Annotated in this window: 62 protein-coding genes and 2 pseudogenes (2 of these 64 running past the window's edge); 17 read left to right on the top strand and 47 right to left on the bottom strand. The window is 51.1% G+C overall.

Annotated elements, in window-relative coordinates; genetic code table 11:
* The 34 genes from CWR52_RS22980 to CWR52_RS22810 all read right to left on the bottom strand — a co-directional run.
* Positions 1–562, bottom strand: partial view of a tail assembly protein gene (locus CWR52_RS22980; RefSeq protein ID WP_104948408.1) — the 5' portion only. 29 nt of this gene lie to the left of the window's left edge; the window shows 562 of its 591 coding nt (coding positions 1–562); it begins with the start codon at positions 560–562; its stop codon lies off the left edge, out of view.
* Complete coding sequence (locus CWR52_RS22975; RefSeq protein WP_104950869.1) at positions 562–1,284, bottom strand: C40 family peptidase; 723 nt, start codon at positions 1,282–1,284, stop codon at positions 562–564. The genes CWR52_RS22980 and CWR52_RS22975 overlap by 1 nt, the downstream gene beginning before the upstream one ends.
* Position 1,285: 1 nt before the next feature.
* Positions 1,286–2,041: a phage minor tail protein L gene (locus CWR52_RS22970; protein ID WP_104948407.1), complete on the bottom strand. Its 756-nt coding sequence runs from the start codon at positions 2,039–2,041 to the stop codon at positions 1,286–1,288.
* Positions 2,038–2,385, bottom strand: coding sequence for a phage tail protein (locus CWR52_RS22965; RefSeq protein ID WP_047647960.1), 348 nt, complete (start codon positions 2,383–2,385; stop codon positions 2,038–2,040). The genes CWR52_RS22970 and CWR52_RS22965 overlap by 4 nt, the downstream gene beginning before the upstream one ends.
* A gap of 54 nt (positions 2,386–2,439) precedes the next feature.
* Positions 2,440–3,225 carry a DUF6694 family lipoprotein gene (locus tag CWR52_RS22960; protein WP_348982981.1) on the bottom strand — a complete coding sequence of 262 codons (786 nt, stop codon included), beginning with the start codon at positions 3,223–3,225 and terminating at the stop codon, positions 2,440–2,442.
* Positions 3,226–3,319: 94 nt separating this feature from the next.
* Positions 3,320–6,232 carry a phage tail tape measure protein gene (locus CWR52_RS22955; protein WP_104948405.1) on the bottom strand — a complete coding sequence of 971 codons (2,913 nt, stop codon included), beginning with the start codon at positions 6,230–6,232 and terminating at the stop codon, positions 3,320–3,322.
* Positions 6,229–6,447 carry a DUF1799 domain-containing protein gene (locus tag CWR52_RS22950; RefSeq protein WP_025913014.1) on the bottom strand — a complete coding sequence of 73 codons (219 nt, stop codon included), beginning with the start codon at positions 6,445–6,447 and terminating at the stop codon, positions 6,229–6,231. The genes CWR52_RS22955 and CWR52_RS22950 overlap by 4 nt, the downstream gene beginning before the upstream one ends.
* 92 nt (positions 6,448–6,539) lie before the next feature.
* Positions 6,540–6,851 (bottom strand): phage tail assembly chaperone, encoded by a 312-nt coding sequence (locus CWR52_RS22945; RefSeq protein ID WP_104950868.1) that lies wholly within the window; start codon positions 6,849–6,851, stop codon positions 6,540–6,542.
* Between the two features lie 64 nt (positions 6,852–6,915).
* Positions 6,916–7,587 (bottom strand): phage tail protein, encoded by a 672-nt coding sequence (locus CWR52_RS22940; protein ID WP_046092062.1) that lies wholly within the window; start codon positions 7,585–7,587, stop codon positions 6,916–6,918.
* 66 nt (positions 7,588–7,653) lie between these two features.
* Positions 7,654–8,064: a DUF4128 domain-containing protein gene (locus CWR52_RS22935; protein WP_104950867.1), complete on the bottom strand. Its 411-nt coding sequence runs from the start codon at positions 8,062–8,064 to the stop codon at positions 7,654–7,656.
* The gene (locus tag CWR52_RS22930) at positions 8,061–8,645 is read right to left on the bottom strand and encodes a hypothetical protein (RefSeq protein WP_104948403.1); all 585 of its coding nucleotides are present in this window, start codon (positions 8,643–8,645) and stop codon (positions 8,061–8,063) included. Before CWR52_RS22930 ends, CWR52_RS22935 begins: the two co-directional genes overlap by 4 nt.
* Position 8,646: 1 nt before the next feature.
* Positions 8,647–8,997: a hypothetical protein gene (locus tag CWR52_RS22925; protein ID WP_046092059.1), complete on the bottom strand. Its 351-nt coding sequence runs from the start codon at positions 8,995–8,997 to the stop codon at positions 8,647–8,649.
* A complete protein-coding gene (locus CWR52_RS22920) occupies positions 8,997–9,479 on the bottom strand; it encodes a DnaT-like ssDNA-binding protein (protein WP_046092058.1) in 483 nt (160 codons plus the stop codon). Before CWR52_RS22920 ends, CWR52_RS22925 begins: the two co-directional genes overlap by 1 nt.
* A 36-nt stretch (positions 9,480–9,515) precedes the next feature.
* Entirely contained in the window at positions 9,516–9,788 is a 273-nt protein-coding gene (locus CWR52_RS23285; RefSeq protein WP_126300752.1) for an Ig-like domain-containing protein, read from the bottom strand.
* 8 nt (positions 9,789–9,796) lie between these two features.
* A complete protein-coding gene (locus tag CWR52_RS22910) occupies positions 9,797–10,750 on the bottom strand; it encodes a major capsid protein (RefSeq protein WP_046092056.1) in 954 nt (317 codons plus the stop codon).
* A gap of 11 nt (positions 10,751–10,761) precedes the next feature.
* Positions 10,762–11,532, bottom strand: a complete 771-nt coding sequence (locus tag CWR52_RS22905; protein ID WP_104950866.1) for a hypothetical protein — start codon at positions 11,530–11,532, stop codon at positions 10,762–10,764.
* A gap of 80 nt (positions 11,533–11,612) precedes the next feature.
* Entirely contained in the window at positions 11,613–12,710 is a 1,098-nt protein-coding gene (locus tag CWR52_RS22900; RefSeq protein WP_104950865.1) for a hypothetical protein, read from the bottom strand.
* 1 nt (position 12,711) lies between these two features.
* A complete protein-coding gene (locus CWR52_RS22895) occupies positions 12,712–14,100 on the bottom strand; it encodes a DUF4055 domain-containing protein (protein ID WP_104950864.1) in 1,389 nt (462 codons plus the stop codon).
* A 1-nt stretch (position 14,101) separates the two neighbouring features.
* On the bottom strand, positions 14,102–15,409 hold the full coding sequence (locus CWR52_RS22890; protein ID WP_104950863.1) for a terminase large subunit domain-containing protein: 1,308 nt from the start codon (positions 15,407–15,409) through the stop codon (positions 14,102–14,104).
* Positions 15,387–16,373: a terminase small subunit gene (locus CWR52_RS22885; protein ID WP_104950862.1), complete on the bottom strand. Its 987-nt coding sequence runs from the start codon at positions 16,371–16,373 to the stop codon at positions 15,387–15,389. The genes CWR52_RS22890 and CWR52_RS22885 overlap by 23 nt, the downstream gene beginning before the upstream one ends.
* 451 nt (positions 16,374–16,824) lie before the next feature.
* Positions 16,825–17,238 carry an Ivy family c-type lysozyme inhibitor gene (locus CWR52_RS22875; RefSeq protein WP_104950860.1) on the bottom strand — a complete coding sequence of 138 codons (414 nt, stop codon included), beginning with the start codon at positions 17,236–17,238 and terminating at the stop codon, positions 16,825–16,827.
* A gap of 389 nt (positions 17,239–17,627) precedes the next feature.
* The gene (locus tag CWR52_RS22870) at positions 17,628–18,146 is read right to left on the bottom strand and encodes a hypothetical protein (protein WP_104950859.1); all 519 of its coding nucleotides are present in this window, start codon (positions 18,144–18,146) and stop codon (positions 17,628–17,630) included.
* Positions 18,143–18,679, bottom strand: coding sequence for a lysozyme (locus CWR52_RS22865; RefSeq protein WP_104950858.1), 537 nt, complete (start codon positions 18,677–18,679; stop codon positions 18,143–18,145). The genes CWR52_RS22870 and CWR52_RS22865 overlap by 4 nt, the downstream gene beginning before the upstream one ends.
* Positions 18,679–18,981, bottom strand: a complete 303-nt coding sequence (locus CWR52_RS22860) for a hypothetical protein (RefSeq protein ID WP_014832171.1) — start codon at positions 18,979–18,981, stop codon at positions 18,679–18,681. The genes CWR52_RS22865 and CWR52_RS22860 overlap by 1 nt, the downstream gene beginning before the upstream one ends.
* Positions 18,982–19,651: 670 nt before the next feature.
* Positions 19,652–19,843 (bottom strand): hypothetical protein, encoded by a 192-nt coding sequence (locus tag CWR52_RS22855; protein ID WP_047958756.1) that lies wholly within the window; start codon positions 19,841–19,843, stop codon positions 19,652–19,654.
* A gap of 192 nt (positions 19,844–20,035) precedes the next feature.
* Positions 20,036–20,869, bottom strand: coding sequence for an antitermination protein (locus tag CWR52_RS22850; protein ID WP_104950857.1), 834 nt, complete (start codon positions 20,867–20,869; stop codon positions 20,036–20,038).
* Positions 20,866–21,228 carry a crossover junction endodeoxyribonuclease RusA gene (gene rusA, locus CWR52_RS22845; RefSeq protein WP_048224443.1) on the bottom strand — a complete coding sequence of 121 codons (363 nt, stop codon included), beginning with the start codon at positions 21,226–21,228 and terminating at the stop codon, positions 20,866–20,868. Before rusA ends, CWR52_RS22850 begins: the two co-directional genes overlap by 4 nt.
* 2 nt (positions 21,229–21,230) lie before the next feature.
* Positions 21,231–21,431 (bottom strand): hypothetical protein, encoded by a 201-nt coding sequence (locus tag CWR52_RS23495; RefSeq protein WP_104950856.1) that lies wholly within the window; start codon positions 21,429–21,431, stop codon positions 21,231–21,233.
* A gap of 4 nt (positions 21,432–21,435) precedes the next feature.
* Entirely contained in the window at positions 21,436–22,038 is a 603-nt protein-coding gene (locus tag CWR52_RS22835) for a DUF1367 family protein (protein WP_104950855.1), read from the bottom strand.
* A gap of 39 nt (positions 22,039–22,077) precedes the next feature.
* Positions 22,078–22,332: a hypothetical protein gene (locus tag CWR52_RS23630; RefSeq protein WP_104950854.1), complete on the bottom strand. Its 255-nt coding sequence runs from the start codon at positions 22,330–22,332 to the stop codon at positions 22,078–22,080.
* Positions 22,333–22,426: 94 nt separating this feature from the next.
* Positions 22,427–22,651, bottom strand: a complete 225-nt coding sequence (locus tag CWR52_RS22825; RefSeq protein ID WP_104950853.1) for a DinI family protein — start codon at positions 22,649–22,651, stop codon at positions 22,427–22,429.
* Between the two features lie 259 nt (positions 22,652–22,910).
* Positions 22,911–24,098 (bottom strand): OmpP1/FadL family transporter, encoded by a 1,188-nt coding sequence (locus CWR52_RS22820; protein ID WP_104950852.1) that lies wholly within the window; start codon positions 24,096–24,098, stop codon positions 22,911–22,913.
* Positions 24,099–24,128: 30 nt separating this feature from the next.
* A complete protein-coding gene (locus tag CWR52_RS22815; RefSeq protein WP_104950851.1) occupies positions 24,129–25,742 on the bottom strand; it encodes a mechanosensitive ion channel family protein in 1,614 nt (537 codons plus the stop codon).
* A 116-nt stretch (positions 25,743–25,858) separates the two neighbouring features.
* Positions 25,859–27,835, bottom strand: coding sequence for an alkyl/aryl-sulfatase (locus CWR52_RS22810; protein WP_104950850.1), 1,977 nt, complete (start codon positions 27,833–27,835; stop codon positions 25,859–25,861).
* A gap of 1,077 nt (positions 27,836–28,912) precedes the next feature.
* Between CWR52_RS22810 and CWR52_RS22800 the strand changes: the two genes are divergently transcribed.
* A complete protein-coding gene (locus tag CWR52_RS22800; protein ID WP_047651451.1) occupies positions 28,913–29,569 on the top strand; it encodes a TetR/AcrR family transcriptional regulator in 657 nt (218 codons plus the stop codon).
* Positions 29,570–29,632: 63 nt separating this feature from the next.
* Here the strand turns inward: CWR52_RS22800 and CWR52_RS22795 are convergent, their stop codons facing one another.
* From CWR52_RS22795 to CWR52_RS22770, 6 genes are all read right to left on the bottom strand, one after another.
* The gene (locus CWR52_RS22795) at positions 29,633–30,616 is read right to left on the bottom strand and encodes an MDR family oxidoreductase (RefSeq protein WP_104950848.1); all 984 of its coding nucleotides are present in this window, start codon (positions 30,614–30,616) and stop codon (positions 29,633–29,635) included.
* A 334-nt stretch (positions 30,617–30,950) separates the two neighbouring features.
* Positions 30,951–31,250 carry a putative quinol monooxygenase gene (locus CWR52_RS22790; RefSeq protein ID WP_047651449.1) on the bottom strand — a complete coding sequence of 100 codons (300 nt, stop codon included), beginning with the start codon at positions 31,248–31,250 and terminating at the stop codon, positions 30,951–30,953.
* A gap of 107 nt (positions 31,251–31,357) precedes the next feature.
* Complete coding sequence (locus tag CWR52_RS22785) at positions 31,358–32,044, bottom strand: replication protein P (protein ID WP_104950847.1); 687 nt, start codon at positions 32,042–32,044, stop codon at positions 31,358–31,360.
* Positions 32,041–32,958, bottom strand: coding sequence for a replication protein (locus CWR52_RS22780; RefSeq protein ID WP_167467789.1), 918 nt, complete (start codon positions 32,956–32,958; stop codon positions 32,041–32,043). The genes CWR52_RS22785 and CWR52_RS22780 overlap by 4 nt, the downstream gene beginning before the upstream one ends.
* 84 nt (positions 32,959–33,042) lie before the next feature.
* Positions 33,043–33,594 (bottom strand): toxin YdaT family protein, encoded by a 552-nt coding sequence (locus tag CWR52_RS22775; protein ID WP_104950845.1) that lies wholly within the window; start codon positions 33,592–33,594, stop codon positions 33,043–33,045.
* A gap of 2 nt (positions 33,595–33,596) precedes the next feature.
* Complete coding sequence (locus tag CWR52_RS22770; RefSeq protein ID WP_104950844.1) at positions 33,597–33,824, bottom strand: transcriptional regulator; 228 nt, start codon at positions 33,822–33,824, stop codon at positions 33,597–33,599.
* Between the two features lie 72 nt (positions 33,825–33,896).
* On the opposite strand from CWR52_RS22770, the gene CWR52_RS22765 reads away from it, so the two are divergent.
* The 11 genes and pseudogenes from CWR52_RS22765 to ttcA all read left to right on the top strand — a co-directional run bounded on the left by CWR52_RS22765 (position 33,897) and on the right by ttcA (position 43,314).
* Positions 33,897–34,310 (top strand): helix-turn-helix domain-containing protein, encoded by a 414-nt coding sequence (locus CWR52_RS22765; protein WP_074147907.1) that lies wholly within the window; start codon positions 33,897–33,899, stop codon positions 34,308–34,310.
* Positions 34,311–34,432: 122 nt separating this feature from the next.
* Entirely contained in the window at positions 34,433–35,329 is an 897-nt protein-coding gene (locus CWR52_RS22760) for an SDH family Clp fold serine proteinase (protein ID WP_409012700.1), read from the top strand.
* 35 nt (positions 35,330–35,364) lie between these two features.
* Positions 35,365–35,535, top strand: a complete 171-nt coding sequence (locus CWR52_RS23280; RefSeq protein WP_164881535.1) for a hypothetical protein — start codon at positions 35,365–35,367, stop codon at positions 35,533–35,535.
* 310 nt (positions 35,536–35,845) lie between these two features.
* A pseudogene (locus CWR52_RS23485) lies at positions 35,846–36,001 on the top strand (hypothetical protein); the annotation flags it as partial.
* Positions 35,994–36,158: a YdaE family protein gene (locus CWR52_RS23275; RefSeq protein WP_167467788.1), complete on the top strand. Its 165-nt coding sequence runs from the start codon at positions 35,994–35,996 to the stop codon at positions 36,156–36,158. The pseudogene CWR52_RS23485 and the gene CWR52_RS23275, both read left to right, overlap by 8 nt.
* A gap of 140 nt (positions 36,159–36,298) precedes the next feature.
* Positions 36,299–39,436, top strand: coding sequence for a RecE family exodeoxyribonuclease (locus CWR52_RS22755; RefSeq protein ID WP_104950842.1), 3,138 nt, complete (start codon positions 36,299–36,301; stop codon positions 39,434–39,436).
* Between the two features lie 9 nt (positions 39,437–39,445).
* Entirely contained in the window at positions 39,446–40,531 is a 1,086-nt protein-coding gene (locus CWR52_RS22750; RefSeq protein WP_104950841.1) for a RecT family recombinase, read from the top strand.
* A 38-nt stretch (positions 40,532–40,569) separates the two neighbouring features.
* Entirely contained in the window at positions 40,570–40,812 is a 243-nt protein-coding gene (locus CWR52_RS22745; protein WP_020882485.1) for a DUF4060 family protein, read from the top strand.
* 64 nt (positions 40,813–40,876) lie between these two features.
* Positions 40,877–41,089 carry an excisionase family protein gene (xisR, locus tag CWR52_RS22740; RefSeq protein WP_014884030.1) on the top strand — a complete coding sequence of 71 codons (213 nt, stop codon included), beginning with the start codon at positions 40,877–40,879 and terminating at the stop codon, positions 41,087–41,089.
* Position 41,090: 1 nt separating this feature from the next.
* Positions 41,091–42,329, top strand: coding sequence for a site-specific integrase (locus CWR52_RS22735; RefSeq protein ID WP_104950840.1), 1,239 nt, complete (start codon positions 41,091–41,093; stop codon positions 42,327–42,329).
* A gap of 49 nt (positions 42,330–42,378) precedes the next feature.
* Positions 42,379–43,314: a tRNA 2-thiocytidine(32) synthetase TtcA gene (gene ttcA, locus CWR52_RS22730; RefSeq protein ID WP_048223561.1), complete on the top strand. Its 936-nt coding sequence runs from the start codon at positions 42,379–42,381 to the stop codon at positions 43,312–43,314.
* A gap of 42 nt (positions 43,315–43,356) precedes the next feature.
* Here the strand turns inward: ttcA and dbpA are convergent, their stop codons facing one another.
* The 4 genes from dbpA to CWR52_RS22710 all read right to left on the bottom strand — a co-directional run bounded on the left by dbpA (position 43,357) and on the right by CWR52_RS22710 (position 47,495).
* Complete coding sequence (gene dbpA / locus CWR52_RS22725) at positions 43,357–44,730, bottom strand: ATP-dependent RNA helicase DbpA (protein ID WP_104950839.1); 1,374 nt, start codon at positions 44,728–44,730, stop codon at positions 43,357–43,359.
* Positions 44,731–44,757: 27 nt separating this feature from the next.
* Positions 44,758–44,922, bottom strand: coding sequence for a hypothetical protein (locus CWR52_RS23480; protein WP_348982986.1), 165 nt, complete (start codon positions 44,920–44,922; stop codon positions 44,758–44,760).
* A 291-nt stretch (positions 44,923–45,213) separates the two neighbouring features.
* The gene (zntB, locus tag CWR52_RS22715; RefSeq protein WP_023292275.1) at positions 45,214–46,197 is read right to left on the bottom strand and encodes a zinc transporter ZntB; all 984 of its coding nucleotides are present in this window, start codon (positions 46,195–46,197) and stop codon (positions 45,214–45,216) included.
* Between the two features lie 155 nt (positions 46,198–46,352).
* On the bottom strand, positions 46,353–47,495 hold the full coding sequence (locus CWR52_RS22710) for a methyl-accepting chemotaxis protein (protein WP_104950837.1): 1,143 nt from the start codon (positions 47,493–47,495) through the stop codon (positions 46,353–46,355).
* Positions 47,496–47,952: 457 nt separating this feature from the next.
* Here CWR52_RS22710 and CWR52_RS22705 point away from each other — a divergent pair, with 457 nt between their 5' ends.
* The 4 genes from CWR52_RS22705 (at position 47,953) to CWR52_RS22690 (ending at position 52,400) form a co-directional block, all read left to right on the top strand.
* Complete coding sequence (locus CWR52_RS22705) at positions 47,953–50,076, top strand: putative bifunctional diguanylate cyclase/phosphodiesterase (RefSeq protein WP_104950836.1); 2,124 nt, start codon at positions 47,953–47,955, stop codon at positions 50,074–50,076.
* Between the two features lie 92 nt (positions 50,077–50,168).
* On the top strand, positions 50,169–51,401 hold the full coding sequence (locus CWR52_RS22700; protein WP_104950835.1) for a sensor domain-containing diguanylate cyclase: 1,233 nt from the start codon (positions 50,169–50,171) through the stop codon (positions 51,399–51,401).
* A gap of 74 nt (positions 51,402–51,475) precedes the next feature.
* Positions 51,476–51,616 carry an Ecr family regulatory small membrane protein gene (locus tag CWR52_RS23160; RefSeq protein WP_045909000.1) on the top strand — a complete coding sequence of 47 codons (141 nt, stop codon included), beginning with the start codon at positions 51,476–51,478 and terminating at the stop codon, positions 51,614–51,616.
* A gap of 217 nt (positions 51,617–51,833) precedes the next feature.
* Positions 51,834–52,400: a DJ-1/PfpI family protein gene (locus CWR52_RS22690; protein ID WP_080347316.1), complete on the top strand. Its 567-nt coding sequence runs from the start codon at positions 51,834–51,836 to the stop codon at positions 52,398–52,400.
* 133 nt (positions 52,401–52,533) lie between these two features.
* Here CWR52_RS22690 and CWR52_RS22685 read toward each other — a convergent pair whose 3' ends face one another.
* From CWR52_RS22685 to CWR52_RS22675, 3 genes and pseudogenes are all read right to left on the bottom strand, one after another.
* The gene (locus tag CWR52_RS22685) at positions 52,534–52,755 is read right to left on the bottom strand and encodes an STAS domain-containing protein (RefSeq protein WP_104950834.1); all 222 of its coding nucleotides are present in this window, start codon (positions 52,753–52,755) and stop codon (positions 52,534–52,536) included.
* A gap of 89 nt (positions 52,756–52,844) precedes the next feature.
* Positions 52,845–54,475 (bottom strand): annotated as a pseudogene (locus CWR52_RS22680) (glycogen/starch/alpha-glucan phosphorylase); the annotation flags it as partial.
* 392 nt (positions 54,476–54,867) lie between these two features.
* Positions 54,868–55,629 (bottom strand): SDR family NAD(P)-dependent oxidoreductase, encoded by a 762-nt coding sequence (locus tag CWR52_RS22675; RefSeq protein WP_104950833.1) that lies wholly within the window; start codon positions 55,627–55,629, stop codon positions 54,868–54,870.
* A 58-nt stretch (positions 55,630–55,687) separates the two neighbouring features.
* On the opposite strand from CWR52_RS22675, the gene CWR52_RS22670 reads away from it, so the two are divergent.
* A protein-coding gene (locus CWR52_RS22670) for a VOC family protein (RefSeq protein WP_104950832.1) crosses the window boundary here: on the top strand, positions 55,688–55,953 show its 5' portion. The gene runs 121 nt beyond the window's last position; the window shows 266 of its 387 coding nt (coding positions 1–266); the start codon lies at positions 55,688–55,690; the stop codon falls past the right edge of the window.

Genomic DNA, 55,953 nt, shown 5'->3' with positions numbered 1-55,953 from the left:
CGGAGATGATCGCGCCACCTATACGGCGCCGACCATACAAGAGTGGTACCGGATTGCCCTGAGCTGTCGTATTTGTTACTCCACCAAAGGCATAACTGGCCTTGTTGTCTGCCGATTGCTTGCTGGCTAGCCCTGTTGTCTGTGGAGATAGCATTTGTACGGCACCGCCAAGGGCCATCGCAGCGCCAAATTGCATTAGAGGAACGCCAACAGCACCACCGCCAAAGTATGACGCCACAGCACCAACTGCGACCAAAGCCACACCTAAGATGGTCTGGAATATTCCACCACGTTTACTCCCGAGGATAACCGGCGCGATACGGATATCAGCGGTACTCAGATCCATAGAGAGTTCATCATCGTTCAGGTTACGCTTTCCACTGAATACAGCGTAAGTAAGCCCGCGCTGCTTACTGGTATTCAAAAAACGCTCGAAGCCTGGCACGATAACGCACAATGCGCGGATGGCTTCTTTTGGTGAGGCTACCGAAAGTTGGAATTCGCGGCCAAACGTACTACCAAGAACACCGTACAGGCGAACAGTACGGACGGATTCGCACATTATCCCTCCTGCATGATTAGGCTTTTATGCCTGACAATTTTCATGGTTCTCTCCATCCAGTAACCTCCATATGGCACACGTTGACTGAGGTGACCATAAAGATGATGGAGAAGCATGTTCCCCTCCAGCAAGATCCCTGAATGGTTCCACTTATTCGATTCCACCTGCATGATGATCAAATCGCCCGGCATTGGTGATCCACTGAATTCTCGGAACCCACATTCGTACCAGCAATCCTGATAGAAATTATCCGAATAGGAGTCCTCCCACCACGGATAATCAACACGGTAATCCTGAAGTTCGACATCATGCTCCTGTCGGAAATAGCTCATCACCAGCCCCCAACAGTCGTAGTGTCCGAGCACAAACGGGCGCCCGAGCAACGGCAATTCACCTCGGGGAGTAATGGTACGAAAGTCTCCTTCAGGCCAACTGACAATATGCCAGGGCAGCAACGTTGCATCGCATTGAGCCTTGTCCAGTTCGCTTGGTTGGGTCGTCGCGTCAGGGTGACTATGTACGATTCCCGTTATCGTCCCCCAGTCTTCAGCAGCGGCGTAATCCTCTGGTGAAAGGTGAAACTGTTCCGTTGGTTCAGCAGCCAGATTACGGCATGGGAAATAGCGTTCCACCCGGCTTTTCTGCGCTATCACGCCGCAGCATTCGTGGGGATAGTCTTTCGCAGCATGCGCCAGGATGTCCTGAATTGTTTTCTGACGCATGTTAACTCCTGATCAAAGATGTTCCTGGAAAACCACCGAAAGGAAGTTCATTGTGTTCACCAAACCGAAGCTTGCATGCGGTGAGCGTGCCGTTGCATTCATCCAATGAGGGATCGCTTACCGGATTGTTGTTTCTGTCGAAGTAAAGCGTGCCGGCATAATCGCACCCATCGCCGGTGCGGTACCTATTCCGAATGCACCATGTGCAAAGGGAATGCAGCTGTCTGGTCGGAATCATCAATCCCTGCAGATCCATCGGGCTGGTAAGAACAAACTCGATACTTTCACCGGGAAGCTCGCTATTTTTACCGTCGATATAGAAAACCCGCTTTCTCACCTGCAAGGGATCTGCTGTTGGATTTCCATCAGGGAAATTGCGCTCATCCAGGTAATGCGCAAAAGTGTCATGAATCGTAACTTTGGCCTGCAGCATATCGTCATAGGCCAGACAGAGCGCAGTGATAGAGCTGTCAATGTTGGCAACGGTGAGCGTCGGCTGGGCGCTGCTGCCATCGGTTGAAGCTTCCAGTCCCTCGAGCTTATATGGCCAGGCACCATACTCTTCGCCCTGCCACCAGATACTCTTCGCCTTTAACTTTGATTCGTCGCCACCAGCAGCCGCAATCTCTTCTTCAGTATGCGGGAGGTTATAAGCGTGAAAGCGCAGAACGTCGTCCAGACCAAACGCAGAACCGTCTACCTCAAGAAGACGTATTTTTTCACCAGGTTCGAGGCGTTGATAATCTTCAGTAATCATGGTGCGTATGCCTGTTTGAAGATTGCTTTTATGGTCATCACTTTGCTGGATAGCGGCTGGACTTTAATGGAATCAGCTTCAATCCGGTATAAACCGGTTTCGCCAACAGGAGACGTCCAGATAAAGGATTTTGTAATGTGCTTGCGGCAAAACCTCAGCGCATCGAGCATCTCAGTTTTTTTTCCCGTTAAGGTCATCGGCCATGACTGTTTTTCAGGGTTAATGCCTTCACCGGCGATCTGTTCAAAGCCGTCTCCAAAGGAAGCAGAGCGCGTTACGTAAATAAACTCCCCTTCCATGCCCGCCTGAATCTGGGTTCGCCAGATAAATGTTTCGATCGCCAACTTTCCTCCGGGTATAAAAAAACCCGCCGAAGCGGGTTAAGTAGATACGTCAGCTCAAAGGTATCTTTTCTTTAGATCTTCAAGCCTGCTGTTTTCTTGCTCTGTAAAGCCAGAAGCATCAAACATCGCTTCTTTATTTGCACCATTTACTCTCGTTACTGTAACTGTGAAGACCGCATCAGCTGGAGCATCAACCTGCCCCCATTCAGAAAACTTATTCGGAGCCAATGCCCAAGTAGCTTCTTCACCCGGTTCAAGCCCGCCAGCAATTTCGTAGTTAAAATCTTTTTCCAGCCATGGAACTGAACGTCCATCGCTGGCTATCACTCCATTGAAGTACACACGGGAAATAGCTTTATCAGTATTGTTTTTCACAACAAGGCGAATAATAGGTTGTGGCTTCCCATACTCTTCAGGTTCCAGGCTAAATCGAGATGATAGAATCTGTACTTTTTTGAGTTCTTCTTTGGCCTTCTCAGAGTCAGCTTTTTTCTGTTCAAGCTCTTTGATTTCCTGAATAGCCTGCTCTTTCTGCTTAAGTTCCCTCTCGGCAGTTACTTGCTGAGCATAAGAGATGATTTCCTCTCCAGTTTTGCCAGACAGGGGCTCGCGCATCTTCTTGCTTAGATCTTCTTTGTCACTTTCTGACGATGCTCGCATTAGGTCAGCCATATTAATGTTACTGAACGCTACGACCTTTAAAGCGCTATCAAATTCTTCCCGTTTATTTTCCGGAAGAGATTCTCTGACCTTGGCTATAGATGATTTCATTGCGTCATCAGTTGATGAGTCAATTTTAGGTTTATCGCACCCGGCTAATAAGAAGGAAAGAAATAACACACCTACAATTTTTTTTCATGTCCCTATTCCATCAGTAAAAATTGAGATTAATCCTATCAGGAATTGGCATAACGGCAAAATCTGCGGAGGCACTTTATCTTGATTTCGTTGCATTCCAGATGAGACCTCCAGGCTGGAGCTGTTTGGCTATACCTGCGCGTACTGACTGATCAATGGTCTGCTTGTAAGCCCGAGAAATGGCGTCACTGTCATCAGAAGCCTGCTGCTGAGTGTTCTGGTTATGAACGATCACGGACGTTTGAACGGTTACGCCGCCAGTTGCCGAAGATTGCAGCCCATACATCGGGGCGCGGCCAACATAACCGCCGTTTGCATACCCCTGAGCTCCACGCATAAGCGCATACAGATTGCCGACACCCAGTGCACGGGTCGCTTCCTTCGTAAATACAAACTCACCGCCGTGTACAACGCCTTTCGGTTGGTATTTACCGCCATCTCCCGTGTAGCCGCCTCCATCAAAACCTGGGACCAAACCACCACCTGAGAAACCAAAGAACGCGCCGATACCGGTTCCACCAAACGCTGACTTCATTCCATTAACCAGAGCCAGTTGGGTCAGCATCTGGGCGATGCCCTTGAGGAAAGTGGAAAGGAAATCTGAGAAGTTAGATTTACCTGTTGTGAAGAAATCAGTCAGGGTGCTGGCCATCCCGGTGAACGCGTTACTAGTAACCGTCTGCACCTGGGAGTAAACATTGGTCGCGCTGTCTTCGAAATCAGCCCATCCCTTTTTCGCGCCGGTCAGCCAGTCACCGCGTAGCTGATCCTCAGCATCATAGTAATCGTTAGCTGCCTTAAGCTGTTTCTGATATCCCTCTTCATCAAGCGAACCACCAGTATTTTTCCAGCCGGCGGCGAGCTGACTTTTTGCCAGCTCACGCTGCGCCTGGCGGTCACTCATCCCCGCGCCACCCAGTAATGCGGCCTGTTTCTCAGCCATCTGCGTGACGTATTTCTGCGAGGTATCTATGCGCTTATTAAGCAGTTCCTGCACGGAAATCTGATCACCCAACAGGGCTTTCTGCCGTGCCAACTGAAGCACCTGGTCTTTACTCGCCAGCAGGGATTGCTCCTGCTTTGTCAGTGAACGTGAACGCGAGGCCTCCTCCAGCACCTGAAATTTCGCTTCAGTCGTCCACAGTTCTTTGCGCTGCTGGCTGATAGTGTCGTTCAGCCCTTTATGCTGCTGTAGCGCGCGTAACTGTGCCTGAAGCGCCAGCAGCTCGGCCTGGGCAGCATCCGTTCTGCGATCGCCAGCCGAGAAAGTGCTCTGCTTTCCGGTTTTCGTCTTTTTGCCAAAAGAAGCGACTCCTTCCCGATCCTTCTGGGTGGTTGCGGTACTTATCTTTCTGGTCGTATCGAGGTATTTACCTGCGCTCATATCAGCCGCATCCCAGTCTTTTTTCAGCTGAGAAACACTGTCGCCATAAGCGCTGGCCATTTGTTCGTTATAGTCCTGCCATCCCTGCAAAGTATCCGTTTTCGCCCAGTCAGGAATGAGATTAATCGCAGCCGCGATAGAGGAAGAAATGATCTGGTTCAGCTTCTGGAAAACGATCGCAACGCTGTAATAAATTGCGTTGAATTCCTTCAGAGTGTTTGATGCCAGCTCAGCTACCCACTGACCGATACTCTGCATAGCCCCAGACGCCCAGCCCTTGATATCCAGCCACAGTCGTCCAAACGGTGTCAGCGAGTCGTAAGCCTGCTCTCCACGTTCTGCCATCGTATCGCCAAACAGGTCCATAGCCTGCGTAACGGCCGCTGTCTGGTCCTTTTGCTTCACCAGCTCATCAATGTGCTTAAGCTGCGAAACGGTCAGGAAATTATATTGTTCGTTGAGACTCTGCAGCGCTTTAACAGGATCTTTTTCGATGTCCTTATAGGCTTTGGTGATGTCCTGCGCTGAGACTATACCGGTCTGAACCGCCAGCGCCGTAGAGCCCGCTGCTTTTTCAAGTTGCTGCTGTGTCAGCGATCCCATGCCAACCAGCTCAGTCATCAAACTCTGAACGGTACCTACAGTAGCGCCAGTAGAGGCAGCAATAGACTGAGAGGAAGCCATAATCTGGAGCGCTGACGTGCCGGCAATATTGCCAGTCCTGATAATGGCCTTGTTGATTTCGTCGTAGGCGGTGAAGTAGTCCGCTCCCGCTTTTGCAGCAATCAGAACAGCACCGGCCAGGCCACCAATGGCCACTCGGGCAGGAGTCACCATCGACAACATCGCTTTCAGAGCATTGCCTACACCTCCAAACGAATCGCGCAGCTGGCCGCCCTGCTGAATGGCTACCATATAAACCGGCATACCAGACGCCAATGAAGTTACGATGTCGGTCATTTGCATTGGTAGATAACGCATCGCGTTGCGGTATTGCCCCGCGCTGATCGCTCCTGAATTCCACGCTTCCTCCTGCTCTTTCAGTCGGGCGATCATCGGTGCAGCACGATCGGACACGCCAAGTTGGGCTGCTTTTAGCTCTAATAGTTCTGCGCGCGTTTTTCCGATTGCTGTGACCTGCTCTTCCAGCGAATCGATAAAGGTTTTGCCCGCCGCAGCTGCACGCTGTGCTGCCTGTGCCTGTTCAATGCGAGCCCGCCCCTCTGCGGTCTCACACTCCATGACCTGCGCCAGTTTAGCTCGGGTCGTCTCAAGCACGCTGTTGTAGCGAGTAAAGTCTTCATCCCCTACCAGCCCTTTACCGCGAAACTTCGCCAGGCTCTCCTGGATCGTGTCCAGTTCATCCAGCGCCTTGTTTACCGGGCTAATTTTATTCAGCAGGTTCTGCAACTCCTGGCGCTGTTGCTTCAGACTTTCGCTGTTTTTCTTTTGGTTATCGATACCGGTGCGGAACGTACTGTTCAGGTCATCAGCTTTACCTGCCGCGGCGGTCGCGGTTTCCTGAAAGCGATCCAGTGCCTGATTACCGCGCTCCAGCTCACTGGTATTTACACGCAGGGAAATCGTGGCGATATCGTTACTCATTCCGCCCTCTCTTTATGCATAATTTTTAGCGCAGCACTTTCCATCACCCGGATGTCCGAAAGCGCGGTTGCCTCGTCGTCGACGTTGTGCAAACGCATCACCCAGGGCAAAACGTTATAGTCGAGCCCGGACGCGCCCCCCATTCCCGTTCGCCATTGCGTACTGACAGTCTGAAACACCAGGAATGAAGTCCATACATCTGGCCAGACGTCGATGTATTGATCGTCGTAATCATCCGGCGTAAGCCCGTATGGTGCTAGGTCTGCCGCTGTGGGTTCAGGCGTATAGAACGCAGAGGCAACCGCTATCAGTTTTTTTCGCGCTGCCCCATCAGCTCGCGGTAGTAGGTTTCCGGGATGGCCTTCATCGCCGCCGGATAGTTTTCCAGCAGCACCGACAGGTTTTCCGCGTTGAATGCATCCGGAAGTGCCCAGCCAGCAATGATTTCCATCAGAAAATCAGTGGCGGTTTTACCTTCGAGTTTTTCGAGGTCAGCCAGTTCTTTAAGTGGCTTGTGGTTGAACGTGAACGTCAACACGCCATCCTCAGCGCCAGCTCGGGGGATCGAGACATTGGCCTTGAATGTAGGTTTTGGCTGAAGGGAGAATTTGGTCGCCATCGATACCTCTTAACGAAAAAAGCCTCCATTATGGGAGGCATGGAATAGTGAAAGCTCTGACGGGTCAGGCGGCAGCGTCAGTTACCTTGTAGAACGTCATCGCCGGTGACTGCAGGTTCAGCACCACACTTACTGTCTCTACCTCGTTAACCGCAGTAGTTGGCGTATCGTCAAAGGACGCCGTGGCCGCCCAGTAACGGTTTTCCTTCGCCTTCGGCACGTACATGTAAGCCGCAACCGTCTCTTCGTCTTCGTCCAGTTGGCGCAGCAACGGATATACCGGGAGAGTTGAGTCGTGAGCGATCGAGTAGGTCTGAGAGACAGCGGATTTATAAGTATTCAGGTTGCGCTGGCGATCATCGCTCAGGAACTGAATCTGTGTGGTGTTCTGATCGCCACCAGATTTCGACACCTCAGTAATTTGCGGCAGCTCGGTCCATTCAAGCACCTTGCGGATCGAACCGGTACCGCCACCAGCGGCATATTTGTTTTTGTTGGTGGTATTGATATTGCGAAGAGTTACGGCGCTTTCGGCAATCGCATCAATTTTTGCAATGACGTTATCAACACCGGACCAGTTGCAGTTCACATGAACAATATCACCCACCTTGAGTGCGTCCGCTTCACTCACGGTGATCACCATATTTTCGGCGTTCGTCGCCCCGGTGAAAGTAATGGCTGGGCCATAACCCGATGCCAGATAGACGTGAGCGCCGTTAGGCAATGCAAAGCCCATATTGGTTACTCCTTTAGAAACGGGAAAACCGGCAAAGTGCCGGTCAGTTTTAGAAGGTTGCAAGGATTAGCTGGAGATATCAGCTCGATAATTGAGACTAACGGGAATGGTATAAGAGACAGATGTAGTGATCCCGCGGAAAACACCAGGCGTTTGATCTATCCAGCATGTAAAACCCCTGCCTTCAATCTCCTGCCCCTCGGGGAACAATTCAGCCACGCGATCAGCCAGGGCCACAACATCGGTACGGCCTGTGCCGGCTGGGGCCACAACGTTAATCTGGTATACACCTGAATAAATGCGGCAGCGCAATCCAAGGTCTACCGTACGCGGCGTGGCGGGCATGTCATGGACAGCAAGATAGAGCCCATCAGATGGCGGTGTGAAAGGCACGTTTTCCCAGGCAACTGGGATCCCTTCAGCATCAGCCCACTCGCCGAGCCTGGCGGCCAGCGCCGCCGCGATATCGGGAATCATTTAGTCACCTCCCCTACTGCATCCTCAAAAAATCGCTGAAACTCAGCAGCAGTAATGCGTACCATCCCTCCCGGAGCCTGGGAAGAGTGCCCCATCTCCAGTCGATACGCGTAAGGGACGTTGTTGCAGAAATAAATAGCCTTCATCCCGACTTTGAACAGCGACAGCGTGTAATTTCCTGCGGCTTTTGTCAGATTTCCGGTTTTATCGACACGTCCCGTTTCATCTGTGGTCGGTGCATCAAAAGACACCTGCCAGTTGCCCCGAAACCGTCCACCGGTATATCCGGGCGGCGCTTTGATATCCATCCCATCCACCAGTCGAGCCTTCTTCTTAAGTCGCCCGGTTTTAGTCAGATTATTAGGGTTCGATTTTTGCGCTTCGTTATGGTCGTATACCGCCTGATTGTAAGAGGCTGCCGTCTGGTTGATGCCCCAGAGTTCGGGGTTGCCGACAGGTGACATAATCACCAGTTGATTAAGGATCCGAATGCCGACAGCACGTACGACCGCTTCCTGATTCGCTTTGGCTTTGTCCACGAACGCGGTGATGGCAGCCGTGAACGCCTTATTATCGTCCATGTTATGCCCTCAACTGAGCTTTGTAGCAGAGCACCACAGCGCCCGGTTTCACGGGGTTTGGTTTAACTACGCGGTGGCTTACGCCGTCCACGTCGATCAGATCGCCGGTTTTAATGTCCTTCTCAGCACTGAAGACAATCCGTACATCACCGTTTTCAATGACGGTTCCATCAATTTCGCCTGGCGCGTAATCCGTCTTCACTCCTGTGGCGGTGAATTGGATATCCTCGGAACGATGCTCCACACCACCGATGACGATTAACGTGCCCTTACGCGTGACGTTGTATGCAATGCCGTTCTGCTTGAGCATACGAGTCGTTGTCGCCTGCATTCGCTGATAGTTGATGGCCATTACGCGCGCTCCGCGAAAGTATTGATTGCATATCCACGCCCACCAGCCAGGTTGCCGAGAATAGCCATTACCGCCGGGTAAGTTGGCGTAAACACCTCACCGTCGGCAACCGCATAAGTCATGGTTACGGCGCCTTCGACACGTTCGGTTTTAACCGCGGCCTCACGAACGCTTGAAAGCAAATCGCCATCAATCGCCTCGATAGCCAGCATGCATTGTGCGGTGATAACCTGCCGCGGCACCTGGTCGGGTGGGAAGTCGTGTCCATCCAGAATGACATTTGCGCGTGGCCAGGCCAGCGGCTGTCGAGGGTCTGCTTTGGAACCTACCCAATCAAGACCTTCCAGGTAGTCCATCGCCTTAATCAGTAATGGTGTGAGCTTTTCAGGCACCTCAACTCCTCTCAGCGTGGCAAATGACGCCAGTTCATCTTCGCTGGCGTAACTGTTAACGTCAGCGGCGGTGATATCAGTAATAATCATCTGAGCATCCGTTGAATGGGGCTTACGCCCCATCGGTTAGCCTGCAGCAGGTGCGATGAAGGTGATTTCCTCACTCGATTTAGCAACACCATCAACAGTACCAGTGACTGTTAAAGTACCTGCTGTATCAGAGGTAAGTTTGACCGTGGCCCCACCAGCAGAGCCGGTTTGAGAACTGGCAGTGCTGAGCGTGCCGCCGGTTGAATTCCAGGCAACGGTTTTGCCGGAAACACCTGCGCCGTTTAGCGTGTACTTCAGGGAAATGGTGACCGCATCGGTGCTGTCAGCGGTTGCGGAGGTTTTATCCACTGACAGCGTTACTCCCCCGCTGCGGATCCCAGTTTAATTAGTACACCAGCCGTCGATTTGTTGCTGGTGAAGTGCTTCTTCCAGTTACCTGCAGTGCCGATTTTGGTCAGGTCCGGGTTGTCGCCTTTGGAGGTATCCCAGCTGTAACCCAGCAAATCGACATTAACAACGCCTTCAGCACGGTAGCCGATCGCCAGGTTTTCCTGATCGTTGATGTCGTAGGAACGGAACCCCGGCGCCTGCGACTCGGTGACGGTAACCGCTCCGGCTACCAGCCCAAGGATCGCATCAGCGTCCATGGTGTCGGTCACAAGCACAGGTTTACCCAACGTACCCGGCTGCCCGCCGTAAACTACCACGCCAGCTTCTTCGTAGATTTTGTTGGCGATCGCCTCATCCACGATGTCGAAGTAAGTAGCGGAGTGCATAACGAAGAGCACGACACGGTTGAACTTGTCGCCGTACTTACGCAGGCCGCGCGTTAGAGTCTTCTTACCATCTGTTTCGATATCGGCGGTAACCACCATATCCGCGTTGGCGCCGATAGCTGCCGTAAGCGCCTTCAGGCCGTATTTCACGTAGCCTTCCAGCGTCGCGTCAGCCACATCAGTGCCGATCACTTCGGAGAACTCGTCAACCGAGCGGCCGCGCCGTTTAAACGCTTCTTCGGTAGTTTCGTATGGACCGTATTTCCACGGCGCTTTGACCGATACGGCTTCACCGGCGCCAATCTTCTTACCCGTCACCTTTTCGGTGGAGTTAACGTCACGCGATTCGATTGAGCCGCCCACTTTGTAGAAGGCACGCTTGCGGAAGTCGCCTTCAATCAGTTCGTTATCCAGCAGGATCGCGCCGTTGGAGGACGCGTTGAAAATTGCCAGGTTGTCCTGGCGACGCTCGAGGAAAGCGGTCTGCGCCAGATCGTCATAAATGATCAGGTCACTATTAACAGTGGTAGACATGGGTTAATCCCTTATTTCGGAAGTTTGAGGAAGGTCTGCTGGCCATGCTTGCGGATGTAGTCCGCTTTGTCGCTGGCGCTCATTTCGGAACGTTTCAGGCTGCCAACGCCGTTTGGTTTGTGTCCGCCCGCGCCGGTGCCTTCTGCGCGTGGGAACAGATGCGGAGCCGTCTCCTTAAGAGACTCCGCCCACTCAAGCGGGCTTAGTGGGGTTTTGCCGTCTTTACCGAACAGAACATCGCCATTTGCATCAACTGCTACGGCCTCGCCTTCGTCGTTGAGCTGGAATGTGCCTTTGGCACGCAGAATCAGATCGTCGGATGCTTCCGGCAGCGCGCCAGCTTTTGAGGCTGCTGCACGGATTGCATCGCCCAGAACTCGATCCCGGAATTTGTTGGAGAACGCTTCGGCTTTGTCCGCGCGTTCATTTGCGGCTTTAATCTGCTTATCAACGTCAGCACGCAGACGCTCGGTGCGCTTATCGAGCACCTCATCGATTTTTCCGGCGGCAATCAGCTTTGCCTCTTCGTCGTCGGAAAAACGCTGGAGAATGCCGCGCACAGCATCAGGATCGATACCATCGAAGCGTGACAAGGTTTCTTTTTGCTGCTTGATGGTACCCAGCAGCTCAGAGTTTTTCGATTTCAGGCCCGTGACTTCGCTGGTCACACGCTCATCAATCAGCTTCTGGATTTCTGGGGTGATTTCGATACCACCGCCACCGCTGCCCTCGCCGCCGCTTTCAGGTGCGTAATATTTCAGAAGCATGTTTCGAATTAACATAATTTCCCCTCGGGATTTTGCCGGGCCTCGCCCATAAAAAAGCCCCGGCGGATGCCAGGGCGTGGAGTAAGATGTGATTGTTAGTTGTCTGTGCCTGAGAACTGCTTCAGCCGTTCCAGGCTGATCCACTCGCCTTTGTCAGTGAACATATCAGCCAGGTCGATTTCACCCGCGCGGAACAGACGTCCACGCTCGGCACCCAGAACCTGATCCTGGCGTTGTGCCGACTGGCGCGCGAGCCATTCCAGATACGAGGTTTTAGCTGGCACCTGGCCATCCATGCTGGCACGAGTGCCCTCGTCCATCTCATCAATATCAATGCCGAGTTCGCGCCAAGACTTGAGAATCAGAGTTTCAGTAGAACGGCAGCAGAAATGAATCTTCCCGGGTCCCTGCAGGTAAGGCACCTTATGCCCGACCGGTTTGTTATCCAGGGTGTAACGCAGCAGGTCACGAATAATGCAGTCGTGGCTGGTTTTATTGTCCAGCGTAGACAGCCACTGTTTGCCTTTCACGATATCGCTGTTGGCACTGGTGAAGCTGTTGCGCGCTGTGGCAGCCAGATGATTCACAGCTGTTTTAGCGATGCTGGCGGCGTTTGCCCTGCTCATCTGCAGCGCCCCGTCGCGATAGTCTTTGTTGGCGTGGCCACGAACATTGCACGCGATAGTTTCTACCGTGTCGCCAGCAAGATACCCCCTGCGGACGGCGTTCACGATACGCGCCAGCCTGTCCGATTCCAGATTCTCCGCCCACTCACTCAGCAGCCGCCCCTGAAAGGGTTGCGCCATCGCCGCGGCATACACCATATCGGCGGTGATGCCCTGCAACGGATAGTGAGACAGGACCTGTGATGGCAGAAGGGAATCGAACAGGTTCAGCTGATAACTGGCTTCGTTCTTTGCCAGCGCCACCAGCTCACTCTCGAGCCCTGCCTGCATGGTGGCTACGGCCTGATGGTTAAGATCGCGCACGCTGCCCAGTAAACTCTGCAGGCGATTAACTGTGAAGCTCTCCGGCGGCAATCTGTCCAGCGCATCCAGCAGGCGTGCCGACAGTTCTGCGTCCGTCTCGCTGAGCAACTTCACCATCCGGTTTGCCACTCCAGTGGCGTAGCGGCTTAACCAAACGGAATGCGCGATAGATTCATCACGCAGGCTTTCGTTAATGGTGGGCATATCAGCCTCCCGTCAACGTTGGTGCCTGATTGCGAAGCGCATCAATAACCTCGTCCGGGCTGTCTGCCGGGTCAATGAGATCGAGCTTCTGCAGCGAGCGAATCATATCGCTATCGCGCAGCGCACCGGACTGCCAAGCGTTGACGATTGCCGTCACCATGCCAGACTCGGCAACCTTCGCTATGAATTCCTGATTGATGGTGTAACTCGTCGTTTCTCCCTTGATGCCGAGGTATTTCGCGCACCAGCCAAGTGCCAGCGTATAGGCCTCGGAAACGTTCGAGACGCAGATACCGAGCACCGACGTTGAGGATGTTTGCTCACCGCTCGCCTGGGTTGCCGTCTTCGCCGTGGCGTTCTGCTCAATCAGTCGGGCGCCCAGCTGCACCATGTAATCGCGTTTGCTGTCCATGGCCTCTTTAGCCAGCATGTTCGGCTGTGCCTGGGCATAACCAAACGAGCCCTCCTTGGGAAGCAAAAGCGGTGATCGGGAACCAATTTTCACGCCCTTCTTCTCGAGGTGATCGCGCCAGCCGGTATCGAGCCCAGTCATGTAGGGCTGCACCTGGCCACAGAACCAAACGCTGTCCTCATAGTCAGCGCTGTTTCGGTAATGACCGTGGTTTATCTCCACCAGCGCAGCCAGCGGTGAATCATCAATGGTAGGATCGTTGTTCTGGGCCCCGACGAATGTGAACGGGATTTCATCCCAGTAGTCCTTTCCTTTCGGCTTAGGGTGGTACTCACTGTCAACGGTGTAGGTTCCGCTTGCAGTGCCACCAGCCCGGCGCCATACCCGACAGATGAACCGCCCTTCTTCCAGCGCCAGCTCTCGGTACTGGATTTCATCCTTGTAAGCGTAACCATCCGGCTCTTCTACGCATTCACGAAGGACCACCAGCACCAGTTGATCGCGCCCATTGATACGCTTTGTTCGCCAGTTAGTGATGTTCTCTGCCGGATAGCGGAGGATGATCGCCTCATCGGAGGCTTCTGCGTAATCGACATAAAGCCCCTCTCGCGCAACTTCCAACACGTTCTCGGCCACCAACTGCGACTGCTGATAGATGCTGGTGCCGGCCCCGTCAGCATTGTCCAGCAGGTATTTCAGCTTTTCAGGACCGTTAAACGTGGGGTCCTTGCGATAAGCCATCCCAAGCATGCCGATCTTCGTATTGCCGGCAATGGCATAGAACACCGCGCGACTCAGATAGTCTTCGTTGCGTTTGCGGTTACGCGTGGATTTATCGGTTGGGTCGAGATACGGCAGATATTTATTACCCGCTGCCTTTACAGCCTCAGCTCCTTTGCAGAAGTCCCTGTATTTCCTCCAGGCAGCAGAAGCCGCCCGGTGTTCTGGTCGCACCCAGGTGATGTCGTGGTTTGCCATATCAGAAAGTGATGTCCATGGTGATTGAGTATGCCGGTTTCACGATCGGGTAATCCTTCACGATGAAGTATCCACCAGCATCATTGGGGTGATCGTTATCTGCTGATTTATCCGGTTCGCCATTTGCCGCCCAGATTTGCTGCTCGAGGCTTTCGGTGTAAACCGGGCAGTTCTGAACGTTCACCAGATAGCGGCGTTCGCCGTTGGCGTTGCAGAACATGGCATTCATCGAGTTGATGCGGTCTTTAACCGGCGGGTTGGCATCATCAACAATGACGCTAAATCCAGCATCGTTGAGCTGGGCAATATCGGTCTTGCTGGCGTTCTGGGACTTGCGGGAGTCGCCAGAAGCATCCGGATAGATGTAAATCTCCCGGTTCTTTACATAACGACCATCCTCATATCGCCAGAACTCTTCTTGAATGCGCTTGATCATCGCCGGAGTATCGTAAACCTTCACCAGTTCACGTACCGCACGCGGCAGGCCATTACGCTTTACGTGAACAATCGCGGCCATTTTCCCCACGTTGAAGTCCATGCCGATAAACAGCGGATCCCCATCCTGAACCTCATCAGAACAGTTATTCAGCTTACGGTTAAACGTGTGGTAAATGGTCCCGCTGTTGAGGTTGGTGAACTTCCCTCGCAGGTATGCCTGAATCAGTTCGTCAGGGTAAGTACTCAGAAGCGATGGGATGTAATCAGGCGGTAGATTCTTCGCATTGTCGAACGTGCTGGCCTGAATCAGTCCATACAGGGCCGCCAGTTGGGGCTTTTCCCGTACCGCCTTCACGAACTGCTGATAGACGAATTTGAAACCTTCCGGTGTGGTCGTAACATCAATGCCGTTACGTAACCCATCAACGTTATAACGCATACGGGCGATGATTTTTCGCCAGGCCTGCTGCGCTTTGGCAGCCGCCATGACGTCTAGCTCATCCACCATCGCATTACCGATTTTGAAACCGACTATCGAGCCGGGCTTCTCCATCGAGCGGCAGATGGTTGTCCCGCGGTAGCGCCGCCCCTCGTAGAAGTGAACCTCTTTGTTCCCCTCGTTGATTTTGACGTTTAAGCCCCAGTCAAAGGCCACCTCTTCAATCGTCGGGTAGAAGATGTCACGAATCTGCGGGTACGTCGGCGCGAAATAACCCTGGTTGATTTTAGGGTGCTCCCACATCCCTTTACAGATGCCGCCACAACCCACCCACGTCTTACCGGAACCGAACCCGGCAACATAGGCTTTGAATTTGTGCTGCATCGCGAGGAAGCGCGCCTGAGGAATGTTAAGTGTCGGGCTGATCCCCATCTTCCACCCTCGCGTCCACTACGTTGATATTGATCTGCACTGGGGTTGGTTCATCGTCCTCACCATCACCGGCCAGCTCTTTACGGAGTTTCTCGACCTCCAGCTGCCGGCGTTCGATTTCAATCTCCTGCAGGCGCTGCGCGAATTCGCTATCGGCCAGGCCCAGGCGTTTCATTACCGCTTCGTACATGCGTTCGCGGCTGATTGCCGTTATCTCGACACCATTCTTTCCCAGCTTGACGCCGGAATAAGCCAGAGCAGCGTCAGGGGAGAGCTTCCTGGTGTCAGCGAAGTAAGGCTGGCCTATTCCGTCACCATTGCAGCGCGGGCAGACAGGGTTAGGCTCACGAGTGTGGTCATATCCATAGCCGCCCACATCAACTGGCTCACGCTTGTCGCGTTCTTTAGCTTCCAGCTGCTTCTCTTTAAACTCCACGGCATCCCGCCACTGGTAGTGATGGCCAAAGCCCCAGCAATAACGACAAGCGCCGCGGCGATACTGCGAAAGCTGGTTTGCATCGAAGGTGGCGAGCTGCCACATCTGCGCGAGGACTTCATCGGCACTGCCAAGCGTGCGTGCAATGGACGCTTTTTGCTGCTGCGCAATAGCCTGCGCAACGTTAGGATTCGCTATGAGCTGACGACCGTAGTTTGGGTCACTATAACCAGCACGCGCAGCGGCGGCCGTGGCGTTATTGTCCTTCAGGTATTCAGCAATAAAGCGCTTTACCTTCGCGCTTAGCATTGTGTCCACCAGCTCTTCTGCGCATTTATCTTTCTGCGCAGTGCGTGCTATCTTTCGCGCGTAAATTTTTGTATTTTGCGCAGTAGCTTTCTTGATATAGCGGCGAGCAGTTACATAATTAAGATTATGTGTCTCGCACCATTCCTTAGGGGATATGCCAGTAGCAGCGTGATCAGACAGGAACCGCTTCTGCAGCTCGCCCCAGTCCGGCTTAGCCATTGTTACCTCTAAATTGAATGAATTTTAGACGTCACTCACAGCTTCATTATTTGAAGCAACGAAGTATTTTTCTCAAATAAATCTTGAAATGAGGATTTAAGCTCATGAAATATGTATAACTACGATGACGTACAGAAAATCAAGGCCAATCTCGAGTGGATAGTGCATCAAGCCTCTGCACGGACTCATCTGCACACTGAGCATGACCAAATAGTCATTTCCGATCTAATGGAGCTCATCCAGACATATGAAACTCTTCTGGACCTTGTAAGCCAATTTGGTGCTTCCGTCTTAAATTCGGAAATCATAGCGGGTCTATCAATCACAGAAGAATTCATTGCTAAAGTTAAGCGGAATGAGGGTGCGATGTGAGCGACCTACACACTGTGAGGCGATTGAGTCGTGTATTGAAGCTTCAAACTGGTGGGTTACAGTTTGAAGCATGGGTTATTTAATTGCCGTACAGCCGATTGAAAAGCGCATTTTTCATCGAATCAGAATCAATCGGATCCACGTTTAACCAAGTCAATATCTCACGATTCTTTTCTGCATTGAAATCAGAAAACACACCATGGATATCACCGTTATCAGGTGAGTAGAGAACAGCAATATTCTGTTCTGGACAGCTGTGTGGTTTACATCCTGACAGCGCAATATACTTTTTGCCCGCAACTGTTACTTCGGTTGATGGCGTGCTCGTGCCACCACTTTTTACCCATGCAGGTAGTTTGTTTTTACTAATCAGCTGGGAGTAGCTTTTAGACGTGCTTTTTGCACTGGCGAAGTCAGAAAGATACTGCCCCTCGTAGGCAAGAGCACTGAACGAAACCAAAGCCATAGCAGCGATAATCACTTTACCTTTCATGTTAATCCTCATTCCATAAAGACACATCAACTCTATACCTTTGCAGTGGCTATGTCAGCCCTATGGATAATCAGAGCATTTTAAGCTACTGCCCGGCCCAAATGATCAGGTAAGGATTATCTTAATCACTAGCGCTTATGCTTGTTGATTAATGCCTGACTGCCAAACTGTTCAGGACTCTGATGTGGAGAATGCCAACTCCAGGGAAACATCGATAAAAAGAGCAAGTAAAACTGAGACTCCGGTTGCCCTCCTGATGAGGGCTTTTTTTGATTTGCCACTTCTAGTTGTTAAATCTCATGTGTTTTCTAAAATTTAAAGGAGGCTTTGCTATGTCAGGTAAAGCCGTCGTTCAGAAATACCCGTGTGCTCAAGGATGAGCCATATCCCTAGTTCTTTCTTTCCTGCTCGATCTGCCTTATGCCAGCGAAATTATTGTTGCCCTTCTCAATTACGGCCAGTAGCGGCTTAATCCACAAGACTGCCTGACAGTACGTCATTGATCTGGCGGCAGCGGAACGATCATCGGCTGTGTCAGGTCTGTAGGTATCGGTGCGCAAGGCGCTGGCACGTAAACGGTGCGCGTATTTGAGCAACCCACCAGCGATGTCAGCAGGAACAGGCAGATCACAGGTTTTTTCACGGCGGAGAATCTCCCGGTATTCGATTACGGTTTCTTCGGTGCTTGTATCAATCAGGGAGTTAAGCCTATTGGCATGTTCTGCAACCTGATTGAATCGATTGAAGTTGAATGCCTGGGTAGCGATCACCTGCCCCTGCAGAGAATTGTCACTTCGCAGAACGTCGTTTTCGCTTTGAAGATTACTGGCCTCCGAGCAGCTCTTAACGAGGGCAACCGAAAGGCCAGCAATAATGAAAACGCCGATAAGACCCGGATCAATTTTCACTGGTCGATCCCCCAGCACGCCAGCGCACTTTCCTGGTCTCGCCGTTCTACCTGACCGTAGCAGCCGTTCTTCTGGCCTTTAGTCAGGCGGCAGTCGCGGCCACCGTCTCTAATCCACCAGCGAATTGCCTCGCATGCCCCGTGGCGGTCACCGGCATTGATGCGCTTATAGAACGTGGACGGGAAGCACTTACCCGGCCCGATGTTGTACGGGCAGAAAGAAGCGATCCCAACTTTCTGAGGTTCGGTAAGCGGTACCGTAATATTGCGGTCAACCCACGCCAGAACCCTATTGCGTTCGATGGCGTTCACCTGATTGCATTTAGCCTGAGTCAATTTCATGCCCTGCACAACCGGTTTACCATCAACCATCGTTGCGCCGCGGCAAATAGTCCAGATACCGCCGCCATCTTTGTAGGCCGTGAGGCTGTTACCCTCTTTCTCATTCAGAAACTGGTCAAGGATTACGGATGCAGGAGCACCAGCCAGTATCAGCCCTAGAACTGCGGTACTCAACTTTGCTCTGGATCCCATCACTCACCTTCCTTTTGTAATGCCTCAACGACCACGCTTGCAGCAGCGGGACGCTCGTGGAGGGGTTTATCACCAACGCCTTTCAGGTAGTCATTGACCATTTTTGTTCGCTTCTCATCCTCTCTACGCCTGCGGTTTGCATCTACCCGCCCGTTAATGTACGAGGCTAGCGAGATAAGCAGACCAGCAGCGCCAAAGAACATGAACACCAGATCCTGAGTGGTAAATCCAATGGCTGACGCCAGAGCTGCTACCCACGCGAAGAACTGCGTGAAGATGTTCCCTGAATCATTCATTTTCATGGTCTCTCACCTCGCTAAGTGCGGGTGCTGTTGATAAAAATAAAAAAGGCTGCCATACGGCAGCCTGATGATGATTGATACTCTTCGGCGCTTCTTTCTCCCTTAGGAAAGCAATAGATTAAACAATCCTTAAGGAGAGTCATTTAAACAAAAAAATAATTAACTGCCCACATAGTTTAAAGATGTTATTATTTACATTAAGTCATGACTTTAGCTTTTGTGGATAAAAGAAAGACAATCGGGCAGAAGATGGAATTATTATTGCGGAGAGGAGTGATGTCGTTCTCCGCGCTTTTTTGTCTCAGACGAGTTTGTAATGTTTCGAGGATCGTTTTGCTAAAACACGTACTGAGGTTTAACACCCTTTCTTAGCTCTGAGGTCTCTTACAAAACACAAGGGAGAAATAAAAAAAAACCTGCTCGGACAAGCAGGCATAAATAGCTAAGTTGGCAATAACTGAGGGAGTGGTGCCGGGTGCCTCCCGGTGGAAATGATCACAGCATTCATTTCCGCGCGCTGGTTGGACACTCTGGAGAAATGTCCTGCTGAACCGCCCCTCCGCTTAGGGGGATCCACCACAAAAACGCTTTCAGAAACATCCATTCCGCAGGATGCTTAAGAAGCATATGTGCAGTATGAAGAATCTGCCACATAATCAGATGAATATATTCATCTAAATGGTAGAGGGAGAGGGCCTTCAATCACCTCAGCTTCTCCGTTGTCGCAGATGTCGTCACCCTGTGTCAGATGCCAAATACCATTAAAAGTAAGTCCCGTCTCAAGGTCTTCAGTAACGCCATTGCTGAAGTAAGCAACCTGAATCCTGCCGTTGTGCTGAATCCAGTAGAAACCTTCTTCCATATTCCCTCCTGCGTTGTTGGGGAAATTATAAGTCACCGCAGGGGTGAATGGTTTTAGATATTCTTAAGTCGCTATTAAGCAAAAAGCCCCACGGAGTTAACCGCAGGGCTTTAAACGAAGGCAATAACCCATCGTTGGAGCAAAATTACCACAGATTCGGGAAAAGTAAATAGTTCACGATAAATTCACGCCCTATTTTGTTATCTGCTTCAGCTGCGCATCAGCCCAGGCCTCTTCGATGTCAAACCTGGTGATGAGCTGATCGTAGAATGGCTTAACAGATTTCTTCCATGTATCGAGGCTGATTGCATCCGTTATCTCCCTTAAAGCTGCGTAAGCCTCCGTTGATGGAATTCGCTCAAACCCCCGCCCACTGCAGCGCTTGCAATCAGCCAGTACCGGAACGCCCTGCTGCTCTGTAAGAGCCTGATTAACAGCTCTCCCGCGGCCATGACAATCTCTACAGGCACAACTAACAACCTTCTTCCCCTTACACTGAGGGCAGAGAACGCGTGCTACCTCCCTGACCTGCCTCCGTACCTCATACTCAGAAGGTCGAATATTTTCGACACCCATACTCAGCGACATCTTCACGAATTTCTTCTCTTTTGCCGGAGTGTGGGACTTCATGCTGAAAACCTCAGCGTCAATAAACCCTTCCCCATTGCAGCCATCGCACTGCTTCACACTGGCGGCGCTGCGGGAATAGTCCTCGAACGCGAAGGTGGCCAGTTGGTGCATTACCAGTGGTTTAACCACTGCATCAAGCTTTCGTAATGCCGCAACCCGATCGCACTTAGTCAACGCGTACTGGGCCAGCAGTTCGATCGCCCTCTCCCGGTCATTATTGCTGATACCCATCTTCCCGAGAAAGGCGCTGTAACCCAAGGCTGCCCGCTCCTGCGTCATGCCCATAGCAGCCATGATATCCGTTCCGGTTAATGAGTCTGACGCCGTAGCGCGCGGAGAGTCGCTAATCATTGTCGATTTGGCGAAGTGATATTTGAGGGTGTTTTCAAGATTCATGCGGTCTCCAACTCGGTAATGGTGAGTTCTAATTTCCCGCCCTTAACGACAGGCATTTTCACAACGCGATAGTCGACTACCTGGCAGTCATCCAGCCAGAATTCCGCCTTGGTTAAAGCGTCAAAAGCTGCCTTCTGCAGGTTATCCAGATCACGGCGCCGGCAGTCGGGCATGTGACATTCAATTCGGATTTTTAGTGGTGCGGCCGTGCGGATATTAAGCCGGGCGCTTCGAATGACACTGGCGACCGCATAGCGATACGCTACGCCATCAGCGCTAATGTGAGTGCGCCCGCGGTTGTGCCGGTAATACCGGTTATTGCTCGGCGGCCAGGGCAAAGTGATTTGATATGTCTTCACGTTCACCCCCACATCCGGTTTCGCCAGCGACTGTTCGGGCGCGCTGGTGTGTTAGATGTCGGAAGGAACGCACTGACAGTCCAGGTCACGTAATCCTGATTAAGGCTGCGCTCTACTCGCACGCTGCGCGCTTTGTATCGCTTAACCAATTCGTCGGCCTGTTCGGTGCTGCAATCGGTGTGGTGGAACCAGGAATACTTCATTCCATCACCCCGCAAAGCCAAGCAGCTGCGCGGCGACGTTTTCGGCCTCGTCACGGCTGCGGAATGAACTGGACAGGACCCAGCGCCAAAGTACATCGAGCGCAGCTTTATAGAGCTGCTGGAACTCGAACTCGTCCATGTTGGCGAATGAGATGCTACGAGGATGTTTTTTTAGTGTTCCGTCAGGTAGCTGAATGGCATCAAAGTGCCCTGCCTCAACGATCACCCATGAGCGGTAAGCATCGAAGGATTTGCACAGGCTAATGCCATTCGTGACACGCCGATAAGCAACCTGTTCCAGGTACTGTTCGGCAGCATCGATCAGAGCCCCCTCGTTCCCGCCATATGAAGCCAGGTACTTGGCGTAGCCGGTAATCAGCTTCCGCTCGTTGCTAGAGATAGCCCCGCCGGTTGGTTCCCAGTATTCAAAACCGAGATTGAGAAGCGCGAAAAAGCGCCGATGGAACGCCGGGTTACGTACCCGCCTGAACTCGGCAACAAGAACATCGCCGAGCCGAGTATTTGATTGCAGGATATCGCTGGTCTCGGGCGTAGCCGGGATCAGTATTCCTGAGTGGTGTTTGATAAGTTGTAATTCTAGCGCCATGGTTCTCTCCGTGGCGCATCAGGTATAGGGTGTTCAGGCCTATGAAAGAATAATATCAGACGGTGGTGTAACTCGGTACCCCAGTCGTTTTGCAAATTGCATGAACCCGTTGAGAGTGAATATTTCTTCCTCTTCAAGTAACGGTCGTAACGAAACTATTCCATTTACTCGATAAACCAGATATCTGCCCTCAGCCGGGAAGCTATAGATAACTGCTTTATCGGCCCTTCTGACCACGTCGTACCATTGATCATCTGCATTAAAGGCATCTGCACTACACACTATTTCCCCCATAGCGACTAATTGACGCGGTAAACAGTAATCGGGAACAGCCAGGGGAACGCAAACAGCGATACTCTTTGAAACTGCTCCAGTGAAATTCAAGCGATTAATAAAACCACTCGTCCGCGCTTTCCCAGGTCTCCTGCACGATATGTTCGATCTCTTTTTTGTCGCCTCCGAAAACAGTCAGCCCATCATTGCTGGCACGCTTGATCGTTAGCTGACAATTATCAAACTGCTTGCTGAGCCTTTTGAGCAGTTCAGACTCGAGTGCAGGTATAGCTCCATCAGGAAGTTTCTTCATGCGATCAATGGTTAACTCGATTTTCATTTTTCCCTCCGCAATGAATTACTGTATGCATGTACAGTACATTTATAAACTTATGTTGCGGATTTTGCAACGTTTTAGGAGCACGCTATGCAGAAGAGCTGGCTAAAGCGGCTAGCTGGACACTAAGTAACAGCTATTACAATACGTTAAACTTACGAGCTACCGAGTTAGTTCCCTAATCTAATCGCCACGATTTTAATAGAAAAAAGGCCTGCACTAACCGGTGGCAGACCTAATCAAAACTTTTCGAGGCGAGTATTTAAAATTGATAACTGTAGTTCAGGCTGGCAAACCAAAGATAAGGATTATCATAGCTACCTTTGAATTGCTCCGGTGACTGGACCCGAGAAGACTGCATATTTAGGTATGATACTGCAAAACCAATATTACTTTGTGGTGTAATTTGATATTGCGCACCTGTTGCAAATCGCCATTCATCACCTGTAGGTAAGGAAAGTGCCACGTCATTCTGGGATTTATAGACTGTGCTGTCAAAAGCCACACCGGCGTTAATGCGCCATAATTCGGTAGGGCGATACTGTAACCCCAGCGCGGTATGCCAGGAATCTTTGAGACGGTTTTTCCGATTTGCATCTTGCCCGGCGACAGAAACCTGCGGACTGCCAAACTGACTCCAGTCCTGCCATCCAAGGTCACCCATAATTGACCATGTCTTATTGAAATCATGCACCAGACTCAACATTATCTGCTGAGGTGCCCTGACCTGCGCTAAAACAGGAATTTCATATTCAACGTTGGGTAAGTTTGGGAAGCGAGCTTTAGCATCTATATTAAAGTCATAGTCTGTTTTGCTAGTCCAGGAGATTCCCGCCCGAGTTTTATCGGTGAGCTCCATTAATAAGCCCAGACGATAACTCAGCGCCCAGTCATGATCATTCTGCTTTTCATCTTCATTGTCGACATTACGTGTGAGAGAAAGGAATCCGTAATTGACATTGACTGAACCACCAACTGATACTCGTTCGCTTAATTTATAGGCTAAAGACGGACTTAAAGTCATTGCAACCATGGTGCTCTTTTTTATGAGACGGTCGCCAGCCCAGTTACCAAAATCAATCCCCAGCCCGTAATTGCCATATAACCCTAGCCCGGCATACAGTGCATCATTGAGTTTCTGTGTATAAAAGGCGCTAGCATTTGGAAAAAACCGCATGATATCGCCAGGATTTTTACGTCCACTATCATCATCAAGGTGATAGGAAATATCTCCATCCATTGCCTGTAATCCGCCTGTAAACATATGATCAGGTAGCCGCGTCATTCCTGCCGGGTTAGTCACTATGGTAGAGGCGTCCTGCGCGCGCGCAGCTTGGCCAGCACCTGCAAGCGCAGTATCTTCAGTCCCAATTTCGTAAAAATAGAGTGCGCTGGCCTGTGTCGCTGGAGAAAGAAAAGCAAGTAGAGAAAATAACGTCGATTTTTTCATATGCCATCTGCCTGTCTTTAATGGTCAGTATTATTTGTCGCGTTCTGGTGCAACAGCGGGGGCGGGATACCAGTTATCTTTTGCGACCACGACGCTTCCTTCAGGCTGCATGACAAAGTTGGGCGACATGATCTGCACATTGAATTCGTTGAATACATCCTGGATATTACTGAACAATGCGTTTCGCGCGATGGCCAGTGACACATCGTTTTTTAGCCTGACCTGAAGCTCATAGGCTATATACCAGTCCATCAGAGCCAACTGGCGCACCAGCGGCGCGGTCGTAAGATCCACGAATTCTGTTCGCTTGGCTGCCAATTCAAGCATGGCATGAACCTGCCGCCATGGGGTGTCGTACCCGATGGTGACGCTTACGGTTAAGTTGACACTGCCGTCATTATTTTGGGCACTGAGGTTCGTTATCTTGCCACTCACTACGACAGCATTAGGTACTGTCACTACATAGTTTTCGCGAGTTATAATTTTTGTTGCGAGCATGCCAATTTCACTCACCTTTCCTTCGTTATCCGCAACACGAATAACATCTCCTTTGCGCAAGGCGCGTGAGTAAATCAGCACCAGGCCACTCATAGCGTGATTCATCACCCCAGCAGACCCCAGCGTCAGCATGAGACCAAAGAAGACACTTATACCCTTAAAGGCCAGTGAATTTGCGCCAGGAAGAAACGGATAGGCTGCTGAGAGAGCAAATAACCACACCACGACCGAGAGGAGTTTCCTGGTCGCCCCGACGGTTTCAGGATGCAGACCGGGGAACTGTAAGCGTCCCACCTCGACCTGGTTGAGTGTCATTTTCAATAACTTAAGAATAAAAGCGGTGATGATGAAAATTATCAAAACAATCATCAACCCCGGCAAAGCTGAGACAATGGATAAGAAAATCTGACGAACAACACGCAGGGACCAGTCTCCCAACGATGTTGCCCAAACCCGGGTCCACGGGAAAAGACTAAACGCCCAGCTAAGCCAGACATAAAAACCAATGATTCCCAAGAAAATCATCAGCAAGGCATATAAACGAGCTTCAACAGCCCCTATGAAACGCCGCCAGGATTTGGGGATCCATCCACGATTTTCTGCAATCCGACGACGAAAGTAGTTCTTGACCCTGCGCCATGAGCGCCACGCCACCCAGGAAAGCAGTAAATAACCCGCCAACCCCACAGTGGTTTTCAATGTGGAAAGTGCAAGCCAACCGGAATCGTATTGATCGTGAAGGGAGATGCGTTGCGCCTCCATTCGCGCCAGCACGCGTTGCGCGGCTTGATCCAGAGTCAGGTCATCACCCTCATCAAGGTCTGCCTGCGTCAGCAACATTAGCGGCTTGCCATTCATTAAGAACAGTCTCCCCTGCTGGTTATAACGGGTGACGGGGACAATTTTTATTGGCTCACGGACATCCGCCTGGGTGAAATTACGCAGAGTATTGTGGATGCGTAAAACTCGTTCTTCCGGCGTTGTCTGACCAAACTTGGCCTGCAGCATGACGATAGGAGTGTGGAAGATATAAAGCGTGCGTGCTCGATCCTGCTCCGTCGGTTCCTGACGGGGCTCAGCAGCGAAAGTTAAACTGACGGCGAAAAAGAGAAAACATATCAGCAGAGCGAACCTTATCCCGTTCATATTTACCTGTGATTTGTGAATGAGCAATTTTCACCGAGCAGTTAAATAGCAGCATGACTAATGCTAACTACTGGAATAAATTCCCCTGCGAGAGAGACCTCCCGCAGGGGAAAGTTTTAAGGCGTAACGATATTGAACCAGAAATCAAATTTATCCATATACCCGAGCATAGCGTCGAGTTTCGCCCCATCACCTGAAATTTTCACATCACCGCTGTCCTGGGCCTGCTTGAGCGTGACCTCTTTCAGGATAATTTTGTTAAGCGTGTCGCGGTTAAGAGTGATGGTGGCGTCGGCATCTTTAGCTTCGGCGTTGGCTGTGTGGTTCAGCACCCCGTTCTCCAGCTCGAGCTTGTACTTGCCACCATCGTTGCCCAGATCGATGTTAAACACCGATTTGGCATCCCCTGCTTTTTGACCGTTGATGTGTACGGCAAGGTAGTCGAAGAACATCTCTGGCGTCATGGCGCGAACAGTATCCGGGCTGGCGGTATTCGGCGTTGGACCTTTCACCACGCCGTTACGCAACTCCTGCGCACCAGTCAGGTAGAAGTTACGCCACGGACCAGATTCAGCCTGATAGCCAAGCTGTTCCAGCGCATCAGCTTCCAGGTTGCGTGCCGCCTGGTTGTTTGGATCGGCAAAGACCACTTTGCTCACCACCTGCGCCACCCAGCGGTAGTTCCCCTGGTCGAAGTCGGTTTTCGCCTTGTTCAGGATTGCATCCGCGCCGCCCATATACTCTACGAATTTTTTCGCGCCTTCTTCAGGTGGCAGCTCATCAAGTGTCGCCGGGTTGCCGTCGAACCAGCCCAGATACAGCACATAGGTAGCTTTTACGTCGTGGCTGACTGAACCGTAATACCCGCGGTTTGCCCAGGTATGCGCCAGTGAGTCCGGAAGCTTGAAGTTGGCCGCAATTTCATCACGGGTTAGCCCTTCATTCGCCATTCGCAGCGTCTGGTCGTTGATATAGCGATAGAGGTCACGCTGACTTTTCAGCAGTTTGACAACGTTTTCGTTGCCCCAGGTCGGCCAGTGGTGCTGTGCCATGATGATTTCAGCTTTGTCACCCCAGCGCACAATTGCCTGGTTGATGTATTTCGACCACGGCAGCGGCTCGCGGATTTTGGCTCCACGCAGCGAGTAGGTGTTGTGCAAAGTGTGGGTAACGTCCTCAGCTGATTCGATGAGTTTTTTCTCTTCGATATACCAGAGCATTTCTGAAGGCGCTTCAGACCCCGGCGCGAGCATAAAGTCGTAGGTCAGGCCGTCGATAACTTCTTTCTGGCCATCTTTCTCGATAATATTGGTCGGAGCAATCAGCGTCACTGTCCCTGCAGAGGTGGTGGTCCCAAGACCGGCCCCCACCTGACCTTTAGCATCTGGCTTAAGCAGGTTGCCATACATATAGCTGGCTCGGCGGCTCATTACGTTACCCGCCATAATATTCTCGGCAACGGCCGCTTCCATAAATCCGGCGGGCGCATAGACCTTCACTTTACCGGCTTTAACATCAGCTTCATCCACCACGCCGCGCACACCGCCATAGTGGTCAACGTGGCTATGGGTATAAATAATGGCCACAACAGGTTTCTTGCCGCGATTTTTAAAATAGAGATCCATCCCGACCTTCGCCGTTTCTGCCGAAACCAGCGGGTCAACAACGGTGATGCCTTCTTTACCTTCGATGATTGTCATATTCGACAGGTCAAGATTTCGGATCTGATAAACACCTTCAGTGACCTCAAAGAGACCGCTAATATTAATCAGCTGTGATTGACGCCATAAACTGGGGTTGACTGTGTCGGGGGCTTTATCGCCTTCTTTAATAAAGGAATATTGTTGCGGGTTCCAGATTACATTTCCTTGCTCCCCCTTGATGACTTCCTGAGGAAGTGGAGCGATAAACCCTTTATGGGCATTGGTGAAATCAGTGTTATCGGAGAAAGGAAGTTGATTATATAAGGCATTGTTAGCTTGTTGCGTAGGTGCTGTTGCGTCTTTCGATGACTCAGCAGCCAAAAGAGGCAAACTAACTGAGCCCAGAATACCTGCCAAGGCAAGGCTCCTCACTATCATGTTCAATTTCATCAAAACCTCTCGACGTTCTGCTGCATATGTTGGGGTTTGTAAAAAAATGATTTAATGAAAGAAATCATGAATAAATATAATTCGCGTTGCATTATCAGCAAGTTTCAAACCGCACTATAAAAAGTTGAATTATCTCTGAAATAAGCTACGCACAATCATAAAGCAAGTAAATAATTCGCAACCGCCTGTTATTTAATGATTTCCATTCGTAAAAACTGCGCAATTTTAATCGAATACATGTTTGAAGGTCTCGCTTTCAACCATTCGCACTACATTTAATTTAAATTTTATTAATTAAAAATGTGACTAAACACATGTTTTTGTGTCGAAAAAAAGAGACAGAAAGGATGGAGTGCTGGATTTCGGATTCTCAGATGTATGTATGTGAGGAGTGTATTTGTAATCATTCTTATTCAAAAAAATCTAAGCCTGCATCCCCTTCCCCCTTGCCAGGTTAATTCTGTCAACGCATTCCCTTAATGCATTTACTTGCTCAGAGGAGAGTTCAGATTCATCAATTGTGGCCAACAGAGCGTTGAGGGAGCGCTCAATATCGTTTTTAGTCAATCGTAAACAGATAACCTTAACCCAACGTGGAGAGAACTTGCTGAGGCCGATTGCTCTTGTGATACGTAGTTTCATGAAATGCCTCTTTACTGCCAGTGGTGGCGATTTGTAACTCGGTTGTAACACACAGTGGAGGAGACTTATGTGATTATTTCGCCATAAAAATTTCTAAGGGGCGTTTAGCCTGGGCAATCAGGCTTTCAGCAAGTATCGAAGTTGGTATTCCAGCATGTCACACAAGCGCCTCGTCATAACCCGAAGCGGCTAAATCATGTGAAGGTGCTTTTACAGTCATAAATAGGCTGGGATGCCAGCTTTGCGCTAGAAGCGGACAAAGCGAATTCGTCATTGCACTGGGTTAGCAGGTTTACTTCAACGGCCTACTATGCAGGCACTGCTCCTGCCCAAGAGGTATATGAGACCACCTCATCCCCGTCGGGGATAAACTTATTGAAGCTCCCATTGAAAATAACTTATTCTTTTCCGTCAATGAAATGCAGGAGACGAGTCATGACTGGCGAAATTCGCAGACGAGGAAGGCCACGAAAAACAGAAAGTACCTATGCAGATACCCGTAATGACCTGATCCGCAGTGGACTTGAACTGCTCACGCAGAATGGTTTTCTTTCGACGGGAGTCGATGCCATTGTCAAAAATGCCAGTGTCCCTAAAGGCTCATTTTATTACTATTTTAAGAGCAAAGAGGAATATGCCCAGACAGTTCTGAACGCCTATGACAGTTTCTTTGTGCACAAACTCAAAAAACACCTTCATGGATCATCCAGCCCACCAATGGTACGTCTGGAAAATTTCATCAACGATGCCTGCGACGGCATTAAAAAGTACAATTTCACCCGGGGCTGCCTGGTTGGCAATATGATGCAGGAGAGCCCGGGGCTTCCACTATCCTTTATTAAACAGCTTCAGGATATACTTGAACGCTGGCAGGCAATTGTGGCGTCCTGTCTTTCCGATGCGTTATCCTCTGGCGATATCTGTTCCGATATGAACGATACACAACTGGCGGCCATTTTCTGGAGCAGTTGGGAGGGTGCCGTGATGCGTGCCAAACTTTATTGTTCAACCCAGCCTGTGTACGATTTTTGGAGCTATTTCAAAACGTCAGTACGCTATCAACCCTCTAAGGATACGACGGTTAAACAGTAAAAAAGGGGCCGCGGCCCCTAATTGTAATTATCCCCCCCCAGGCCGAGCCTGGCTTCCATCTCATTAGCTACATTGAATTACTGCCCGGCCACGAATTCCTCCACTCAGAAGTTTTTCAGCCACATTTATAGCGTCACTGAGCGGGTAAATGGAGGTAAGGCTATCCAGTCTGGACTCTGGTAAATACTGTACCGCTTGTTGCCAGATCGCTGTTCTTTTCTCTTTCGCGAACATGACACTGTCAATCCCTTTCAGCGTGACAGCACGCAGAATAAACGGAGCCACATTGCCCATCAATTCCATCCCCTGAGCCATGCCGCAGGCTGCAACAATACTGCCATACCGCACCCCGGCGCAGGCATTGCAGAGTGTGTGGCTACCGACTGTATCAATGGCGGCAGCCCAGCGTTCTTTTTGTAACGGTTTTCCAGGGGAGGCAAGCTCGGAACGATTAATAATCTCCTCTACACCGACCGTTTTATAAAGCCAGGCAGCTTCTTCAGGTCGACCAGTAGACGCGGTCACGCGGTAATCCATCGACGCCAGGATCATGGCCGCAATGCTCCCGACACCTCCACTGGCACCAGTAACTAGTACCTGACCATCTTCAGGCTTAATACCATGATTCAGTAGCGCGTCGACACACAGCATCGCGGTAAAACCTGCTGTTCCGATTGCCATTACGTGTTTGCTGTTTGAGCCAGCCGGCAGCGGCGTCAGCCAGTCTCCTTTTACCCGTGCTTTTTCAGACAGTCCACCCCAGTGTTTTTCCCCTACACCCCAGCCTGTCAGGAGAACCTTATCTCCGGGCTGATATTCCGGATGTGAACTGGCGGACACCGTACCGGCAAAGTCAATGCCTGGCACCATTGGGAAGTGCCGGACGATTGGGCCACGGCCCGTAATGGCCAGCGCGTCTTTGTAGTTGATGGAGGAATATTCAATATTTACCTCAACATCCCCCTGCGGCAGCTCACTTTCAGCAATTTCAACAAGTTGCGCACTATAGCGTTCATCTGCTTTGTTTATTAATAAAGATTTAAACACTTTCACCTCGTCTTTTTGGCGTTTACCGTTCAGTTATTAAGTCATGTACAAATAATATTGACCGATCGTCTAATAATCAACACTACTATCCTGATGTTTTGCCAGCAATCAAGAATTATTATTTATTTCATGAACATAAAACGGTCTATCTTGATCAGCATCAAGCTGGATTCAGATTGATCTGGTACAGATGGGAAAATGAGCATCTCTTAAATATACACAGCTAATGCTTCAGGAGACGGCTGATGATGAGATAAAGCAACTGAGCTTCAATGAGTTTGCCCACACCGGACCTTCCGTCTGTCAGAAGACCGTTTCGTGCCAAAAGCTGAACTTATCTCTCAGGATCCACCTGTCCATCCATTAGTATGTACTGCGCTGCTTTACGCGCGTGTTGATCAATCAAAGGAACAAGCCGAGTGAAATGCTCACTGGCGCAATGTGCATCGAGTGCCGCCCGGTCAGGCCATTCCTCAATGAAAATAAAATGCCCCGGATCCTTTTCATCTCGATACAAATCATAAGCAATACATAGAGGCTCTCGTTTCGTTGTCGCAATGAGCTCACGGTATAAAGGGAGGACGGTTTCAACGCATTCGGGTTTGATAAAATCTTCGGCAATGACCTTTAGCATGCGAATTCCTTTAGAAAAAATGGCTAGGGTTTTGATGGATAATGCCAGCATGAAGGGCTATTTCAAAAAGAATGTTCGCTCCTCGCTCATAACGAACCATTTCCTCACTATGCCCTGCCATCGGCTTTCATCCGCTGATATTTAGCTTTCAAAAGCTCTGCCGGTGTCGGCCCCTTCGGCGATACCGGCGCGGCCAACGCCCGCCGTACAGGCGGAATCGGCTTACCGGCCAGCACGCGCTTTTCCCACATATCCAGAATATCGCTGGCTTCACGCTCGAGTTCTTTATGGCTTAGTTGGCCATCGGTTCCGCGGCGCCTCAGTTCGAGACAAATGTGGTAGTAAATCGGCTTAGGCCACGGATACTGCTCACTGCTCGGGTACCGAAACACCAGCTTACGCCACTTCCAGTATTCAGCCATCACGTCAGCAGTGGTGATCCCCAGCACGCATCGCCCTTCCCTGCACCACTTGATGAACTGGCCAGGCGACGGCAGGAACGGACGCTCCTGACGGCGTACCATGCGCATACCGGCCTCAACCTGCTCCAGAGTGGTGATCCCGTTTTCATTGAATGCCAGCACCCACTGGCGGCGGATTTCGTCAACGTCGTCTTGGCTCCGATTAAACAAGCTTGCAGGGAAAGCGGCGGCCAGCTGTACGAACAGCCCGTTGATAATCTTGGCTACCTGTTCAGTTTGCTCACGCTCGGTGTACTGCTCAGGCAGGTTGTGCGCCACACGGCGTGCCTGTTCCCGGTCAAAACTGCGAATGCTCTCTGCAAGATTTTTCATTCCAGCACCCCGTCAATCCAGTCGGTGTTATGCAGGTCGATACCGCCCCGGGAAGGTTTTACCGCTCCGGTTGCGCGCAGCCGTTTGGTGGTGAGCTGATCCCACTGCTTGCGCAGACTTGAAGGGCTCAGGATGTTGTCTTTCCAGAACTCGTCCCGGTTAGCCCACTGGAACAGGTCACAAATTTCGTAGTGCGTGCGCTTGTCCTGGACACGCATCAGCCTGATGGTGTTTGCCCATTCAGCCCAGTTTGGTTCGGATAGCGATGCGTTGACAGTGAGAAGCCTGTCGTAAATCCAGCGTGCTGCCTTGAGGTCGTCAGCGGATCCCCATGATTTACCTGCCGGTGTGTATATCCCGGCGGCAGCTTCTGGATGGCGTGAGAGAAACTTTTGAGTTTTCTGGTTTCGGGATTCGTCAGAATTCCGAGACGAGGATATTTTAATATTGTTCTTGTTATAGTCTTGGGTGTCTACCGTTTCCGGGAAGGTTTTTCCCGTTTTCGGTAACACTTTTCCCGATTTCGGGAAGACTTTTCCCGTTTTCGGTTTGTCTAAAACCCAGGCAGAAAGATCAGTATTTATACCGACAGTTTTCATCACGCCCTGCTTCTGACTGAAGATAATTTTGCGTTCTGCGAGCGATTTGAGCGCATCCGAAACGTGGGAATCACTCAGCCCCGTAAGCTCAGCGATAACCGTGTTCGTAACGCGGTCCTGTTTCTTGTTCCAGCCGTAGGTAAGCCAGATCACCGCCTCAAAACACTGCCACTCCCGGCCTGACATTCTCAGACGCGGCTTAAGCTGCTGAATCTCGTTAGCGACCTTGGTATACCCGTTCGACAGGTCGGCCATACGACCTCCCGGTTGTTCGATTTTGTGGGGGAAATTGAAAATTTCAGCTGTGTTTGACATACTTAGCTCCGCAATTACACTCCGTTTTTGCACCTGAAAGCCGTTGGTGTTCGAGCACCGCGGCTTTCGCCTTTTCTGAAGTCTTCACATTGCCCCCAACATGGTTGTCACCATCGCCAGCAGCGGCGCCGTAAGGTCCGGATCGACACGGAACAATTCAAAAATCCCCTCGCCTAACTCCTTTAGCTTTTCCTTCTTCGGTGCATCGAGCATCAGAGCTTGCTTAGCCTCACTCACTTCTTTTTCCAACCTGGCCATCCGGTAGGCAAACGAGTCGTTCTTTACGACACGGTCGCGGTACCGAAGTGGTAATACAGACATGATCGCGGGCACCAGCTGTTCGACGTTCTTTCGATACGAAGCGGAGTCTTCTTTGTTGTCGAGCCAGCGGAACAGCTTCACGTTCCAGACATCGGCCTGGCCTGAGAAATCCACTCCATCAAGTTGAAATTCTTCCGCCGCTTCCTGGATTTGAAGTGCAACAGCTATGCGCCCTTCTGCTGCAGCCCAAGCTCGTACCGCTGAGCAGATATCGCGATGATCGATATCATTCACTGCCGATTCGCTTTGATGACACTGGAATATCAGTGAATTAGAGGAAGCTCTGCTACTCTGTTGAAATGAAACAGTTTGCATTGTTAAGGCTCCTGTTTAGGTAAACCATCAGTGGGGTTCGGGTAGAGATCAGGACGCAACTCATGGGGAGTTACTCCGGTCATTTTGAAAATAGAGAAGATGTAGTTTGGAGGGACGATCCCATGGTCACGATTCTTCCAATGACTTACGGACATACTCGTCACACCAAGCGCGATGCTGAGCTTTCTGGCTGAGCCAGCGGCTTTTATAGCTTTATCGAGTGCGGACATTTGCTTCTCCTGCTTATAGATAGCAAAAGTAAACCATAGATTTATATTTCATGCAAACTTTGGATTTATTGTGTGTATAAACCAAGTATTTACAATGGCGATATGAGAAAAGAAGAACCCAACCTCGTATTGGTGAACCGCCTAACTGAGATCACAGATCGTGGTGTTACCAAAGCAGACATGGCACGAATAGCTGGAGTCACCCCTCAGGCCGTAAACGGCTGGTTCAAAAAAGGAGTGATCAGTAAGAAATCGGCACTGGCTATAGCCGATGCTGTCGGCATTTCTGTCGCCTGGCTACTCGGTGAAGATGTGGGTGAAAAAGATGGGCTTAAACCGGACGAACAGCGCCTGCTGGAACTCTACCGCCAACTCCCGGAAGAAGAACAACAGAACATGCTCCGCATCTTTGCTCTACGCCTGAAAGAGTTGGATGATCTGTATGAGAAGTACATGAAGGGACGCATCAAGCCACAAGGTGAATAAGACCTCTGGTCGGCGCATATCTGGTTAGGGGTGTGACCTTAAAGAATTGAAAATCATTTTATAGGGCTGGCTAGCTTCCATGGCTATCACCACCTATTCGGTTAAAATTAATCAATCTTACGGTGATAAAATTGAGCAATATTGACGATACTATTGAAGGGTTTATTTCTTTCAAGATTAATGATTTTAAAAATGATCACTTCCCAAACTCTGATGTCATTGTCTATTACGGAGGGATCACCGAGTGGGCAAAAAATATTTATCAACCAGTTCTTGAAGGCATAGGGCATGCTGCAATCAAGAAGGGTGGAAAATCACTTGTCGTAATCCTATCAACAGGCGGTGGTTCAGTTGAATCTGTTGAAAAAATGGTTGAAATTACGAGACATTTTTATAAGGAAGTATACTTTTTTGTTCCTGATTATGCCATGTCTGCAGGAACAATATGGTGTATGTCTGGGGATCGTATTTATATGGACTACGCATCATCCCTTGGTCCTATCGACCCTCAAGTCCAATCATCAGAAGGCAAATGGGTCCCTGCTTTAGGATATCTTGATAAAGTAGAAGAGATCATTAATAAATCACGCCTTGGTCAAGTTACTCAAGCAGAGCTAATGATGTTGAACAACTTAGACCTAGCCCAGTTAAGACGCTATGAGCAAGCAAGAGAGTTATCTAAAGATTTATTAAAAAAATGGCTTGTTGAATACAAGTTTCGGAACTGGAATATAAAAGAAACAACTCAAACTCCAGTAACTCCTGAGGACAAAATCAACCGTGCTGAAGAAATTGCCATAGCGCTTAGTGATAACAGGAAGTGGCATTCACATGGACGATCCATTGGTATTGGAACGCTCAGGGATCTGAACCTACAAATTGAGGACTATACTCATAACAGTCAGCTTACTGAGGATATCAGGGAGTTGGACAAGATGATTACGGAGTTCAGATTCAAAGTTCAGAAAGAAATCATTGTTATGTCATCTTATCCTGATGACAGTGAGGATGAAGAATGATAGTTTGTCATCCACTTTACGAGGGGGATAGCATAATGTCCAAACCAACCTTAGCCGAACAAGTAGCAACCTTAACAACACAGGTATGCTCTGAACGACAAAAAGCAATGATAGAAGATTTAAAAAACAATGGCTTATTACCACAGCCAACATTTAATCTTGCTTACGGACCGGTTTCGTTTCTAAACACCCAAGACAGACAATAGAAAAAACCGGCCAACGTGCCGGTTTTTTTTTACCATCACTTAGCTATTTCGCCTACCTAACTCCCCAAACCCGATCCTAGCATCGGGATTATTTTGCCTTCTGTTTGTCAGCCACTTCACAAAATCCAGCCCTATAAACCGCAGATTTACACTCAACATCAATCTTTAATTGACACAACTATAAACCAGTGATTTAATCTGTATCACCAAGACGCACTACGTTCCACCAAGGCATGGAGCCCACGGAGTAACCGCCGACGGCATATGAAGAGTCGGATGAGGTGGAGAGATTAACGCGCATCAGGTGTAAACGTTCCGCTGGCCGGCGATAAGGCAAACGAGGGTGAGAATGATTGATTTCGCACGCAAACCAGGACGGCAGCAGGCCGTAAAGCTGAACTTCTTCGAGGTGATTATTCGCCGCCTGTGCTACCTGTTGGCGCAAAAGGGGAATCCAGATGTGTAAGCCAACGAAATGCGGGTACTGCGGCAAGCCGGTTGAACCGGAGAAAGTAGTCAAAAGTACCCTTCTCTATCGCAACGGCGCACAGCTGGCGCGCAAAGAAAAAGAATACTGCTCTGAACGTTGTGCTTCGTACGACCAGATGGCCCACGAGGCATAACGTAAAAGCCGCGCAAGGCGGCCCGTACGTCCGGTGCTCCCGACCAAAGTTACACCGGAAAACTACTTAAAAAACCAAAGTTCACCCAATGGGCGCTATCTCTGGCCCGGGGATCTTACATCCAAAAAAGAGGATCTCACATGGAATTTTTCTATGTAGTTAAGGCTACGCAGAAATCTGGCAAAGAAGACGCGGTGATTTGGTTCACTGCGAAATCTGAAGTCCGAGCCAACCTGCAGCTCGATGTCGAGCTGGAAGATGCTGGTATTGAAACCGGCCGCGGTAAGGATTACGCCAAACCGGTTCGCACCGATTTCCCTGTTTACAACGACCTGCCGGAAGAAAGCACCGTGGATTACACCTGGTGCAAACGCTACGAACTCCAGGACGATGGACGCACCTGGCTACCAAAGGCTGGCGCTGAGTCTACTGAAGCCATTGACAACATTGCCGCACCGGAACCGACTGTTAAAGTCGAAACTATCGTCGAGAGTGTCCCGCTTGAAAACCGCACTCCAGCGGTTCGTTTTGCCGTCCACCTGGCCAGCGACAAATACCAGTCACACATCACTAAAGAGCAGCAGCTGGCTGCCAGCGAAATGTCACTGGATGAAGGCAACACCTATCTCCAGAACCTGCTGCTGGCGAAGAACGACATCCCTGAAATTGCCGAACTCAGCCTGAACGCTGAGTGGAAACTCGTTCAGGCGATAAAGCAGGTCTTCGCGCAAGATGAAACGCACGAAGCTGAAGTTATCGCTGCATTCATGGCTGACTGGGCGAGAGCAGATGTCAGCGATCGCAATCAGTTAATTGAAGAGTGGAGAAGCGGAAAGCTTTCTCTTCTCAAATCAGAAAGCACCAGCGACACCGATGTTACAGCCGTTCAGGTTCCAGAACCTGAAAACGGTATTCAGATTGACGAGAATGATGACGAAACCACTCGTTATCCAGTCGTTCGTATGCCCTTCCGCAAGCAGCTACTCGCCCAGTTCACCGCCGACGAACTGCGCCACCACTTAACCCGCGAAGAATACGAAGGTATCTGCGCGCTGGAGATGGACACTGACAACAGCTATGTCCAGAACCTGTTGCTGGCGGCAGAAAACTGCGAAGTGGTTAAGGGTTACGATACCAAAGACCTGTGGCGCTACACCGACGCCATTCGCAAGGTGTTCAGCCAGAAGAAGCGGCATGAACTCGCTTTGGTTCTCCGATTCACCCGAATCTGGGCAGCGACTGATTATATTGACCGCGGAATTCTTGTTCGCGAGTGGGCAGCCGGTAATCGCATCAGTAATGTTCAGCGCACCGATTCTGGTACCAATGCCGACGGTGGGTATGTAACGGATCGCGGCGAAGGCGCGCATCACACTCTGGACACTCTCGATCTTGAGATCGCATGTGCCCTACTGTCTATGGACTTCCACCACTTCGAAATTCCTTCGAGCGTGTTACGACGTGCCAAAGAAATCGTGGCGAAGAAAGAAGAACCATGGAAATCATGGAGCGCCATCCTGCGTAATCAGCCCGGCATACTGGCGGTGAACCGTGCGGCAATCTTCAATCTGATCCGCATCGCACCAGAGAACATTCATCACACGCCAGCGGCTCATCTTGAATTTGTGAATAAAACCATGACGGCTGAGTTTAACTCTGCTGTGGAGTTACTGCCGCTGTCTACTCCGGTTGTTGAGACCGAAGCTCCAGTTTCACAGCCGCAGATTGAAAATCTCGGCAGCGGCATGTTCTCCATCGATGGTCTTATGGGTGGAAATACCGATCCGGTCATCAACACCACCTCAAATGAAGTCGAAAAAACGGAAAACACACCGGAGACCACCAACGATGTGCAGATGGAAACGGCTAAGCCAGAGAAAGACGAAGATGTTGGTTCGGTACCACCGAGCGAAAGCACTGATGCAGCTAATTCGCAGACAGATTCCGTAGCGTTGGAAGAACAGCAGTCAGAGCCAGTAATTGAATACCCGGCTTACTTCGAGCCTGGCCGATACGAAGGTCTGCCGAATGAGGTATATCACGCAGCAAACGGTATTAGCTCAACCCAGGTGAAAGATGCCCGCGTCAGCCTGATGTACTTCAACGCGCGCCATGTGGCTAAAACCATCCCGCGCACAACATCCAAAGTGCTGGATATGGGAAATCTGGTGCACGCCCTTGCACTGCAGCCAGAAAACCTCGAAGAAGAGTTCAGCGTAGAACCTGAGATCCCTGAGGGTGCTTTCACCACCACCGCAACTCTGCGTGAGTTCATCGACGCGTACAACGCCAGCCTGCCGGCACTGCTGAGCGCTGACGAGATTAAAGCGTTGCTTGAAGAATATAACGCATCCCTTCCCGCTTCAGTGCCGCTTGGAGCCAGCCTGGAAGAAACGGCTCAAAGCTATATGGCTCTCCCTGCTGAGTACCAGCGTATTGAAGAAGGCCAGAAGCAAACGGCAACGGCAATGAAGGCATGCATTAAAGAGTACAACGCCACCCTGCCCGTGCCGGTTAAAACCAGCGGCAGCCGCGATGCGCTACTCGAGCAATTAGCGATCATCAATCCTGATTTGGTGGCACAGGAAGCGCAGAAACCGACGCCGCTGAAAGTCTCCGGCAGCAAAGCAGACATGATCCAGGCAGTTAAGTCGGTTAAGCCCGATGCCATATTTGCCGACGAACTGCTGGATGCCTGGCGCGACAACACTGGCGAAAAGATTCTGGTTACCCGCCAGCAATTGGCCACAGCGCGGGCAATTCAGTTTGCACTCCTGTCGCACCCGACCGCCGGCATGCTGCTGACACATCCAAACCGCGCCGTTGAAGTGAGCTACTTCGGTTTTGACGACGAAACAGGTTTAGAAGTGCGTGTACGCCCTGACCTCGAGATTGAACTGGACGGCGTGCGTATCGGTGCTGACCTGAAAACCATCAGCATGTGGAATGTGAAGCAAGAAAGCCTGCGCGCCAGGCTGCATCGGGAAATCATTGACCGGGACTACCACCTCAGTGCGGCTATGTATTGCGAGACCGCGGCGCTGGACCAGTTCTTCTGGATTTTCGTCAACAAAGACGAGAACTACCACTGGATTGCCATCATTGAGGCATCCACTGAACTGCTGGAGCTGGGCATGCTCGAGTACCGCAAAACAATGCGCGCCATAGCAACCGGATTCGACACGGGCGAATGGCCAGCGCCGATCACTACCGATTACACCGATGAACTGAACGACTTCGACCTGCGCCGCCTCGAAGCGCTGCGCGCTCAGGCTTAAGGGGGATTTATGCATAACACTAACGTTACCGTTACTGACCAGAACACCGTTATTAACTCGAACGTGGCTTTGTTTGATTCCCAGTATCTGAACGCCATCAGCACGTTCGCGCAGATCATGGCGCAGGGCACTGCTACCGTTCCTAAACACCTGCAGGGCAACCAGGCCGACTGCATGGCTGTAGCGATGCAAGCGGCACAGTGGCAGATGAATCCCTTTGCCGTGGCGCAGAAGACGCACCTGATTAACGGTGTGCTCGGGTATGAAGCGCAGCTGGTTAATGCCGTCATTTCACGCAGCGGCGTGCTGGCCAGCCGGTTTGAATATGAATGGTACGGACCATGGGAAAAGGTTGTTGGGAAATTCCATATCCGTAAAGGCGACAAAGGCGAGTACCGCGTCCCGGGCTGGACCCTGGCTGACGAAGCCGGGATCGGCATTATTATCCGCGCAACCCTGAAAGGTGAAGATCAGCCAAGGGAACTCGATTTGCTGCTGGCTCAGGCTCGAACCCGAAACTCTACCCTGTGGGCTGACGACCCACGACAGCAGCTGGCATATCTGGCTGTCAAACGCTGGGCCAGACTGTTCTGCCCGGATGTGATTCTGGGCGTTTACACCCCGGATGAGCTCGATGATCGTCGTGAAGAACGAGAGGTAAACCCGGCACCGGCTCAGCACGTTAGCCTTGCAGACATTTCAGGTGACAACGTCACTACGACTCAAACGGCTCAGGAATCAGCTCAAAACATCGATGCACTTGCTGATGATTTCCGTGATCGCATCGAGGCGGCTCAGGATGTGGATAGCGCTAAAGCTCTGCGCGCAGATATTGAAACAGTCAAAGTAACGCTGGGTTCTGCCCTGTTCACTGAACTGAAGAACAAAGCTGTGAAGCGTTATTACCTGGTGGACGCACGCAACAAGGTGGAAGCGGCAATCAACTCCCTGCCATCTCCAGATGAACCCGGTGCAGCTGCGCGGTTCGCAGAGGTAGAGCGCGTTCTTGCATCGTCGAAACGCCATCTGGGCGACGAACTGCATGGTCAGTTCAGCATCACCCTGGCGGATATGAAACCGGAATACGTGGACTAACGAGATCGGGAGGGGAAACCCTCCCTCAAGGAGAAGAAATGCGACTGATTAATCGAGGCAGTAAGCAATCCCCTTTGGCTCGCCAGGCATGTGAAATCGCACTCGCAGCCCACCAGCAAAGATACGGTGACTATGGGCGCAGCAAGATGAAAGAGACTTATACGGTGAGAGTGGAAGGCGTGAAGGTCTGGGTTGAAGTGGTCAACTGCAAGGCAAGCTACGTGGCCACAGCAATGACCGGCATGCGCCGACTGCGTTCCCTGCCCGGCCAGGCAAACTGAAACTGAAATATCAACGACTACAGACCGGCATATCTATACTCATGCCGGTTACCTGAGGTGAACCATGTCGCAGGTAATTTTTAACGAAGAATGGGTTGTTGGCGCAAGGCTCACAGAAAAAACAGGCCTGACCGAACGACAGATTGAGAAGTATCGCCAGGGCTGTTGGGTGGAAGGTGTCCATTTTAAACGAGTATCTCCTTCTGGAGAAAAAACCTTGCGTGGCACAACTTGGTATAACTATCCGAGAATTAATCAGTTAATAAGGGATGCGTAAGATGTCAGCTTTGCCTACGGGTGTCGAAATCAGAAACAATAAGATTTGTATCTGGTTTATGTACCGGGGAAAGCGTTGCCGAGAAATTCTAAAAGGTTGGATCAACACCCCGGCGAACATCAAAAAAGCCGGGAATCTTCGGGCTGTGATCGTTAGTGAGATCAACCTTGGAGAGTTTGATTACCACCAGCGCTTTCCTTCATCGTCCAGAGCAAAAAAAACCGTAACCACTGTTTCAGTTCAAACCTTTTCAGAGCTGTGTGAACTGTGGACGAGCATTAAAGAAACCGAAATTAGCGCGAATACCATGCGTAAGACGCGCTCACAACTCGGTACGTTAATGCACATCATTAACGGAGATACGCCTGTTTCAACTATACGCCACAGCGACATTCTGAAATACAGAAAGGAGCTGTTGAACGGTGAGACACTTTACCTGGCAAATCCCAGAAGTAACAAACAGGGACGCACTGTGCTTACCGTGAACAATTATATATCGCTTCTGTGCTCCCTTCTTCGGTTTGCACACAAATCTGGCTTTATCAGTGGCAAACCCTTTGAAGGGATCAAGAAACTACACAAAGGGAAAGTAAAACCGGATCCTTTAACGAAGCAGGAGTTTAGTTTGCTTGCGGAATCCGAGCGTGGCCAAAGCCTCAATATGTGGACGTTCGCAGTTTATACTGGTGTCCGTCATGGAGAGCTTGCAGCTCTTGCCTGGGAAGATATCGACTGGGAAAAAGGTACGGCTCATATACAGCGCAACCTTAATGCGCTAGGAATGTTCGTCCCACCAAAAACCGATGCAGGTGATCGAGTTATCACGCTATTAGAGCCAGCACTAGAGGCCTTGAAGGCACAGCGTACGCTGACTTCGTTACAGCCCAAAACCGAGATTGTTTTCCATCACCGCGAGTATGGTGCGATGGAATATCAAAACCTGCGATTTGTTTTCATGCCCAGGATGCGCAAGGGCAAACAGAAAGCCTACTACTCTTTATCGAGTATCGGCTCCAGATTTAACGCAGCTGTAAAACGTGCTGGTATTCGCCGCCGGAATCCGTACCATACGCGGCATACTTTTGCCTGCTGGCTTTTATCTGCCGGCGCTAACCCGTCTTTCATAGCCAGCCAGATGGGGCATGAAAACGCGCAAATGGTTTATGAAGTCTACGGTGCGTGGATTGAAGAAATGAATGGCGAACAGGTGCTTATGCTTAACGATAAGCTGGCACGCTGAAAAATTTTTGCCCCTATTATGCCCCTACTGGCTCCGAAGGTAGTAATAAATGCAAGAAAATCAATCAAATACAAAGAAAGAGCAATACAATCTTAACAAACTGCAAAAGCGACTGCGCCGTAACGTGGGCGAAGCCATTGCAGATTTCAATATGATTGAAGAAGGCGACCGCATCATGGTTTGCCTGTCAGGGGGTAAAGACAGCTATACCATGCTGGAGATCCTGCGTAATCTTCAGCAAAGTGCGCCGGTGAAATTTTCTCTGGTGGCGGTCAACCTTGACCAGAAACAGCCGGGCTTCCCGGAACATATTCTGCCGGAATACCTCGAGAAGCTGGGCGTTGAGTACAAAATCGTCGAAGAAAATACCTACGGTATTGTGAAAGAGAAGATCCCGGAAGGGAAAACCACCTGCTCTCTGTGCTCTCGTCTGCGCCGCGGCATTCTGTATCGTACCGCGACGGAGCTGGGCGCAACCAAAATTGCCCTGGGCCATCACCGCGACGATATTCTGCAAACGCTGTTCCTCAACATGTTCTACGGCGGCAAGATGAAAGGCATGCCGCCTAAGCTGATGAGTGATGACGGCAAACACATTGTGATCCGCCCGCTTGCCTACTGCCGTGAAAAAGACATTGAGCGTTTCTCTCAGGCGAAAGGGTTCCCGATCATTCCATGTAACCTCTGCGGCTCTCAGCCGAACCTGCAGCGTCAGGTGATTGGCGACATGCTGCGCGACTGGGATAAGCGCTATCCGGGTCGTATCGAAACCATGTTCAGTGCCATGCAGAACGTCGTCCCTTCCCATCTCGCGGATGTGGAGTTGTTCGACTTTAAAGGCATCAACCATGACTCAGACGTGGTGAATGGCGGCGATCTGGCGTTTGACCGGGAAGAGATCCCGATGCAGCCAGCAGGCTGGCAGCCGGAAGATGATGACAATCAGTTTGAAGAGTTGCGTCTGAACGTGCTTGAAGTGAAGTAAGCGATTAGCGTCTCAGAAACACCTTCTGAGACGCTTGATTCTTTATTTCAGCAGACGTACGCGGCAGGTTTTACCCTTAATTTTCCCATTTTGCAGCTGCTTCCATGCCTTATGGGCAACCGCCTGGCGAACCGCGACGTAGACATGCGCCGGATGGACAGCAATCTTACCGATATCGGCCCCGTCCAGACCCACATCCCCGGTCAACGCCCCTAATACGTCACCAGGACGCATCTTGGCTTTTTTACCGCCATCAATGCACAGGGTCGCCATTTCGGCCTCCAGCGGCACAAGGCTGACGCCGGCTGGGGGATTCATCCAGTTCAGCTTAATCTGCAGCATCTCAGAGAGAATATTGGCGCGCTGCGCCTCTTCAGGTGCGCAGAAGCTGATCGCCAGACCGCTGTTTCCTGCGCGCGCGGTACGACCGATACGGTGCACGTGTACTTCCGGATCCCATGCCAGCTCAAAGTTCACCACCAGCTCAAGCGATTTAATATCCAGACCGCGCGCAGCAACGTCGGTCGCAACCAGCACGCGGGCGCTGCCGTTCGCGAAACGGACCAGCGTCTGATCGCGATCGCGCTGTTCCAGATCGCCATGCAGCGACAGCGCGCTCTGCCCGGCGGCATTCAGGGCATCACAAACCGACTGACAGTCTTTTTTGGTATTACAGAACACCACGCAGGAGGCAGGCTGATGCTGGCTCAGCAATTTCTGCAGGAGCGGTATCTTCCCCTGCTGCGAGGTTTCAAAGAACTGCTGTTCGATCGCAGGCAGCGCATCTACGCTGTCAATTTCAATGGTAAGCGGATTTTTCTGCACGCGGCCGCTGATGGCGGCAATGGCTTCCGGCCAGGTTGCGGAGAACAGCAGCGTCTGGCGATCGGCCGGTGCGAAACAGATCACTTCGTCAATGGCCTCGCTGAAGCCCATATCCAGCATCCGATCGGCCTCATCCATCACCAGCGTTTGTAGCGCATCCAGCGAGACCGTGCCTTTTTGCAGGTGATCGAGCAGACGGCCAGGCGTCGCGACAATAATGTGCGGGGCATGCTGGAGTGAATCGCGCTGGGCGCCGAACGGCTGCCCGCCGCAGAGGGTTAAGATCTTGGTATTGGGCAGGAAACGCGCCAGGCGACGCAATTCACCTGCGACCTGGTCTGCCAGTTCGCGGGTCGGACACAGCACCAGAGACTGGGTCTGAAAAAGCGCCGCATCGATATGCTTCAACAGGCCAAGGCCAAATGCCGCCGTTTTTCCACTGCCCGTTTTCGCCTGCACGCGCACGTCACGGCCCTCGAGAATGGCAGGTAAGGCGGCCGCCTGAACAGGCGTCATCGTGAGGTATCCCAACTCGTTGAGGTTATCGAGTTGGGCGGCGGGCAGAATATTCAGGGTAGAAAAAGCGGTCACTGTAGTCTCTCGTGGTGATCTTTGCAGTCAGATGGCGCGTATCCTCGCAGATCTCGCGGTTCGATGCGACAATTTAATCGGTTCTTCATCGGGCGGCGGGTCCGGCATCGGCTGCGGACGCGGGATGGGATCGGGCATGGGTACCGGATCGCTGGGGACAGGATCGGACTGACGCGATTGTGGCAGTAGCAGAGCGTTAAGGATGCTCATCATTCCCTCCAGAATTTGCTGTCGTCCCTTTTAGGGTAGACGCTGAGAATCAGGAGGCAAAAAAAAGCCGACTATGAAGTCGGCGTCGTACGAATCAATTGTGCTATGCAGTAATTCAAAAAAGGAAGTAAGACAATATGGAGCGCAACGCCCATCGCTTGACGTTGCATTCACCTGCGGGAGTAATATTGCACCTTACGGGGTAGATGTTTATTGACTTCGCTCAATTAAAAGAGCGTTTTAATCCCGGAAAAAGACGAAAAAAGCGTAAATTTACAGCCATTTACTACGATGCAACCACCATGCAACACCCCCAATCAAAACAACTAACATCACGCAAAACGCCGTAAAGCCGTAGCGATAAGCGCCCCCGGGAATTCCCCCCAGATTGACGCCAAACAGCCCGGTCAGAAACGTGCTGGGTAAAAACACCATCGCCATCAGAGACATCGTATAGGTTCTTCGCGCCAGCGACTCCTGCATAACCTGTGCGATTTCGTCCGCCATCACCGCCGTTCTGGCAATACAGGAATCAATTTCATCCAGCCCGCGGCCCAGCCTGTCGGCAATATCCTGCATTCTGCGTCGATGGTCGTCGTTCATCCAGGCGAGCCTTTCGCTGGCCAGCCGCGCATACACGTCGCGCTGCGGTGTCATGTAGCGGCGCATCACAATCAACTGCTTACGCAACAAGGCCAGAAAACCGCGCGGCGGGATCTGCTGATCGAGCAGGTTATCTTCCAGGTCGATGATTTTGTCGTGCAGTTCTTCGATAAACTCACTGGCGTGATCGGTAAGCGCGTCACAGACGTCCACCAGCCAGCTGCCGCAGTCGATCGGTCCGGTGCCCTCTTTCAGATCGTTGACGATGTCATCCAACGCCAGGACTTTACGCTGTCGGGTGGAGACAATCAGCCCATCGTCCATATAGACCCGCATCGCCACCAGCTGATCCGGACGTTCATCCGTGCTGCCGTTAATGCAGCGCAGGGTAATCAGCGTCCCGTCCCCCATTCGGCTCACGCGGGGCCGCAGGCTTTCGCCCGCCAGCGCATCGCGCACGTTGTTAGGCAAGAGCGGGGTCGACGCCAGCCAGTCAGCGCTGTCCGGGTGGGTGTAGTTCAGATGTAGCCAGCAGGGATGCGCGCTGTCGATCACATCATTGTCTTCCAGCGGCCGGGCACCGCCGCGACCGTCCAGCACCCACGCAAAAACTGCGTCAGGAACGTTAAGTTCAGATCCTTTAATGCTTTCCACAGCACCTCCGCCTTTTTAACTCTTTCGGTGTCAGTCTAGCTTTCATGAGGGGTTAAGCAACAACTATGTATGCCATCGCGCTGAAATCGCTCGGGAATTGAGTTGGGTGGGCAGATGTATGAAAAAAGCCTGGCATGCCAGGCTTCGTATCGCTTTCAGAGAGAGTGCTCTGGCTGCTGGAGGAAGGAGGGTGAGCCGGTCGGTAATGGGGACGAAGACCCGTGATCCAGTCTGAAATTCCGCGTGCGGGCCTGGAGTTCAATCACCTGATTGCGCAGTACATCCGAGGAGCCGTTGAGTTCCTCCGCCATCGCCACGTTGCTTTGCGTGACCCGCTCCAGCTCCGATAGCGCCAGCGTGATCTGGGAAATACCTTTCTCCTGCTCAGAGGTCGACGCGGAAATTTCATCCATCAAGCGGCTGACGTTCCCCGACCCCGTCACGATTTCATGCATATTCTTCTCTGCCTGCGAAACAACGGTAGCGCCCTGCGTGACGTTACTGCTGGTGACTTCAATCAGCGCTTTGATATTCTTCGCGGCCTCTGCGCTGCGGTGTGCCAGGTTTCTGACCTCTTCCGCAACGACAGAAAAGCCTTTTCCGTGGTCGCCTGCCCTTGCCGCCTCAACGGCCGCGTTGAGCGCCAGAATATTGGTCTGGAACGCAATGCCGTCAATCAATGAAATAATCTCCGTCATCTGCTGGGCGCATTCGGTAATGGACTGCATATTGTTGGCGACCTGCCCCATCAGCTCCCCGCCCTTGCGCGCCTGCAGCGTCGCCACATTCGCCTGTTCGCTCGCCAGGCGGGTGTTATCGGCATTGTTTTTGGTGCTCGCCGCCATTTGCTCCATGCTGGCTGCGGTTTGCACTAAAGACGCAGACTGCTGTTCGGTTTTCACCGAGAGCTGAGCGCTACGGGCCGAGAGCTGATCCGATAAGGTCATGGCGGTTTGCGACGACGCCCTGATCTCGCGCACCAGCGTCGCAATGTTACCGGACAGGCTATTGATCCCAGGAATAAGTCGACCCGCGCAGTTATTGCCAAACTCCGGGATAGAAACCCCAAGGTTGCCTGCTGTCACCTCTTCAATACTTCTCTTTACCGTATTGATCGGCGTCACAAGATAGCGGGTCATATAGACCCAAAGCAAAAATAGCGCAACGAAATTGATAACGTTAAGGGAAATAAAGAGAGAGGACTTGCTGGAAATTAGAACAACGACACCTGCGTTTACCAAAAATAGCGATAAAAGGAACCCGATAATAAAGGTCCTGACACTAATATTTCTTAGCATGATGATACCCACGTTTTATATTTTGGTCGGCATCTAGACTTATAGCATTGGCTCAGACGTTTTTCCTCGCAAACTTCACGGGATTGTTTTTTCGCCGTTAGCAACCTTGGATTTAGCTTAAGTCAGATAAAAAGAGCGTATTAGTGAAAATGTTCTTCGCAGCGTGCTGTGATACTGGTCTGCCGCCACGTTAAGCGATACCATCCGCTGCGGCGCACTGATACAATCGCCGTTATATTTAAGGAGCTTTGCTACTTTTATTCGCTCTTGTTTAGCAATGCTTAATACGTTAACAATGAGAATATATTTTATATTCTTAATACGTTTTAGAGTATTAATATGACTGGTCATTTTACACGATAAAAAACTAATATTGTTTGAATGCGCATGTTCGTTGCCAGATAAAGATGTGCCCGGCAGGCGAAATCGGTAACCCTCTCAGGCGTGGGATTGCATAATGCTCAATATATCGTGGGACCCTGTGTTAATCGCTATCTCTTATCTGGTAGCGTTTATCGCCTCCTTTGTGGCGCTGGACAGTGCCGGAAAGATCCCCCTTTCCAGCCGAAAGGCTGCCCTGTTCTGGCGTATGGCCGGCGGCATCTCGCTCGGCATAGGCATCTGGTCGATGCACTTTATCGGCATGCTGTCGATGCAAATGCCCATGATGATGCGCTATGACCTCTGGTTAACACTTGCATCGCTGGGCGTCGCGGTTATTGCGTCGACCACGGCCCTTGATATTGCCGTCGCGGGAAAAAAACGGTCTCTCTTTCGCCCCATCGTTGCCACCGCAATCCTGAGCGCAGGCGTGGTATCCATGCACTATATCGGTATGGCGGCCCTGATGCTGGATGGCAGCATCATCTGGGATCGCCGTATTGTGGGGTTGTCCGTGGTCATTGCCGTGGTGGCTTCCGGCACTGCGCTGTGGCTGGCTTTCCGCCTGCGAGACAAAGGGGTTTTTATTGAGCGCCTTCTCGCGGCCCTGGTCATGGCCGCCGCCATTTGTGCGATGCACTATACCGGCATGAGTGCCGCGCATTACCCGGAAATGTCGCATACCCTTCCCGGTGGGATCGGCGAGCTCGGGTTATCCATCTGGGTTTCGGTCACCACGCTCTGCCTGCTTGGCGTGATGTTAATTATTTCCCTTGTCGACTCTCACCGGCGTACCGGCCGGCTGACGGACAATCTGCGGCAGCTCAATCGGCAGCTTGAGCTGCAGGCGCGCTTTGATGCGCTCACCGGACTCGCGAATCGCCATCAGATGGACATCCGCATGCAGGACTGCCTGCGCAGCGCGTTGCTGAGTAACAGGCAATTTGCCGTCATTTTCCTGAACGTCGATCATTTCAAACGCGTCAACGATACCTGGGGTCACAGCGTCGGCGATGAGTTATTGATCACCGTTGCACAGCGCATCACTTCCCGTCTCACGCGTGAGATGACTCTGGCAAGGCTGGGAGGTGACGCCTTTATCCTGCTGGTACCGGAATGTGACGACGACAAACTCAACGCCCTGCTCGCGTCGTTGCTCGAGGATGTGCGACGTCCTCTTTCGATCTGTGGTCATACGCTAAGCACGACAATCAGTGCGGGCGTTAGCCTCTATCCTCAGGATGGCGAAACGCTGCATGAGCTAAAGCTCAAGGCGGATGCAGCCCTGCATCACGTCAAAGACGACGGCCGGAACGGCTGGGCGCACTACCGATCCGAGATGTCGACAGCAATCCCGGCAAAACCCGGTTTTCTGCAGGAACTCTCTCAGGCGCTTGAGCGCGATCAGTTTGAACTGTGGTACCAGCCAACCTGGTATGCACAAGAGAAGACTATCCATGGTTTTGAAGCCCTGCTGCGCTGGCGGCACCCTGAGCAAGGCGTTGTTCTGCCGGGCCTGTTTATCCCCTCGCTGGAACAAACCGGCTTAATTATTCCGGTGGGCAACTGGGCCATTGAAGCGGCATGTCGACAACTGCATTTCTGGACTGAACAAGGGTTCAGCCAGTGGACGCTGTCGCTCAACCTGTCCCCCGTCCAGTTCGAACAGCCGGACATTTTCCACATCATATCGTCGATGCTGGAAAAATATAGCTTGTCCCCGTCCAGGCTGATCATTGAGGTTACGGAAAGCACCGCGCTGAAAAATCTCGACCGCAGCATTGAGTTACTCAACGCGTTTAATCATGCGGGGATCACCGTCTCGATTGATGATTTCGGTACGGGCTACTCGAACCTGCTGATGCTGAGCGTGCTGCCGGCAAAAGAGCTCAAGATCGACAAAAGCTTTGTGACGTCGATGCTGGAAAATGAAAAAAGCTACAAGCTGGTTGAAACCATCATGAGTATCGCCCGAACCATGGAGATGAACGTGGTGGCTGAAGGGATTGAAACGCAAGAGCAGCAGGAGGTTCTCACCCGTCTCGGCTGCGACTACCTGCAGGGTTATCTTTTCTCCCGTCCCTTACCTGCCGAACAGGTGCCGTGGCTGCTTCTGCAGATAAACTCCGACAGGCAAATTATACCCATTAATAAAATTCAAACGGACCCCGCATTTATTTCGCAAAAAAACCATGCCTGACGGGGTTGAGTAGAGTATGTTTCAAAGCAGTAGACACTCCTCACGTCTGTCATCATTGTCAGGCGCATTGAGCCGATGAACAGGAAATGCCTATGTCGCAAAACGGTTTTGAAGCGCTGAACGTCATTAAAACACCCGTGTGGCTGATTTCCCCCGCTTCGGAAGCGATCGTTTTTGCGAATGTGACCGCAACGCAGCTTATGGGAGAGAAGACGCTGGACCAGCTGCGTAAAGGCCTCTATTCCGCGAATGCACAGCACCTCCTGTCGATGTATGTACCTGAACTGAAAACCGGGCAGGAGATCGTCGAAATCTGGACAATAAGCCGGGATGGACAGGATACGCCGCTAAGCTGTCGTCTCTCGCTTGCCCATTATGCCCCCTGGGGAGATGTGATTGTTTTCGAGGGCATCGCCCAGCACATTCTCTCTGGGCTAAAGGCCAGCCGCTCCGCAACCTACCGGCGAAAAAAACAGGGGTTTTACGCCCGTTTTTTTCAGACCAACAGCGCGCCGATGCTGTTAATCGATCCGGCCCGCGATGGCCAGATTGTTGATGCTAACCTGGCCGCGCTCAATTTTTATGGTTACTCACATGATGACATGTGCAGTAAACATACCTGGGAAATCAATACTCTCGGGCGAGACGTCTTGCCCATTATGACTGCGATTGCCGCGCTGCCCGGCGGCCATAAGCCGCTCAACTTTGTTCACCGCCTTGCCGATGGCTCTACCCGCCACGTTCAGACGTATGCCGGCCCCATTGAGATCTACGGTGACAAGCTGATGCTGTGCATCATCCACGATATCACCGAGCAAAAAAGACTGGAGCAAGAGCTGGAACATGCCGCGTTACGTGACTCCATGACCGGGCTACTCAACCGGCGGCAATTCTATGCCATTACCGATCAAAACAACCTCAATTATCTTCCCGCGCAACAGCAATTTAGCCTGCTGCTGGTGGATACCGACCATTTCAAAAATATTAACGATCTGTTCGGTCATCTGAAAGGCGATGAGGTGCTAATCGCCCTCTCGCGAACGCTCGAAGCCTGTAGTCGGGAGGGCGACATGGTGTTCCGCTGGGGTGGCGAAGAGTTCGTAATTCTGCTGCCGCGCACTTCTCTCGACATCGCGTTGCAGATTGCCGAGTCGATCCGTGCAGCCGTAGCCCGCATTACGATCCCGGGCTTACCGCGGTTTACCGTTAGCATTGGCGTGGCGCGACATAACCAGGGCGAGACGATTGATGAGCTGTTTAAACGGGTAGACGACGCGCTGTATCGCGCTAAAAATGACGGACGCAATAAAGTCCTTGCTGCATGAAACTGGAGTATACGGGAAAGCCCCGCTACAATGCCTGCCTCGACTCAATTAACTTCAGGTGGGTGAAATCTGCAATGGGAAAAACAGAAATAATACTCACCTTAATTATTTTGCTCCTTATTATATTTGGCTTATGGTTTATTTTTAGCGGTGAGATCTGGTATCTCGTCGAATTTCTCGAAAATAGTCTTTATCCGACCTTCGATGCACCATAACGCACGTTTAATATCTTGTTTCACCTACCGAATTTGTCAGGTATCTGCAATCCTGACAGCCGCGTAAGATACGCGCCGTTATCCTCCAACTACGTTGATAACGAATCACTTATTCATTTGCTTATGTTGCCCGTGCTCTGACGGGCTTTTTTATTTCAGGCATTTCAGCCACGCCAGGCTATATCTTAATCATCTTTTATGACAAGGGAGAGGAATGATGAGCAAGAAGATCCTGATGCTGGTGGGCGATTATGCCGAAGATTACGAAACCATGGTGCCTTTTCAGGCTTTGCAGATGATTGGCCATCAGGTGGATGCAGTCTGCCCCGACAAACCAAAAGGCGACTACATCATGACGGCAATCCATGATTTCGACGGCGCCCAGACCTATAGCGAAAAACCCGGTCACCGCTTTACTCTCAACGCTGACTTTTCCGCCGTAAAGGAGCAGGACTACGACGCGCTGCTCATCCCCGGCGGCAGAGCGCCCGAGTATCTGCGGCTAAATGAGGATGTGTTAAAGCTGGTACAGGCATTTGACGCCGCGCGTAAGCCGATTGCTGCAGTGTGCCACGGCCCGCAGTTGCTCGCTGCCGCAGGTATCCTGAAAGGACGAACCTGTAGCGCCTACCCGGCCTGTGCACCTGAGGTACGCCTCGCGGGTGGACACTACGCCACGATCGGCATCGATCAGGCCCATGTCGACGGCAACCTGGTGACGGCTCCCGCCTGGCCCGCCCATCCGCAGTGGCTGGCGAAGTTTAGTGCGTTATTAGCACAATAGCGCGCCGGTTTTAGCCCGGGCGGATACCGCGCGGATGGAGCGGAGCCATGTTTTCAGGACTGACGCGAGAATGCGTCAGTTCTCGTTTTAACCGTTGGCACATCCCGCTTTCTCTCCGAAAAGCGCTGTGATATTAGCCCATCAACACCTGCAGGGCAGCCTGCCGATTGGCCTTAATAGAAAAAATACGATCCATCCTGGTCAGCTTAAAGAGATCGTGTGTATTTTTTTTATTACTTTTTTCAATCACCTCCAGCACCTGCTGCTTAAAGGTCTGCTCGACAGAAGCATCCAGCCTGCGAACCAGCGGAACGACAATCTGTACGTCATTTTCACTCTGTATTTCAAAGTTCATAATCACCCTCACACCAGGCGTAACGTGTTCCCGAATGAAAATCATAGTGCACCGACATCGCTCCCGGAAGGCAACCGGAAGCATGACCATCAGCAATTTATTCCCCAAATATCCCTTGCATAGCCCTGAATGGTTCTGTCACTCGAAAACTCTCCCATTCGGCTAATATTTAGTAACGCTTTTCGATGCCACTGGCGGGGATGTTCAAAATCCGCCATTGCCTGACGTTGGGTTTGACTGTAGCTATCAAAATCCAGCAGATGACAATAATGATCGGCTGTTGTCAACATATGGTGTAGCGGTGCAAAAATTTCACGATCGGCGGTAAATTCGCCAGAAATAAGCGTATCCACTATACGCATCATTCGAGGATCGCTCTGGCGATAGAAACGATTATTATCGCCATTAGAACGCATTTCATTGATTTCTTCAGCCGTCGCGCCGAAAAGATAGAAGTTTTCTGCCCCAACAGCATCAAGAATTTCAATGTTGGCACCATCATACGTACCCATTGTTAACGCACCATTCAGCGCGAACTTCATATTACTGGTTCCCGATGCCTCCGTACCTGATGTGGATATTTGTTCAGACTAATGCCGCGGACATGATCGATCACCCCCGTATCATCCGCATGTTTCTCCAGCTGTCGAAGCATATGTAAATCCGTCGGCCATCGGGTACCCAATTGCTGATTCAGAAACGCGGCAAGATTTGGGTTAGCCTGCTGCAACCATCTGCGCGGTGTTATGCCGTTGGTCTGATTAATGAATTTATCTGGCGTAATAAAATAAAAATCGGGAACCAGGTGCGTTTTGATAAGCTCGGAATGGAGCATTGCCACCCCATTAACACAGTGACTTCCGACGATGGCCAGATTTGCCATCCTGATACTTTTCTCGTTGTCCCCCGAAAACAGTGACAAGGAGGCCAATAAGTGCGGTTTGTCTGGCCATCGGGAGGCGACATCCGCAAGAAAACGGTGGTTAATCTCAAAAATAATCTGCAAGTGTCGCGGCAACAGTTTTTCGAACAACGCCACTGGCCAGGTCTCCAGAGCCTCAGGCATCAACGTATGGTTGGTGTATGCACAGGTTCTTTGGGTGATATCCCAGGCCTGGTGACAGGGAAGGCTGTATTCGTCGACAAGTATTCGCATCAACTCGACAACAGCCAGCGCGGGATGCGTATCATTTAGCTGGATGGCGACATGCCGCGGCAGTAACGCAATGTCAGTTTCAATCTCAGCGTATTCGCGAAAAATATCTCGCAAGGTACATGCTACAAGAAAATACTCCTGCGTCAGTCGCAGCTCCTTGCCCGAGAGGATCTCATCAGAAGGATAGAGTATTTTTGAAATATTCTCGGAGGCGATTTTCTCACTGACCGCTTTGATGTAATCGCCATGGTTGAAAATATGAATATCAAAAGAGTTAGAGGCTACGGCACTGTATAAACGAAGCTTATTCGTGGTGCTACCTCTGTATCCAGAAATGAAATAGTCATTTGGGATACCAACGATGGTATTCCACCCCAACCACATTGGATTATAATTTCCGTCAGCATCATCTGCATGCTCGATATATCCACCAATTGGGATCAGCATTGCCTGGCTATGGTGTTCAACCAGCCAGGGGGAATGCATGGAATGCCAGTCGTCCGGATGTTCGATTTGCTGACCATTCTGAAAAGACTGCCTGAATAAACCATATTCGTATTCAAGATATTATTTTGTTCAAGTGTAGACGGCGATATTCAACTCATGCAATTTTTACCCACCATTGCGTATGGTGTTGTTTTTGCATCGCCTGAGAAATATCAGCAGTGAGTATCGTCAGGAAAGTGCGACTTTCTGCTGTGGCGGGAGAGAATCAGAAGGAACAACTGGCGCTAAACTCCGCGCCAGTTCTGGATTTTGTAGCCGCGAACCCCTGGGCGTCCGTGCTTGGTTATGTACTCACCCTGTAACAGCATGTCTGATAATGACTTTTTCTTATCCGTCAAAACCAGTACCGTCATTTTGACCGTCTGTGAAAAAGTTTTCTGTTTTATGATCCAGTAGCGTTTTTATCAGCATGATGAATGCCTTTTATTTTTACCGTATTCCGGGCAAGCTTAAATACGCATCCCTCCCGAAACTTCAATACGCTGAGCATTGACCCAACGATTTTCATCAGAAAGCAATGCAGCGATCATCGGGCCGATATCGTCCGGCTGACCGGGGCGGCCCAGTGCCGTCATGCCAGAAATGGCCTTCGCCACGTCCGGGTTATCACGCACCACCCCGCCGCTGAAATCGGTGGCAATCGCGCCCGGCGCCACGCAGTTTACCGCAATACCACGGCTGCCTAATTCAAAAGCCATATATTTGGTCATGGTTTCCACAGCTGATTTCATGATCGCATAGGGGGCGCGATTGGCCATGATGATACGGGTAAGCCCGGAGGAAATATTGACGATCCGCCCGCCTTCCGCCATTAACGGTACCAGTTTCTGCGTAAGGAAGAAGACCCCTTTCACATGGATGTTATACAGCGCGTCGAATTCCGCCTCGGTGGCATTGAGAAAGCTCATGCCGCTGGAATTCCCCGCGTTATTCACCAGATAATGGAATTTATCCGCGCCGAGCGTCTTCAGCGCCGCCTTAAATTGTGCGATGAAGGCGTCGAAGGTGTCCGTTTCCCCGGCGCTGAGTTGCAGCGCAATCGCCGTCGCGCCGAGGGATTTTGCCCGTTCCACCACCTTGCTGGCTTCAGCGTCATTCTCTTTCCAGGTAAAGATGCTGTTAACGCCCCGACGAGCCAGCGCCTCTACTGTAGAACGTCCCAGCCCGCGACTGCCGCCGGTGACCAGTGCGATTGTTGCGTTATTGCTCATAGATATCTCCAGGGTTATTGCTGCTATTCTATTCAGAAGAAGAATAGATGGAGCCATGATGAAAATCCTGAATATACTCACCCGGCGTTGCATCATGATTGACAGATTTGAAGAGACGGTTTCATTTTATGAAAGCGTTATCGGTCAGAAAGCAAGGCTACGTTTCGACTATCCGCAGTACGATCTCAAACTGGCTCAGGTGGGTTCAGTGCTTTTAATTGGTGGAAGCGAGCAAAGCCTGGCCCCTTTCCGCGCCACCCACGCCACGTTTCTGGTCAGCGATATTGCCGCCTGGGAGCAAACGCTGCCGTTAATGGGGGCAAC

The organism is Enterobacter sp. SGAir0187 (assembly GCF_002952735.2).
Classification (GTDB): Bacteria; Pseudomonadota; Gammaproteobacteria; order Enterobacterales; family Enterobacteriaceae; genus Enterobacter; species Enterobacter quasiroggenkampii.
Note: the sequence above shows the minus strand (reverse complement) of the source record. Positions and strands in the feature narration are given on the sequence as shown.

What these genes read in the sequence shown, in the direction of transcription:
- CWR52_RS22975 (WP_104950869.1), bottom strand. Translation starts at nt 1,284, where the DNA reads ATGCGTCAGAAAACAATTCAGGACATCCTGGCGCATGCTGCGAAAGAC.
- CWR52_RS22970 (WP_104948407.1), bottom strand. Translation starts at nt 2,041, where the DNA reads ATGATTACTGAAGATTATCAACGCCTCGAACCTGGTGAAAAAATACGT.
- CWR52_RS22955 (WP_104948405.1), bottom strand. Translation starts at nt 6,232, where the DNA reads ATGAGTAACGATATCGCCACGATTTCCCTGCGTGTAAATACCAGTGAG.
- CWR52_RS22945 (WP_104950868.1), bottom strand. Translation starts at nt 6,851, where the DNA reads ATGGCGACCAAATTCTCCCTTCAGCCAAAACCTACATTCAAGGCCAAT.
- CWR52_RS22940 (WP_046092062.1), bottom strand. Translation starts at nt 7,587, where the DNA reads ATGGGCTTTGCATTGCCTAACGGCGCTCACGTCTATCTGGCATCGGGT.
- CWR52_RS22935 (WP_104950867.1), bottom strand. Translation starts at nt 8,064, where the DNA reads ATGATTCCCGATATCGCGGCGGCGCTGGCCGCCAGGCTCGGCGAGTGG.
- CWR52_RS22930 (WP_104948403.1), bottom strand. Translation starts at nt 8,645, where the DNA reads ATGGACGATAATAAGGCGTTCACGGCTGCCATCACCGCGTTCGTGGAC.
- CWR52_RS22925 (WP_046092059.1), bottom strand. Translation starts at nt 8,997, where the DNA reads ATGGCCATCAACTATCAGCGAATGCAGGCGACAACGACTCGTATGCTC.
- CWR52_RS22920 (WP_046092058.1), bottom strand. Translation starts at nt 9,479, where the DNA reads ATGATTATTACTGATATCACCGCCGCTGACGTTAACAGTTACGCCAGC.
- CWR52_RS22910 (WP_046092056.1), bottom strand. Translation starts at nt 10,750, where the DNA reads ATGTCTACCACTGTTAATAGTGACCTGATCATTTATGACGATCTGGCG.
- CWR52_RS22905 (WP_104950866.1), bottom strand. Translation starts at nt 11,532, where the DNA reads ATGTTAATTCGAAACATGCTTCTGAAATATTACGCACCTGAAAGCGGC.
- CWR52_RS22900 (WP_104950865.1), bottom strand. Translation starts at nt 12,710, where the DNA reads ATGCCCACCATTAACGAAAGCCTGCGTGATGAATCTATCGCGCATTCC.
- CWR52_RS22895 (WP_104950864.1), bottom strand. Translation starts at nt 14,100, where the DNA reads ATGGCAAACCACGACATCACCTGGGTGCGACCAGAACACCGGGCGGCT.
- CWR52_RS22890 (WP_104950863.1), bottom strand. Translation starts at nt 15,409, where the DNA reads ATGGGGATCAGCCCGACACTTAACATTCCTCAGGCGCGCTTCCTCGCG.
- CWR52_RS22885 (WP_104950862.1), bottom strand. Translation starts at nt 16,373, where the DNA reads ATGGCTAAGCCGGACTGGGGCGAGCTGCAGAAGCGGTTCCTGTCTGAT.
- CWR52_RS22875 (WP_104950860.1), bottom strand. Translation starts at nt 17,238, where the DNA reads ATGAAAGGTAAAGTGATTATCGCTGCTATGGCTTTGGTTTCGTTCAGT.
- CWR52_RS22865 (WP_104950858.1), bottom strand. Translation starts at nt 18,679, where the DNA reads ATGGGATCCAGAGCAAAGTTGAGTACCGCAGTTCTAGGGCTGATACTG.
- CWR52_RS22860 (WP_014832171.1), bottom strand. Translation starts at nt 18,981, where the DNA reads ATGAAAATGAATGATTCAGGGAACATCTTCACGCAGTTCTTCGCGTGG.
- CWR52_RS22855 (WP_047958756.1), bottom strand. Translation starts at nt 19,843, where the DNA reads ATGGAAGAAGGTTTCTACTGGATTCAGCACAACGGCAGGATTCAGGTT.
- CWR52_RS22850 (WP_104950857.1), bottom strand. Translation starts at nt 20,869, where the DNA reads ATGAATCTTGAAAACACCCTCAAATATCACTTCGCCAAATCGACAATG.
- CWR52_RS23495 (WP_104950856.1), bottom strand. Translation starts at nt 21,431, where the DNA reads ATGAAGTATTCCTGGTTCCACCACACCGATTGCAGCACCGAACAGGCC.
- CWR52_RS22835 (WP_104950855.1), bottom strand. Translation starts at nt 22,038, where the DNA reads ATGGCGCTAGAATTACAACTTATCAAACACCACTCAGGAATACTGATC.
- CWR52_RS23630 (WP_104950854.1), bottom strand. Translation starts at nt 22,332, where the DNA reads ATGGGGGAAATAGTGTGTAGTGCAGATGCCTTTAATGCAGATGATCAA.
- CWR52_RS22825 (WP_104950853.1), bottom strand. Translation starts at nt 22,651, where the DNA reads ATGAAAATCGAGTTAACCATTGATCGCATGAAGAAACTTCCTGATGGA.
- CWR52_RS22820 (WP_104950852.1), bottom strand. Translation starts at nt 24,098, where the DNA reads ATGAAAAAATCGACGTTATTTTCTCTACTTGCTTTTCTTTCTCCAGCG.
- CWR52_RS22815 (WP_104950851.1), bottom strand. Translation starts at nt 25,742, where the DNA reads ATGAACGGGATAAGGTTCGCTCTGCTGATATGTTTTCTCTTTTTCGCC.
- CWR52_RS22810 (WP_104950850.1), bottom strand. Translation starts at nt 27,835, where the DNA reads ATGAAATTGAACATGATAGTGAGGAGCCTTGCCTTGGCAGGTATTCTG.
- CWR52_RS22800 (WP_047651451.1), top strand. Translation starts at nt 28,913, where the DNA reads ATGACTGGCGAAATTCGCAGACGAGGAAGGCCACGAAAAACAGAAAGT.
- CWR52_RS22790 (WP_047651449.1), bottom strand. Translation starts at nt 31,250, where the DNA reads ATGCTAAAGGTCATTGCCGAAGATTTTATCAAACCCGAATGCGTTGAA.
- CWR52_RS22785 (WP_104950847.1), bottom strand. Translation starts at nt 32,044, where the DNA reads ATGAAAAATCTTGCAGAGAGCATTCGCAGTTTTGACCGGGAACAGGCA.
- CWR52_RS22780 (WP_167467789.1), bottom strand. Translation starts at nt 32,958, where the DNA reads ATGTCAAACACAGCTGAAATTTTCAATTTCCCCCACAAAATCGAACAA.
- CWR52_RS22775 (WP_104950845.1), bottom strand. Translation starts at nt 33,594, where the DNA reads ATGCAAACTGTTTCATTTCAACAGAGTAGCAGAGCTTCCTCTAATTCA.
- CWR52_RS22770 (WP_104950844.1), bottom strand. Translation starts at nt 33,824, where the DNA reads ATGTCCGCACTCGATAAAGCTATAAAAGCCGCTGGCTCAGCCAGAAAG.
- CWR52_RS23280 (WP_164881535.1), top strand. Translation starts at nt 35,365, where the DNA reads ATGTCCAAACCAACCTTAGCCGAACAAGTAGCAACCTTAACAACACAG.
- CWR52_RS23275 (WP_167467788.1), top strand. Translation starts at nt 35,994, where the DNA reads ATGTGTAAGCCAACGAAATGCGGGTACTGCGGCAAGCCGGTTGAACCG.
- CWR52_RS22755 (WP_104950842.1), top strand. Translation starts at nt 36,299, where the DNA reads ATGGAATTTTTCTATGTAGTTAAGGCTACGCAGAAATCTGGCAAAGAA.
- CWR52_RS22750 (WP_104950841.1), top strand. Translation starts at nt 39,446, where the DNA reads ATGCATAACACTAACGTTACCGTTACTGACCAGAACACCGTTATTAAC.
- CWR52_RS22745 (WP_020882485.1), top strand. Translation starts at nt 40,570, where the DNA reads ATGCGACTGATTAATCGAGGCAGTAAGCAATCCCCTTTGGCTCGCCAG.
- xisR (WP_014884030.1), top strand. Translation starts at nt 40,877, where the DNA reads ATGTCGCAGGTAATTTTTAACGAAGAATGGGTTGTTGGCGCAAGGCTC.
- CWR52_RS22735 (WP_104950840.1), top strand. Translation starts at nt 41,091, where the DNA reads ATGTCAGCTTTGCCTACGGGTGTCGAAATCAGAAACAATAAGATTTGT.
- ttcA (WP_048223561.1), top strand. Translation starts at nt 42,379, where the DNA reads ATGCAAGAAAATCAATCAAATACAAAGAAAGAGCAATACAATCTTAAC.
- CWR52_RS22710 (WP_104950837.1), bottom strand. Translation starts at nt 47,495, where the DNA reads ATGCTAAGAAATATTAGTGTCAGGACCTTTATTATCGGGTTCCTTTTA.
- CWR52_RS22705 (WP_104950836.1), top strand. Translation starts at nt 47,953, where the DNA reads ATGCTCAATATATCGTGGGACCCTGTGTTAATCGCTATCTCTTATCTG.
- CWR52_RS22700 (WP_104950835.1), top strand. Translation starts at nt 50,169, where the DNA reads ATGTCGCAAAACGGTTTTGAAGCGCTGAACGTCATTAAAACACCCGTG.
- CWR52_RS23160 (WP_045909000.1), top strand. Translation starts at nt 51,476, where the DNA reads ATGGGAAAAACAGAAATAATACTCACCTTAATTATTTTGCTCCTTATT.
- CWR52_RS22690 (WP_080347316.1), top strand. Translation starts at nt 51,834, where the DNA reads ATGAGCAAGAAGATCCTGATGCTGGTGGGCGATTATGCCGAAGATTAC.
- CWR52_RS22685 (WP_104950834.1), bottom strand. Translation starts at nt 52,755, where the DNA reads ATGAACTTTGAAATACAGAGTGAAAATGACGTACAGATTGTCGTTCCG.
- CWR52_RS22675 (WP_104950833.1), bottom strand. Translation starts at nt 55,629, where the DNA reads ATGAGCAATAACGCAACAATCGCACTGGTCACCGGCGGCAGTCGCGGG.